At 65.8% G+C, this 55,974-nt stretch carries 53 protein-coding genes and 3 tRNA genes (1 of these 56 only partly in view); 16 read left to right on the top strand and 40 right to left on the bottom strand.

Features of this window, described 5'->3' with window-relative positions:
- The 3 genes from rimP to scpB form a co-directional block, all read right to left on the bottom strand.
- On the bottom strand, positions 1–7 hold the 5' portion of the coding sequence (gene rimP, locus ABE485_RS20995) for a ribosome maturation factor RimP (protein WP_346517197.1). It extends 494 nt beyond the left edge of the window; the window shows 7 of its 501 coding nt (coding positions 1–7); its start codon is at positions 5–7; the stop codon falls past the left edge of the window.
- 472 nt (positions 8–479) lie between these two features.
- Complete coding sequence (gene rluB, locus ABE485_RS20990; RefSeq protein WP_346517196.1) at positions 480–2,285, bottom strand: 23S rRNA pseudouridine(2605) synthase RluB; 1,806 nt, start codon at positions 2,283–2,285, stop codon at positions 480–482.
- A 35-nt stretch (positions 2,286–2,320) separates the two neighbouring features.
- Positions 2,321–3,550, bottom strand: coding sequence for an SMC-Scp complex subunit ScpB (scpB, locus tag ABE485_RS20985; protein ID WP_430795452.1), 1,230 nt, complete (start codon positions 3,548–3,550; stop codon positions 2,321–2,323).
- A 63-nt stretch (positions 3,551–3,613) separates the two neighbouring features.
- Between scpB and ABE485_RS20980 the strand changes: the two genes are divergently transcribed.
- Positions 3,614–3,690, top strand: a tRNA-Met gene (locus tag ABE485_RS20980).
- Positions 3,691–4,442: 752 nt separating this feature from the next.
- On the opposite strand, the gene ABE485_RS20975 is transcribed toward ABE485_RS20980, so the two are convergent.
- The 3 genes from ABE485_RS20975 to ABE485_RS20965 form a co-directional block, all read right to left on the bottom strand.
- On the bottom strand, positions 4,443–5,348 hold the full coding sequence (locus ABE485_RS20975; protein WP_346517195.1) for a LysR family transcriptional regulator: 906 nt from the start codon (positions 5,346–5,348) through the stop codon (positions 4,443–4,445).
- A 107-nt stretch (positions 5,349–5,455) separates the two neighbouring features.
- Positions 5,456–6,499 (bottom strand): CobW family GTP-binding protein, encoded by a 1,044-nt coding sequence (locus tag ABE485_RS20970; RefSeq protein ID WP_346517200.1) that lies wholly within the window; start codon positions 6,497–6,499, stop codon positions 5,456–5,458.
- Positions 6,500–6,614: 115 nt separating this feature from the next.
- Positions 6,615–6,690 (bottom strand) — tRNA-Asn (locus tag ABE485_RS20965).
- Between the two features lie 213 nt (positions 6,691–6,903).
- On the opposite strand from ABE485_RS20965, the gene ABE485_RS20960 reads away from it, so the two are divergent.
- The 4 genes from ABE485_RS20960 (at position 6,904) to ABE485_RS20945 (ending at position 10,651) form a co-directional block, all read left to right on the top strand.
- A tRNA-Thr gene (locus tag ABE485_RS20960) sits at positions 6,904–6,979 on the top strand.
- A gap of 180 nt (positions 6,980–7,159) precedes the next feature.
- Positions 7,160–7,819 carry a response regulator gene (locus ABE485_RS20955; RefSeq protein WP_346517194.1) on the top strand — a complete coding sequence of 220 codons (660 nt, stop codon included), beginning with the start codon at positions 7,160–7,162 and terminating at the stop codon, positions 7,817–7,819.
- On the top strand, positions 7,816–9,144 hold the full coding sequence (locus tag ABE485_RS20950; protein WP_346517193.1) for a sensor histidine kinase: 1,329 nt from the start codon (positions 7,816–7,818) through the stop codon (positions 9,142–9,144). Before ABE485_RS20955 ends, ABE485_RS20950 begins: the two co-directional genes overlap by 4 nt.
- 64 nt (positions 9,145–9,208) lie before the next feature.
- Complete coding sequence (locus tag ABE485_RS20945; RefSeq protein ID WP_346517192.1) at positions 9,209–10,651, top strand: DegQ family serine endoprotease; 1,443 nt, start codon at positions 9,209–9,211, stop codon at positions 10,649–10,651.
- 13 nt (positions 10,652–10,664) lie between these two features.
- Here ABE485_RS20945 and maiA read toward each other — a convergent pair whose 3' ends face one another.
- The 3 genes from maiA to ABE485_RS20930 are packed head-to-tail and all read right to left on the bottom strand — an operon-like array spanning position 10,665 to position 12,813.
- Positions 10,665–11,309, bottom strand: coding sequence for a maleylacetoacetate isomerase (maiA, locus tag ABE485_RS20940; protein ID WP_346517191.1), 645 nt, complete (start codon positions 11,307–11,309; stop codon positions 10,665–10,667).
- A 50-nt stretch (positions 11,310–11,359) separates the two neighbouring features.
- Positions 11,360–12,337: a 4-hydroxy-3-methylbut-2-enyl diphosphate reductase gene (gene ispH / locus ABE485_RS20935; protein WP_346517190.1), complete on the bottom strand. Its 978-nt coding sequence runs from the start codon at positions 12,335–12,337 to the stop codon at positions 11,360–11,362.
- Positions 12,337–12,813: an FKBP-type peptidyl-prolyl cis-trans isomerase gene (locus ABE485_RS20930; protein ID WP_346517189.1), complete on the bottom strand. Its 477-nt coding sequence runs from the start codon at positions 12,811–12,813 to the stop codon at positions 12,337–12,339. Before ABE485_RS20930 ends, ispH begins: the two co-directional genes overlap by 1 nt.
- A gap of 49 nt (positions 12,814–12,862) precedes the next feature.
- On the opposite strand from ABE485_RS20930, the gene radC reads away from it, so the two are divergent.
- The 6 genes from radC to ABE485_RS20900 all read left to right on the top strand — a co-directional run bounded on the left by radC (position 12,863) and on the right by ABE485_RS20900 (position 19,056).
- Positions 12,863–13,540, top strand: coding sequence for a RadC family protein (radC, locus tag ABE485_RS20925; RefSeq protein ID WP_346517188.1), 678 nt, complete (start codon positions 12,863–12,865; stop codon positions 13,538–13,540).
- Positions 13,541–13,654: 114 nt separating this feature from the next.
- Positions 13,655–14,281 carry an arylformamidase gene (kynB, locus tag ABE485_RS20920; protein WP_346517187.1) on the top strand — a complete coding sequence of 209 codons (627 nt, stop codon included), beginning with the start codon at positions 13,655–13,657 and terminating at the stop codon, positions 14,279–14,281.
- Between the two features lie 146 nt (positions 14,282–14,427).
- Complete coding sequence (kynA, locus tag ABE485_RS20915; RefSeq protein WP_346517186.1) at positions 14,428–15,276, top strand: tryptophan 2,3-dioxygenase; 849 nt, start codon at positions 14,428–14,430, stop codon at positions 15,274–15,276.
- Between the two features lie 260 nt (positions 15,277–15,536).
- The gene (locus tag ABE485_RS20910) at positions 15,537–15,803 is read left to right on the top strand and encodes a type B 50S ribosomal protein L31 (RefSeq protein WP_346517185.1); all 267 of its coding nucleotides are present in this window, start codon (positions 15,537–15,539) and stop codon (positions 15,801–15,803) included.
- A gap of 125 nt (positions 15,804–15,928) precedes the next feature.
- The gene (locus ABE485_RS20905) at positions 15,929–17,659 is read left to right on the top strand and encodes an ArnT family glycosyltransferase (protein ID WP_346517184.1); all 1,731 of its coding nucleotides are present in this window, start codon (positions 15,929–15,931) and stop codon (positions 17,657–17,659) included.
- The gene (locus tag ABE485_RS20900) at positions 17,656–19,056 is read left to right on the top strand and encodes an MATE family efflux transporter (protein WP_346517183.1); all 1,401 of its coding nucleotides are present in this window, start codon (positions 17,656–17,658) and stop codon (positions 19,054–19,056) included. Before ABE485_RS20905 ends, ABE485_RS20900 begins: the two co-directional genes overlap by 4 nt.
- A 171-nt stretch (positions 19,057–19,227) precedes the next feature.
- On the opposite strand, the gene paaK is transcribed toward ABE485_RS20900, so the two are convergent.
- From paaK to paaA, 9 genes are all read right to left on the bottom strand, one after another.
- A complete protein-coding gene (gene paaK / locus ABE485_RS20895; RefSeq protein ID WP_346517182.1) occupies positions 19,228–20,541 on the bottom strand; it encodes a phenylacetate--CoA ligase PaaK in 1,314 nt (437 codons plus the stop codon).
- Positions 20,542–20,643: 102 nt separating this feature from the next.
- The gene (paaI, locus tag ABE485_RS20890) at positions 20,644–21,114 is read right to left on the bottom strand and encodes a hydroxyphenylacetyl-CoA thioesterase PaaI (RefSeq protein ID WP_346517181.1); all 471 of its coding nucleotides are present in this window, start codon (positions 21,112–21,114) and stop codon (positions 20,644–20,646) included.
- Positions 21,114–21,902: a 2-(1,2-epoxy-1,2-dihydrophenyl)acetyl-CoA isomerase PaaG gene (gene paaG, locus ABE485_RS20885; RefSeq protein ID WP_346517180.1), complete on the bottom strand. Its 789-nt coding sequence runs from the start codon at positions 21,900–21,902 to the stop codon at positions 21,114–21,116. The genes paaI and paaG overlap by 1 nt, the downstream gene beginning before the upstream one ends.
- 15 nt (positions 21,903–21,917) lie before the next feature.
- On the bottom strand, positions 21,918–23,582 hold the full coding sequence (gene paaN, locus ABE485_RS20880) for a phenylacetic acid degradation protein PaaN (protein ID WP_346517179.1): 1,665 nt from the start codon (positions 23,580–23,582) through the stop codon (positions 21,918–21,920).
- A gap of 47 nt (positions 23,583–23,629) precedes the next feature.
- The gene (paaE, locus tag ABE485_RS20875) at positions 23,630–24,718 is read right to left on the bottom strand and encodes a 1,2-phenylacetyl-CoA epoxidase subunit PaaE (RefSeq protein WP_346517178.1); all 1,089 of its coding nucleotides are present in this window, start codon (positions 24,716–24,718) and stop codon (positions 23,630–23,632) included.
- 12 nt (positions 24,719–24,730) lie between these two features.
- A complete protein-coding gene (gene paaD / locus ABE485_RS20870; RefSeq protein ID WP_346517177.1) occupies positions 24,731–25,237 on the bottom strand; it encodes a 1,2-phenylacetyl-CoA epoxidase subunit PaaD in 507 nt (168 codons plus the stop codon).
- Positions 25,234–25,998 (bottom strand): 1,2-phenylacetyl-CoA epoxidase subunit PaaC, encoded by a 765-nt coding sequence (paaC, locus tag ABE485_RS20865; protein WP_346517176.1) that lies wholly within the window; start codon positions 25,996–25,998, stop codon positions 25,234–25,236. The genes paaD and paaC overlap by 4 nt, the downstream gene beginning before the upstream one ends.
- Before the next feature lie 15 nt (positions 25,999–26,013).
- Positions 26,014–26,298: a 1,2-phenylacetyl-CoA epoxidase subunit PaaB gene (gene paaB, locus ABE485_RS20860; RefSeq protein ID WP_006388300.1), complete on the bottom strand. Its 285-nt coding sequence runs from the start codon at positions 26,296–26,298 to the stop codon at positions 26,014–26,016.
- 239 nt (positions 26,299–26,537) lie between these two features.
- Complete coding sequence (paaA, locus tag ABE485_RS20855) at positions 26,538–27,527, bottom strand: 1,2-phenylacetyl-CoA epoxidase subunit PaaA (RefSeq protein WP_346517175.1); 990 nt, start codon at positions 27,525–27,527, stop codon at positions 26,538–26,540.
- Between the two features lie 173 nt (positions 27,528–27,700).
- Here paaA and paaX point away from each other — a divergent pair, with 173 nt between their 5' ends.
- Positions 27,701–28,630 carry a phenylacetic acid degradation operon negative regulatory protein PaaX gene (gene paaX / locus ABE485_RS20850; RefSeq protein ID WP_346517174.1) on the top strand — a complete coding sequence of 310 codons (930 nt, stop codon included), beginning with the start codon at positions 27,701–27,703 and terminating at the stop codon, positions 28,628–28,630.
- 35 nt (positions 28,631–28,665) lie between these two features.
- Here paaX and ABE485_RS20845 read toward each other — a convergent pair whose 3' ends face one another.
- Complete coding sequence (locus ABE485_RS20845) at positions 28,666–29,301, bottom strand: NAD(P)H-hydrate epimerase (RefSeq protein WP_346517173.1); 636 nt, start codon at positions 29,299–29,301, stop codon at positions 28,666–28,668.
- A 67-nt stretch (positions 29,302–29,368) separates the two neighbouring features.
- Positions 29,369–29,914, bottom strand: coding sequence for an oligoribonuclease (gene orn / locus ABE485_RS20840; protein ID WP_346517172.1), 546 nt, complete (start codon positions 29,912–29,914; stop codon positions 29,369–29,371).
- Positions 29,915–29,975: 61 nt separating this feature from the next.
- Between orn and ABE485_RS20835 the strand changes: the two genes are divergently transcribed.
- Together ABE485_RS20835 and rsgA are read left to right on the top strand one after the other, a co-directional pair.
- Positions 29,976–31,226, top strand: a complete 1,251-nt coding sequence (locus tag ABE485_RS20835; RefSeq protein WP_346517199.1) for a M48 family metallopeptidase — start codon at positions 29,976–29,978, stop codon at positions 31,224–31,226.
- Positions 31,223–32,125 carry a ribosome small subunit-dependent GTPase A gene (gene rsgA / locus ABE485_RS20830; protein WP_346517171.1) on the top strand — a complete coding sequence of 301 codons (903 nt, stop codon included), beginning with the start codon at positions 31,223–31,225 and terminating at the stop codon, positions 32,123–32,125. The genes ABE485_RS20835 and rsgA overlap by 4 nt, the downstream gene beginning before the upstream one ends.
- Before the next feature lie 102 nt (positions 32,126–32,227).
- On the opposite strand, the gene ABE485_RS20825 is transcribed toward rsgA, so the two are convergent.
- Together ABE485_RS20825 and rplS are read right to left on the bottom strand one after the other, a co-directional pair.
- Positions 32,228–32,959: a CoA pyrophosphatase gene (locus ABE485_RS20825; protein ID WP_346517170.1), complete on the bottom strand. Its 732-nt coding sequence runs from the start codon at positions 32,957–32,959 to the stop codon at positions 32,228–32,230.
- A gap of 123 nt (positions 32,960–33,082) precedes the next feature.
- Positions 33,083–33,463 carry a 50S ribosomal protein L19 gene (gene rplS, locus ABE485_RS20820; protein WP_008164086.1) on the bottom strand — a complete coding sequence of 127 codons (381 nt, stop codon included), beginning with the start codon at positions 33,461–33,463 and terminating at the stop codon, positions 33,083–33,085.
- A 311-nt stretch (positions 33,464–33,774) separates the two neighbouring features.
- On the opposite strand from rplS, the gene ABE485_RS20815 reads away from it, so the two are divergent.
- Positions 33,775–34,647 carry a DMT family transporter gene (locus tag ABE485_RS20815; RefSeq protein ID WP_346517169.1) on the top strand — a complete coding sequence of 291 codons (873 nt, stop codon included), beginning with the start codon at positions 33,775–33,777 and terminating at the stop codon, positions 34,645–34,647.
- Between the two features lie 88 nt (positions 34,648–34,735).
- On the opposite strand, the gene ABE485_RS20810 is transcribed toward ABE485_RS20815, so the two are convergent.
- From ABE485_RS20810 to ABE485_RS20735, 16 genes are all read right to left on the bottom strand, one after another.
- Positions 34,736–35,197 (bottom strand): hypothetical protein, encoded by a 462-nt coding sequence (locus ABE485_RS20810; RefSeq protein ID WP_346517168.1) that lies wholly within the window; start codon positions 35,195–35,197, stop codon positions 34,736–34,738.
- Between the two features lie 72 nt (positions 35,198–35,269).
- On the bottom strand, positions 35,270–36,685 hold the full coding sequence (locus ABE485_RS20805; RefSeq protein ID WP_346517167.1) for a PA0069 family radical SAM protein: 1,416 nt from the start codon (positions 36,683–36,685) through the stop codon (positions 35,270–35,272).
- 211 nt (positions 36,686–36,896) lie between these two features.
- Entirely contained in the window at positions 36,897–38,195 is a 1,299-nt protein-coding gene (locus tag ABE485_RS20800; RefSeq protein ID WP_346517166.1) for a sulfate adenylyltransferase subunit 1, read from the bottom strand.
- 41 nt (positions 38,196–38,236) lie between these two features.
- Positions 38,237–39,145 (bottom strand): sulfate adenylyltransferase subunit CysD, encoded by a 909-nt coding sequence (gene cysD / locus ABE485_RS20795; RefSeq protein WP_346517165.1) that lies wholly within the window; start codon positions 39,143–39,145, stop codon positions 38,237–38,239.
- A 40-nt stretch (positions 39,146–39,185) separates the two neighbouring features.
- A complete protein-coding gene (locus ABE485_RS20790) occupies positions 39,186–39,929 on the bottom strand; it encodes a phosphoadenylyl-sulfate reductase (protein WP_346517164.1) in 744 nt (247 codons plus the stop codon).
- Entirely contained in the window at positions 39,926–40,990 is a 1,065-nt protein-coding gene (locus ABE485_RS20785) for a sulfate/molybdate ABC transporter ATP-binding protein (RefSeq protein WP_346517163.1), read from the bottom strand. The genes ABE485_RS20790 and ABE485_RS20785 overlap by 4 nt, the downstream gene beginning before the upstream one ends.
- A gap of 27 nt (positions 40,991–41,017) precedes the next feature.
- Positions 41,018–41,917 carry a sulfate ABC transporter permease subunit CysW gene (cysW, locus tag ABE485_RS20780; protein WP_346517162.1) on the bottom strand — a complete coding sequence of 300 codons (900 nt, stop codon included), beginning with the start codon at positions 41,915–41,917 and terminating at the stop codon, positions 41,018–41,020.
- The gene (gene cysT, locus ABE485_RS20775) at positions 41,914–42,804 is read right to left on the bottom strand and encodes a sulfate ABC transporter permease subunit CysT (RefSeq protein WP_346517161.1); all 891 of its coding nucleotides are present in this window, start codon (positions 42,802–42,804) and stop codon (positions 41,914–41,916) included. The genes cysW and cysT overlap by 4 nt, the downstream gene beginning before the upstream one ends.
- Before the next feature lie 24 nt (positions 42,805–42,828).
- Complete coding sequence (locus tag ABE485_RS20770) at positions 42,829–43,857, bottom strand: sulfate ABC transporter substrate-binding protein (RefSeq protein WP_346517160.1); 1,029 nt, start codon at positions 43,855–43,857, stop codon at positions 42,829–42,831.
- A gap of 213 nt (positions 43,858–44,070) precedes the next feature.
- Positions 44,071–44,712 (bottom strand): peroxiredoxin, encoded by a 642-nt coding sequence (locus ABE485_RS20765; protein WP_008164064.1) that lies wholly within the window; start codon positions 44,710–44,712, stop codon positions 44,071–44,073.
- A gap of 206 nt (positions 44,713–44,918) precedes the next feature.
- On the bottom strand, positions 44,919–46,619 hold the full coding sequence (gene aspT / locus ABE485_RS20760) for an aspartate-alanine antiporter (RefSeq protein WP_346517159.1): 1,701 nt from the start codon (positions 46,617–46,619) through the stop codon (positions 44,919–44,921).
- Between the two features lie 24 nt (positions 46,620–46,643).
- A complete protein-coding gene (locus ABE485_RS20755) occupies positions 46,644–48,458 on the bottom strand; it encodes a bifunctional aspartate transaminase/aspartate 4-decarboxylase (protein ID WP_346517158.1) in 1,815 nt (604 codons plus the stop codon).
- Positions 48,459–48,566: 108 nt separating this feature from the next.
- The gene (aspT, locus tag ABE485_RS20750; protein ID WP_346517157.1) at positions 48,567–50,258 is read right to left on the bottom strand and encodes an aspartate-alanine antiporter; all 1,692 of its coding nucleotides are present in this window, start codon (positions 50,256–50,258) and stop codon (positions 48,567–48,569) included.
- A gap of 187 nt (positions 50,259–50,445) precedes the next feature.
- Positions 50,446–51,375 (bottom strand): electron transfer flavoprotein subunit alpha/FixB family protein, encoded by a 930-nt coding sequence (locus ABE485_RS20745; protein WP_346517156.1) that lies wholly within the window; start codon positions 51,373–51,375, stop codon positions 50,446–50,448.
- Position 51,376: 1 nt separating this feature from the next.
- Complete coding sequence (locus ABE485_RS20740) at positions 51,377–52,126, bottom strand: electron transfer flavoprotein subunit beta/FixA family protein (protein WP_057284940.1); 750 nt, start codon at positions 52,124–52,126, stop codon at positions 51,377–51,379.
- Positions 52,127–52,196: 70 nt separating this feature from the next.
- Positions 52,197–53,120, bottom strand: a complete 924-nt coding sequence (locus ABE485_RS20735) for a histone deacetylase family protein (RefSeq protein WP_346517155.1) — start codon at positions 53,118–53,120, stop codon at positions 52,197–52,199.
- Between the two features lie 10 nt (positions 53,121–53,130).
- Here ABE485_RS20735 and mltB point away from each other — a divergent pair, with 10 nt between their 5' ends.
- A complete protein-coding gene (mltB, locus tag ABE485_RS20730; RefSeq protein WP_346517154.1) occupies positions 53,131–54,288 on the top strand; it encodes a lytic murein transglycosylase B in 1,158 nt (385 codons plus the stop codon).
- Between the two features lie 163 nt (positions 54,289–54,451).
- Here mltB and cysM read toward each other — a convergent pair whose 3' ends face one another.
- A complete protein-coding gene (cysM, locus tag ABE485_RS20725) occupies positions 54,452–55,360 on the bottom strand; it encodes a cysteine synthase CysM (RefSeq protein ID WP_346517153.1) in 909 nt (302 codons plus the stop codon).
- 82 nt (positions 55,361–55,442) lie between these two features.
- On the bottom strand, positions 55,443–55,974 hold a 532-nt coding region (locus ABE485_RS20720; protein WP_346517152.1), incomplete at its 5' end, for a ComEA family DNA-binding protein.

Genomic DNA, 55,974 nt, shown 5'->3' with positions numbered 1-55,974 from the left:
CAGCCATATACTCAAAAAAAATGGGCTGCACGCCCAGCCCACCGATATTGCACAGAGCCCAGCCGCTTCCCTACTGCTAGTAAGGAGCAATGCTGGGCTGCGCCCTATATTGCGACCTAAATTTTGGCTTGCGCCGCCTTGTCCATCCTGCCCGCTTGCCCGAATAAAACCGGGCATATCGGCGCTTGTGCACCGACCGCAGATAGCGGCTAGCGCCACAAGAAGACTGCTGCAAACTGCGCTTGGCAACACGCCGGCACGATAGCCGTGCGCCCGATCAGCGAAACGCCGCCGACGTACTTTTTACTGCAAGCCGCACTGGTATAACGCAGTGCGTGCGGCAAAAAGCAATGACGCGAAGCCATGAAAACCATTGATTTTACCAGATAAACCGGAAAAACGCCTGATTCGTCACGGGCTTACGTTTATATGGGACACATCCGAGGCGGCAACGCAGTTCACGCGCCGCCTGCAGGCGATCAACGCCCCTGGCGACCCCGTCCACCACCCACGACGCCCAGACGGGATTCGTGGGCAGACGCGCCGCGCGGCTGCCAATCGTCACCGCGGGTCGACCCTTCGCCACGCGACGAACCGCCGCGAGGCGTGCGCGGCTTGCCGCCAGCGCCCGGCCCCTTGTTGCCCGCCGCGCGCGGACCTTCCGCCTTGCCGGCGCCGCGTCCGCCCGAGGCCGATTTGCCGCCACGACCAGGATTCGCGCCGCGCGGGCCCGAAGGCTTGCCGCCCGCCGGCTTGCCGCCGGAAGGCTTGCCGCCAGCAGGACGACGACCCGCGCCTGCCGGCGCTTCCGCCACAGCACCTGGCGCCACATTGCCCGAAACCGCATTTCCGGCTTGGCCGTTGGCGGCGGCGCGCTGGCCACGCGGCTTGGCGCCGGGCCTGCCACCAGGCTTGCCGGGCGGCTTGCCCCGCGAACCCGCCGGCTTGCCACCCTTGCGATTGCCCAGACCGCCGCCCTCGCCGCTCAACGGATGGCCGTTGGCATAGCCGCCGGCAATCATCAGACCGGTGCCGAAGGGGTCGGACGGACACGCGGCAGCCTGCCCCGCGCTGCCCAGGCCACCGCCCTGAAGCTTGCCGCGGCGACCGATGCGAGCGCCGTTCATGCCATTGCGATCCATCGTGCCGAACCCCGGCGGCAACGCACTGTCGTGCGATTGCGGTTGCTTCGAGCGGCGGCGGTTGCCGGCGGAATCGTCGTCTTCGCGCAACAGGCCCAACTGGACCATCAGCGCGGTAACCAAAGATGCGTCCAGCTCGTCCCAACGGCCGCGACGCAACGTGCGCGGCAGAACCACATCGCCGAAGCGCGTGCGGATCAGCCGGCTGACGGTGACGCCAACCGCTTCGAACATGCGACGGACTTCCCGGTTGCGCCCTTCCTGCAGCGTGACGCGATACCAGCGGTTGCTGCCGTCCCCACCCAGATAGTCCAGCGCGCCGAATGCGGCCAGGCCGTCTTCGAGCTCGATGCCGTCGACCAGCGATTGGCGCTGGGCCTCGTCCATTTCTCCCAGGACCCGGACGGCGTATTCGCGTTCCGTGCCGTAGCGCGGATGCATGATCCGGTTGGCCATGTCGCCCGAGGTCGTGAAGATCAGCAGGCCCTCGGTGTTCAGGTCCAGGCGGCCAACCGACAGCCACTTGCCGGTGCGCAGCTTGGGCAGGCGCGCGAAGACGCTGGCGCGGCCGCCCGGATCGTCGTGGCTGACGATTTCGCCGGCCGGCTTGTGATACAGGATCACGCGCGGGGGCTTCTTGGTGTTTGCCCGCATGATGGGCTTGCCATTGACGCGCACCTGGTCATTGGGACCCACACGCTGTCCGATGTGGGCAGGCTCGCCATTGACCGACACCCGGCCCGCGACGATCAGTTCTTCCATCTCGCGGCGCGAGCCGATCCCGGCATCGGCCAGCACCTTGTGCAGCTTGGGCATGACGGCTTCGCTGTTCAGGTACTTGCCCAGCCGCTGCTCCATGCGGTCCGCCGTGTCCAGGTACGCCAGCGCCTGCTCGGCTTCCTGCTCGCCGCCGCGGGACTCCGCGGACTCGGCGGGGGCAGCCGCCTCGGCAGGCTGACCCTCGGCCGCCGGCGCCTGCTCAGCCGCGGCATCGCCGCGGCGACGGCGAAACGGCGTCCTCAACTTGCGGCCGCCCCGGCCGCGGGCGCCGGCTTCGCCTTCGGCAGCCGGTTCACGGGAGGCGGCGGATTCCGGCTGGCCACCATTGGCGGCGTCATCCGAACGGGGGGTGTCGTCCTGCATTGCTGTATTCGTTGTCACTGGGACAGCTCCGAATTTCAAACTTGGGTAGGCCTGCCGGGGGCAGGCACGTCATCATCTGGGGAAGCCGAATCCCGTCCAGACCCGGACCGCTCGGGGTCCGCCTCTTCCGATTCCACGCGTGCGGAATCGGGGTCGGGCTGTACGGCCTGACCAAGACCGTGAACGGGCTCATGCCCGGCAGCGCCTGGCGCCACGGTATCGGTCTTGTCAATCGGGTCGGTCGGTTCCGCGTGTTTTGCGTTCTCGACGCTTTCCTTTGCAGCACCGGCCTCGGAGGCATCGGCGGCCATATCGGAAGTGTCGCTGCCAGCCCTGTCATCGGGAAAACCGGACGAGGGCGGCGTATCGGACAAGCCTTCGGCTTGCTCCCGGACGGTGAATTCGTCTGCGGGATCCGCGCCTTCTTCTGAGCGCGAAAGCTGGGATTCTACGCTATCAGCCGCAGCTATGGGGGTATCGTCTTCCGAAACAGACAATTCCGCAACCGGAATATTCCGTTCTTCGCCGGCGCCGGCTTCCGTGTCCAACGCATTTTCGGCCTCGGACGTGGGCTGCTGATCCGTTTCGGCGTCGCCCGGCGCGGCGGCCTGATCGGCGGACGCCGGCTCTTCGCCCCCTTCCTGGCCATCGGCGACGGCCTCGCCTTCCGCCGATTCAGGGCTCTCGCCCAATACCTGCTGCACCTCACCGAGATCCAGACCCGCGAGCGCGGCTGCCGCGTGGGCAGTTTCCAGCGGCGGCAATTCGTCCAGCGCCCGCAATCCAAGATCATCCAGGAACTGGCGCGTCGTGCCGAACAGCGCGGGACGTCCCGGCGCATCGCGATGGCCGATCACCTCGATCCAGCCGCGATCCTCGAGCGCCTTCACGATCTGCGACGAAACCGTCACACCGCGGATGTCCTCGATGTCGCCCCGCGTCACCGGCTGGCGCCAGGCCACGATCGCCAGCGTTTCCATGACGGCGCGGGAATATTTGGGAGGCTTTTCCGGGCTCAGGCGCTCCAGATAGCGCTGCATGCTCGGGCGGCTCTGGAAACGCCACCCGGACGCCAGCTGCACAAGCTCCAGCCCGCCATCGGCCCAGTTGCCCTGCAGGGTCTCCAGCAGCGACCGCACGGTGCTGGTGTCGAATTGTTCATCATCTCCGAAGAGCTTGCGCATATCGGAAATCTGCATCGGCTGCACCGCGCACAGCAGCGCGGTTTCCAGCACGAGTATTGCCTCGCTATCGTTCATCGACATTCAAATTCAAAAAGGGGCTAACTTGCGCTAGGTTGAAAATAGGGTTAATATTCTTTTCTCAGACGCGGGGTGGAGCAGTCTGGCAGCTCGTCGGGCTCATAACCCGAAGGTCGTAGGTTCAAATCCTGCCCCCGCAACCAAATTTGATGAAGGCCTGGCGAATGCGCCGGGCCTTTTTCATTTGTGCCGGCAAAGTTGCGCTGACAACGCTGGACTGATAACGCGGCAGATCGGCACGCAGGGCGACACGCGCGCCCACAGGCATACCCACAGGCATACCCACAGGCATACCCACACGCGCACCCAAACCCGCCCGGACCGCCTTAAAAGCAGTCCCGCAACAGAGAATGTTGGCTTGCGTAGTTATCACTCGTTTCCTGTTTTACCGCCGTGCCCGCACCCGGGCATGGCCATGCATCCAAGGCGGATTGCCTGACGCCACATGCGCCGCAGCGCACGCCGTGAGCAAACCCTGGAAAAGCCGGCGCCAATCGTGCTGGCGCGAATCGCCAATAATGGCTACGGAATGCGCGGGAACCTCCAGCGCCAATCCTTCCGCGGAAATTGATAGCAAAGACTAGAATCGACAGGCATCGGCCACTGCGGAACGGCGGACAAAGCGCCACTCCAAGACCGATATGCCTCCCCTTGCACGCGCGGATATCAGTTCCGCCCGCTACCCGGCCGCTTGGCCGAGCCTTACGATTGTTAGGTATTTTCTAAGGTCTGATGCTAACGGACTTTGGCGCGCCGAAAAAACCCTGCCAGGGAAGCACCCCCCGGCGTGACGCGCCAAATATGCCGAAACAGCTGCCAAACGAAACAGCTGCCAAATTATACCGCCATAAATATCGCCCTCAAGCCGCAAAACGACAGGGCGCAGCACGACCGATCAGGCCTGCCCCTGGTCCCACGGCGTCGACCCAAGCCGCTCCACCAGAAAATCCAGCATCGACCGCAAGATCAGCGGCATCTGGCGGCGCGAGGCGTACACGCCATAAATGCCCAGTTCCTGCGGTTTGCATTGCGACAGGATGACCTGCAGCCGGCCCGAGGCAACAAGATCCGCCGCGTAATACGTGGGCAGCATGGCGATGCCTGCGCCCTGCACTGCCGCGCTCGCCAGCACCGAGACCTCATTGGCGCTGATGCTGCCGCTGACCGGCACATCGACCGGCTCCCCATTGCGCTCGAAACGCCAGAGGCTCTTGCCGAAATACGAATGGGTCAGGCAGTTGCGCAGGGACAAATCTTCTATGCGAGCCGGCACGCCCTCGCGCGCAAGGTAATCGGGCGAGGCGCAAACCACAGAGCGGCACACCGCCAGCTTGCGTGCGATCAGATTGGGGTCGAGGTCATTGGTGATGCGCACCGCGAGATCGACCCGCTCCTCGACCAGATTGACCGCGCGCTCGAGCAGCATCAGGTCCACGGACGTGCCGGGATGCAGCTTCACGTAATCCGTGACGGCGCCCGCCAGATGCCTGGCGCCGAACGACATGCTGGTCGTGATGCGCAACAGGCCGCGCGGCGCATCTTCCGGCGTGGACACCGCATTGTGCAGGTCGCCCACCATGTCCAGCATCTGCCTGCAGCGAGGCAAGGTCTCGGCGCCGGCCGGCGTGAGGCTCAGGCGTCGGGTGGTGCGATGCAGCAACCGCACGCCGACCCACTGCTCCATCTCGGCAAGGTAGCGCGACACCATGGCGCGCGACATGTCCAGATGAACCGCGGCAGCCGACAGGCTGCCGCGATCGGCAACCTCGACAAACACCTGCATGGCTTTAAGACGGTCCATGATTGTCTCGATTCGTGCATCAGACCGTACCGGTTATACCGTATTTCCGTGCGGCATCAGCAACGGAATATCGACCAATGAAACCGGGTCCTTCCGCGCACGGGAGATCAGCCGGGAGATTGACCCAGCGCTTCGAGCACCGCACCGCGCACCAGCTCGGCATCCACGCCGCGCAAGATGTACACCAGGCGCGACACGCGGCCATCGTCGGGCCACTGGACCAGGGGCCGCAGCGGGTAGAGTTCACCATGCACGCCATGCACCTCGCAGGGCAGCGCCTCGCCCTCGAAGCACACCAGCCCCTTCATCCTCAGCACGGCCTGCCCGAAGCGTTCGTGGATGCGCGCAACGCCGGCCAGAAACGCCGCCCGACCAGGTGGCGGAGACAACACAAGAGAAAAGCTCTTCACGTCCGCATGCAGACCCGACGACCGCATGGAAAATACCTGCAGCCAGTTGGCCGAGGCCACCCCATCGCGCCTGGCCTGCGCATCAGGCCATTCCTTCAGCACGTCGGCCAGCGGCTGGTCCATTCGCTGCACGCAGCGCAGCGCGCCAGGATTGATGGCGGCAACAGCCTGCTGCGCAAGCCGCAACTGCGATGCCTCGGCCAGATCGGACTTGCTGAACACCACCGTATCGGCCAGCGCAAGCTGGCGGGCGGCCTCGGGTTGCGTGTCCACCTGCTCCGCGCCATGCAGGGCCGACACCACAACGATCGCCCCGCGGTAGGCATACCGCTCCGCCAGGAAACGGTCATGCTTCAATGTAAACAGGATGGGAGCCGGGTCCGCGAGGCCGCTGGTTTCGATCAGCACATGCCGAAAGGGCTTGATCTTGCGGCCGACGGCCAGCATGAACAGCTCGCGCAGCGCATTGACCACCGATCCGCTGACGACGCAGCAGAGGCAACCGCCCTCGACCAGCACGACGCTGTCAGGCGCCAGCCGCACCAGGTGGTGATCGACCCCCGCCTCGCCATACTCATTCACGATGACGACGGAGTCGGCATAGACGGGCTCGCGCAGCAGCCGGTTGAGGAGCGACGTTTTGCCGCTGCCCAGGAAACCGGAGATCACCGTGACGCCGATGCGCTTATCTTCCAGCTTGTCGCCTTCCAGTTTGCCACCCGTGAGCTTGGCGTCTTCCATGTCGATCAATCCCATGATCGCGCCCGCCAACACAGGCGCTGCCGGCGGCACACCCCGCCAAACCAGGCGAAAACCAAAAGGGCCACTCACTTGCGTGAGTGGCCCTGAAATTCTTTGGCTCCCCGAGCTGGGCTCGAACCAGCGACCTGCGGATTAACAGTCCGTCGCTCTACCGACTGAGCTATCGGGGAACTGCCAAGACCAAAATTATGAACTAAAAATTCGGCAGATGCAAATCGCGTTTTTTTCCAGAAATTTTGCACGCCCTGTTCCCCTTTGCCGAAAAACTCTGATATGATCTCGGTCTTTCCAGATCGGGCCCTAAAAAGCAGCGGACTGGAAAAAACAAAGATGTTTTGCTTGCAGCTTTCCGGCCTGGTCCTGAAACAAAAGCAAATGGTCTTGCCGGCATAGCTCAGTTGGTAGAGCAGCGCATTCGTAATGCGAAGGTCGTAGGTTCGACTCCTATTGCCGGCACCAATTCCAAAAAGCAGCCCTTCGGGCTGCTTTTTTCATTTCGGCCGCATTCTCAGGCCGAACTTCTCAGGCCGAACCGGCCTTCCCACATTAAGCAAACTGCGGCAAGCAAACCGCAGCAAGGGAACTCGGGCCGACCGCCGCGCATCCAATCTGCTGGACCACCCAAGCGGAAACCACACAATGCGCATTCTCCTCGTAGAAGACGACGCCATGATCGGCGAAAGCGTGTTGGACTGCCTGCGCGCGGAGCACTACGCCGTCGATTGGGTCAAGGACGGCAGCGCGGCGGAACTTGCGCTGCGCACCGACCCCTACGACCTCGTCCTGCTGGACCTCGGCCTGCCCAAGCGCGACGGCCTCACGCTGCTGCGCGACCTGCGCACGCGCAAGGACCGCACGCCGGTGCTGATCGCCACCGCGCGAGACGCCGTCAGCGACCGCATTGCCGGCCTGGACGCGGGCGCGGACGACTACATCGTCAAACCCTATGACATGGACGAACTGCTGGCGCGCATGCGCGCCCTGATCCGCCGCAGCGCGGGACGCGCCGAACCGGTGTTCGAACACGAAGGCATCACCATCGACCCCCAGTCCCATGCCGCCATGGTGGACGGCGCCCCCGTGGCCCTGACCGCCCGCGAATGGGCCGTGCTGGAACCGTTGATCGCGCGGCCGGGCATGATTTTTTCGCGCGCCCAGCTCGAAGAAAAACTCTACAGCTGGAAGGACAGCATCAGCAGCAACGCGGTTGAGGTATATATTCATGGCCTGCGCAAGAAACTGGGTCAGAACCTGATCCAGAACGTCAGAGGCGTCGGCTATGTCATCCCCAAAACATGAGCATTCCGCTTAGCTATTCGCTGAGAGCCAGACTGCTTTTCTTCCTGCTGGCCGCCATCGCGGTCGGCGCGCTGGTGCAAGGCGCGATCGCCTACCGCAGCACCCTGGCGCAGGCTGACGACATCTTCGACTCCCTGCTGCAGCGCACCGCCCTGTCGCTGGGCACCGGCGACGGCCTGCTCAGCACGGGCCCGACTCACGCCCGCGGCGCAGGCTCGCCGGTCGCCGACGACCTGATCATCCAGATCTGGACGCCCGACGGACTGCGCGTCTTCAATTCCCGTTCGCGCCTTCCCCTGCCCAGCCAGATCGTGCTGGGGTTTTCCGACGCCAGGCTGGAAGGCGTGACGTACCGCGTCTATTCGCTGGCCACCCCTTTCCAGGTGATCCAGGTGGCGCAGGACATGGGAGTGCGCAAGAACATGGCGCGCGCGCTGGCGCTGCGCACCGTGGCGCCCATCGCGGCGGCGGCGCCGCTGCTGATGCTGATCATCTGGTGCGTCGTCAGCTGGTCGCTGCGGCCCGTCAAGCGTGCGCGCGCCCAGGTGGCCGCGCGCCAGCCCGAGGACCTGTCTCCCGTCAGCGTGCGTGGGCTGCCCGACGAAATACGCCCCCTGGTCCAGGAACTGAACCTGCTGCTCGAGCGCATGCGCGGCGCATTCGCCCAACAGAAACAGTTCGTCGGCGACGCGGCCCACGAACTGCGCTCCCCGCTGGCGGCCCTGCGCCTGCAGATGCAGGCGCTGCAGCGCGCGCCAGACGCCGAAACGCGCCAGGTGGCGGAACAGCGGCTGGCCGCGGGCATCGACCGCGCCACGCGCCTGGTCGAGCAACTGCTGTCCATGGCCCGCCATGAAGGCGCCGACGAGCAGGCGCCGCCCGTGCCGGTCGACCTGGCCGACGTGTTGCGCCAGGCGGTGTCGGAGACCCTGACGCAGGCCAACGCCAAATCGCTCGCCATCGAACTGGACGGCGAGTCCGAAGCCCTTGTGCCGGGCAATCGGGACTCGCTGGTCCTGATGGTGCGCAACCTGCTCGAAAACGCCATCAAGCACGCGCCCGCTGACAGCCGCATCGGCCTGCGCCTTGAACGCGACGGCCAGCGGACCTCGCTGCTCATCGACGATGAAGGTCCCGGCATCGCCCCGGAAGAACGCGAACGCGTGTTCGACCGGTTCTATCGCGTGCCGGGCAACACCCAGCACGGCAGCGGGCTGGGGCTGGCGATCGCCCGCGCCATCGCCGACCGCCACGGCGCGGCCATCACGCTGCAGGACACGCCGGCGGGCCACGGCCTGCGGGCCCGCGTGGATTTCCCTGCTTAAGATTCCCCTAAGTGTCAGGCCCGAAGATAGCGCCATGTCCCTAAACATGTACGCAGGAGCCGACATGAAGACCACGCAAATGAAACCCTCGCGCCTTGTCCTGGCGCTGCTGGCCGCCGGCGCCATTGGCGGCGCGGGCGCAACCGCCCTGACCGGCACCGTGTCGATGGCGGCCGACGCCCCGACCGCCGCGTCCACCCCGGCGATCAGCACTTCCACCCCGCCCAACTTCGCGCAGATCACGCGCGACTTCGGCCCGGCCGTCGTCAACATCAGTGTGAGCGGCACGCGCAAGGTATCGGCCGACGACGGCGACGACCCCTTCGCGCAATTCTTCGGCCAGATTCCCGGCGGACGCGGCCGTGCGCCGGCGCGTGAAGTGCCGATGCGCGGCGAAGGCTCCGGCTTCATCGTCAGCCAGGACGGCATCATTCTGACCAATGCGCACGTGGTCCAGGACGCCAAGGAAGTCACCGTGAAGATGACCGACCGCCGCGAATACAAGGCCAAGGTGCTGGGCGCCGACCCGCAGACCGACGTCGCCGTCATCAAGATCGAGGCGAAGAACCTGCCGGTGGTGAAGGTGGGCGACGTGAACCGGCTGCAGGTGGGCGAATGGGTCCTGGCCATTGGTTCGCCCTACGGCCTTGAGAACACCGCCACCGCCGGCATCGTCAGCGCAAAGGGCCGTTCGCTGCCCGACGACACGTCGGTTCCGTTCATCCAGACCGACGTGGCGGTCAACCCCGGCAATTCCGGCGGACCGCTGTTCAACGACCGCGGCGAGGTCGTGGGCATCAATTCCCAGATCTACAGCCGCACGGGCGGATTCCAGGGCCTGTCGTTCTCGATCCCCATCGACCTGGCCTACAAGATCAAGGACCAGATCGTCGAGCACGGCAAGGTGCAGCACGCAAGGCTGGGCGTGACAGTGCAGGAAGTGAACCAGGACCTGGCCAACTCCTTCAAGCTGGATTCGCCGTCGGGCGCGCTGGTGTCCAGCGTCGAAAAGGGCAGCGCGGCTGAAAAGGCCGGCCTGCAGCCCGGCGACGTGGTCCGCAAGATCGACGGCAAGACCATCGTGTCTTCCGGAGACCTGGCATCGACCATCACGATGGCCGCCCCCGGCGAGAAGATCAAGCTGGACGTCTGGCGCAGCGGCGCGCAGAAGGAACTGGTGGCCACCCTGGGCGGCGCGCCCAAGGACAAGACGCAGGCTTCGGCGGACGGCCAGGAAGTGCAGCGCGGCCAGCTTGGCCTGGCGCTGCGCCCGCTGAGCCCGCAGGAGCAGCAGGCGTCGGGTTCCGAAGGCCTGCTGATCGAACGGTCGATCGGCCCCTCCGCCAAGGCCGGCATTCAGCCGGGAGACGTGCTGCTGTCGCTCAATGGCGTGCCGGTGCACAACATCGGGCAGGTCAAGGAAGAACTGTCCAAGGCCGGCAAGACGGTCGCCCTGCTGGTGCAGCGCGGAGAGGACAAGATCTTCGTGCCGGTGCAGGTCGGCTAAGCCGACCCTGGCATCACTCCGCGTCGGGCTGGTTGCCCGGCGCGGCCGCTTCAAACGCCGGCAAAGCGCGGCAAGCCGCGTCGATGCGCACCACGTTGGGCATGGCCGAGAGGTCGCATTCGAAACGCTGGGCGTTGGCCACCTGAGGCACCAGGCACAGGTCGGCGATCGTAGGCGTGTCGCCGTGGCAGAAACGGCCCGTGGCGCTGGAACGCGTCAACTGCGTTTCCAGCGCTTCCAGCCCCTGATGCACCCAATGCTTGTACCAGGCGGTCTTGGCGGCCTCGTCCACGCCCAGCGTGTGCTTCAGATACTTCAGCACGCGCAGGTTGTTCAGCGGATGGGTATCGCAGGCGATGCCCAGCGCCAGGTCGCGCACGCGGGCCCGACCGATGGCATCGGACGGCAGCAGCGGCACATCGGGATGGGTTTCTTCCAGATACTCGATGATGGCCAGCGATTGGCCGATGACGGCATCGCCGTCGACCAGCGTCGGCACCAGCGCGGTCGGATTCATCTTGCGATAGTCGGCGGACAGCTGCTGCCCCCCGTCCTTCAGCAAATGCACAGGCAGATACTCGTACGGCAGGCCCTTCAGGTTCAGGGCGATGCGCACGCGATACGCGGCCGAGCTGCGGAAGTAGCTGTACAGCTGCATGAAGTCTCCTTGGTGTTTTTATGGCGCCGCCCTTTCGGGGCGGCGCTTGTTCATTCCAGCGATTCCGTCTTGGCCGCCTTGCGGGACAGGCCCTTGGGCAGCGGGAACGCGACATTTTCTTCCAGGCCAGGCATCTTGCGCACCGAGACGGCGCCCAGCTCCTTGACGCGCTCGATGACCTGCTGCACCAGGATCTCGGGCGCCGAGGCGCCCGCCGTCACGCCGATGCGCTTGCGGTCGACCAGCCACGCGGGATCGATGGACTGCGCGCCGTCGATCAGGTAGGAAGCCACGCCCTTGCGTTCGGCGACTTCGCGCAGACGGTTGGAGTTGGAGCTGTTGGGGCTGCCCACGACCAGCACCAGGTCGCATTCCGGCGCCATCACCTTGACCGCGTCCTGGCGGTTCTGGGTGGCATAGCAGATGTCGCTCTTCTTGGGCTCGGCAATGCTGGGAAAACGCGCCTTGAGCGCCTGCGACACGGCAGCCGCGTCATCCACGGACAGCGTCGTCTGCGTGACGTAGGCGAGGCTCTCGGGATCGGAGACCTCCAGGCCGGCCACATCTTCAACCGTTTCGACGAGGTACATGCCGCCCTGCGCCTGGCCGAGGGTGCCTTCGACCTCGGGATGGCCCTTGTGGCCGATCATGATGATCTCGCGGCCCGCGGCACGCATGCGCGCGACCTCGATATGGACCTTGGTGACCAGGGGGCAAGTGGCGTCGAATACCTGCAGGCCGCGCGCTTGGGCTTCGGCGCGCACCGCCTTGGACACGCCGTGCGCCGAGAAGACCACGATGGACCCGGCGGGCGCGTCGTCCAGTTCATCGATGAAGATCGCGCCCTTTGCGCGCAGGTCTTCCACGACGTAGCGGTTGTGGACGATCTCGTGGCGCACGTAAATGGGCGCGCCATGCAGCTCGATCGCGCGCTCGACGATATCGATGGCGCGATCCACACCCGCACAGAAACCGCGCGGCTGCGCCAGCAGGACTTCGGCGTCGGAGGCGGTTACAGCCTGGCTCATCAAAGCACTCCCAGCAGCGCCACGTCGACCTGAAGGCTGATGCCCGCCAGGGGGTGGTTGAAATCGAACAGGGCGGACTCGTCGTTGATTTCCTTGAGGACGCCCGAATACCGCCCGCCGTTGGGCGCGGTGAATTCAACCAGATCGCCCGGCTCGAACGTGGCGTCCGCGCCGGCGTGCTCGGCGAGCATCGCGCGCGTCACGCGCTGGATGAGTTCGGGATTGCGATCGCCGTAGGCGTCGGCCGGCGCCACGATGACGCTGAACTTGTCGCCCTCGGCGCGGCCGATCAAGGCCGCCTCCAGGCCGGGCGCCCACTGGCCGCTGCCCATTTGCAGCGTGCCGGGCCGGCCGTCGAAGGTGTTGGTGAACACCGAACCCTCGCCCGGCCCGGAAGCCAGCGTGATCCGGTAGTGCAGCGTCAGGTAGGAATCCGGACGGACCAAAACGTTCACTTCATTAGAGGCGATGCTCAAGATCTGCCACCGTATGGAAATTAGGAAAACCCTTATTTTAGAGCCTCTTATGAAATTGTCCGCCCGGCTGTCCAAACAAGAGCGTCCCCGAGAACGCCTGATGCGCCACGGAGCCGGCTCGATCCAGGACGCGGAGTTGCTCGCCATCGCCCTGCGCACGGGTATTCCGGGCCTGAACGTGGTGGACCTGTGCCGCAAGCTCCTGGACCGCTTTGGCGGCTTGCGCGGCCTTTTGGGAGCCTCCCCCGAGGAACTGATGACGGTCGCCGGGCTGGGAGCCGCCAAGGCCTGCACCCTGGCCGCCCTGCTGGAGCTGTCCCGCCGGGCCCTCGAGGAAGACCTGGTCCGCAACAGCCCGATGAACCATCCGGCCCAGGTAAAACAATATTGCAAGGCGGCCCTGGCGCATCGGCAGGTGGAACACTGCATCGCGCTCTATCTGGACAACCAGCTGCGCCTGATCGCCACCGGGGAACTGGCCCGCGGCACCCTGTCGCAGGCGGCCGTCTATCCCCGGGAGGTCGTGCGCGAGGCCCTGCGCCACCACGCCGCCGCCCTGATCGTGGCCCACAACCACCCTTCCGGGCTGGCGGCGCCCAGCGCCGCCGACCACGGCTTCACCCGGCACCTGAAGGAAGCCCTGGCGCTGGTGGACGTCAAGCTGGTGGATCATCTGATCGTGGCCGGCGGAACCGTGGTGTCCCTGGCAGAATTGGGCTGCCTGTGACCCCGATCCACCCCGGAATTCGTTAGACTACCGCCCGATATTGCTTTAGGCTTCACCTAATCCCGGCCTTCGCGCCCCGCGCCCCTTTTGCGCCCGCCCTCTTTTGCGCCCGACATGAAACGCCTGTGGGATATTTCCCCGCCCGTCTCCACGGCCTCGCCAGTTTTTCCTGGCGATACGCCCTACCGCCAGCAATGGAAGTGGTCGCTCGCGCCCGGCTGTCCGGTCAATGTCAGCGAAATCACGCTTTCCCCGCACATCGGCGCGCACGCGGACGCCCCCTTGCACTACCAGAACGGGGCAGCCGCCATCGGGGCGGTCTCCCTGGAACCGTTCCTCGGCCCCTGCCGCGTCATCCATGCCATCGATTGCGGCCCGCTGATCACCCCTGACCATCTGGCCCATGCGTCCCTGAACCTGCCGCCGCGCGTGCTGGTGCGCACCGCCAAGCATGCGGCGCAGGACTGGTGGACCGACGACTTCTCCGCCTACGCCCCCCAGACGATCGAATGGCTGGCCGAACGCGGCGTCATGCTGATCGGACTGGATACCGCCAGCATCGACCCCGCGTCCAGCAAGACCCTGGACAGCCACCACACGATCTTGCGGCGCGACATGCGGGTACTGGAGAACCTGGTGCTCGACGATGTGCCGGAAGGCGATTACGAGTTGATCGCACTGCCGTTGGCGCTGGTCCAGGCTGATGCCAGCCCGGTTCGCGCTGTGTTGCGCGAGCTGTAGGCTGATTCGCCGGCTCCGGAGCGGTCGACAGGACCCGACCGCTCCGCTTTGAGAACCAAGACCATGCAAACCCTATTCGCGCCCCACTGGCGCGCCCTCCCCGCATCCGCCCGCCGAGCCGCCCCTCCTTGCCAGGGAGACCGCGCATGAGCCAGAACGAACGCTCCGAAGACATCGTCCGCCAGGAAAAAGCGCAACTGGACTTCACGCGCGACATGACCTACGGCGACTACCTGCACCTGGACGAAGTGCTGGGCGCCCAGCATCCGCTGTCGCCCGAGCATAACGAAATGCTCTTCATCATCCAGCACCAGACCAGCGAACTCTGGATGAAGCTGATGCTCCACGAACTGCGGGCAGCGATCGCCAGCGTGGCGGCCGACCGCCTGCAGCCCGCCTTCAAGATGCTGGCCCGCGTCAGCAAGATCATGGAACAGCTGGTCCACGCCTGGGACGTGCTGGCGACCATGACGCCGCCCGAATACTCCGCGCTGCGGCCCTATCTGGCCCGTTCGAGCGGATTCCAGAGCTACCAGTACCGCCAGATCGAATTCCTGCTGGGCAACAAGAACGCCGCCATGCTCAAGCCGCATGCGCATCGGGCGGACCTGCTGGCCCAGGTGCAAAGCGCCTACGAGGCGCCCTCGCTCTATGACGAGGCATTGCGGCTGCTGGCCCGCCACGGCCTGGACGTGCCCGCCGACCACCTGGAACGCGACTGGACGCAACCCTACCAGTCGTCGGCCGCCGTCGAGGCCGCCTGGCTTACGGTCTATCGGGATACGGACAAGTACTGGGCCCTGTACCAACTGGGCGAAAAGCTGACGGACCTGGAAGATGCGTTCCGCTTGTGGCGGTTTCGCCACGTCACGACGGTCGAACGGGTCATCGGCTTCAAGCGCGGCACGGGCGGCACGTCGGGCGTGGATTACCTGCGGCGCATGCTGGAGGTCGTGCTGTTCCCGGAAATCTGGAAGCTGCGCACGGACCTGTGAGCGCGCGGCCGATGCCGTCCCCTTTAAACACCCCAAGTTCCGGCAGGATTGCGGTCCTGTTTCCTGCTGGCCTGCCAAAAATTCCCATGCTAGAATTTGGGGTTACTTTTTGGATACGTGGCTGGAGCCGCCCCGTGGGTGTTCGCCGGATTTTCTGGGTGAGCAGCCGGGCGCGAGAAGCTTTTAGCTTCCGATTGCACCAACGCCAGCTGGCGACCCTAACAACCTGAGAAAGACTCGGAAGAGTCTAGGAAAGCACCATGAAAGAAGGCATTCACCCCGAATACCGCGAAGTCGTCTTCGCCGACCTGCAAACGGGCAACAAGTTCATCACCCGTTCGACCGTGCAAACGCGCGAAAACATCGAGCTCGATGGCAAGACGTACCCGCTCTTCAAGTGCGACGTGACCTCCGAATCGCACCCGTTCTACACTGGCGCGCAGACCCGCATCGTCGAAACCGGCCGCGTGGAAAAGTTCCGCGCCCGCTTCGCCCGCACGGCTGGCACGGTCAAGTCCGCTTCCTGATCCTGTCGCTCCTGCGGGAGTCACAGCAAAAAGGCAGCCTTCGGGCTGCTTTTTTTTCCCTCCTTGGCAGTTGAATCCGCTGCACAGGACTGGCGCAATCAGATCAGTCGGTTACATTAACGCCCGTGTCCCCACTTTCAATTTCCACTCCGGCCCGACTGACGTCGGTGGCCACCGCAAAACTGCCCCGCCTCATCCTGCTGGGCTTGGCCCTGGCCTATATCGTGGCCGGGCTGTTCATGCGCGACCCGTGGAAAACCGACGACGCCGTCGGCCTGGCGACCATGATCACCGCCATCCGCGAAGGCGGCCTCACGTGGCTGCTGCCGCAGGTGGGACACCTGGCCCATGCCGAGGAAGGCCCCCTGATCACGTGGGTAGGCGCAATCAGCATCTGGCTGTTCGGCCCCTTCATCGGCGACATCACCGCCGGACGTCTGCCCAACCTGTTGTGGTTCGGCATCACGGCAGCGAGCGTCTGGTACGGCACCTACCTGCTGGGCCGCCGTACCGAAGCCCAGCCGCTGGCGCTGCCGTTCGGTGGCGAGCCCGAACCGCGCGACTACGGCCGCATGCTGGCCGACGCGGCACTGCTGCTGCTGCTGGCCACGGTCGGCATTCTGCAGCGCACCCATGAAACCACGGTCGTGCCCGCCATAATGGCGTGCCAGGCGCTGGCCTTCTATTCGCTGGCCCGCACCGTGGACCGCCCCGTCACGGGCTCCACCACCCTGGGCATCGCGCTCGCCGCCAGCTTTCTGACGCGCGGCTGGGTCGGCGCGCTGCCGATCATGATCGGCGCTGTCCTTGCCTTCTACCCCCGCAGCCAGCTCTGGAAGTGCAAGCGCTGGCTGGTCTGGGCCGCGGTGCTGGCGACCGCGCTGATCCTGGCCTGGTGGATTCCCGCCTCGCAAGGCAGCGAGTACTGGATCCGGAACTGGAAGACCTGGAATCTGTCTTCCTTCGCCATGCCCAGCTGGCACGACGCTGGGCGCACCCTGCGCGACCTTCCCTGGTACCTGTGGCCGACCTGGCCGCTGGCGCTGCTGGCCATCTGGCGTTGGCGCGCATGGATCTACGCGCCGCACATCTGGCTGCCCCTGATGCTGCTGGTTTGCTCGGCGCTGATCCTGTTCGTCCTGGACGAAGCCTCCGATTCCGAATTCGTGCTGCTGGCGGTGCCCTGCGCCGTGCTGGGCGCGTTCTCGCTGCCCACCTTGCGCCGCGGCGTCGTGAATACGCTGGACTGGTTCGCCGTCATGTGCTTTTCGCTGACTGCCGCCACGGCCTGGCTCGGGTGGGTGGCCCTGCACTTCCATTGGCCCGCCCAGATTTCCCGCAATATCGGCCGTCAGACCACCGGCTACGAACCCGTCATCTCGTGGGTGGCGTTTGCCCTGGCGGTGATCTTCACCCTGGCGTGGATCGGATTGGTGGTGTGGCGACTGCGGGTGCGCCCGCAAGCGCTGTGGCGCGGCACCGTGCTGTCGGCCAGCGGGCTGACCGTCACCTGGATCCTGCTGGTCCTGCTGTGGCAACCCGCGGTGGACTATGCCCGCAGCTATCGCGTCGTGTCGGGCCAATTGGCCCAGGCGCTCGAGCAGCACGCGCGCCCGGGCGAATGCGTGCGGGGCCTGGGCCTGGGCAGCGGCCAGCGCGCGTCGTTCCTGATCTTCAATAATCTGTCGTTCACGTTCGACTCCCGCTGCACGCTGGTGCTGCAGCAGACCAACAACCAGAGCCTGCGCGACGGCACCGCCGCCTACAGCGAGGGCGCCGACGTCCTCTGGCAGGGCGGCCGACGCGCCGACCGTTCCGAAGTCTTCCGGCTGCTACGGACCGGCGCCAGGCGATGACTCCCCTGTCCGCGGCGCCGATGACCTTCGGCGCCACCCTGCGCGGCATCGCCAAGCAGGCTTGGCCCGTCTTGATCAGCCAATGGGCCGGCATCTCGTTCGGGGTGCTGGACACCGCCATGACGGGCCACTCCAGCCCCGACGACCTGGCGGCGATGGCCCTGTCCGCATCGATATACATCACCATCTTCGTAGGCCTGATGGGGGTCGTGCATGCGCTGATCCCCATCCTGGCGCAGCAGTTCGGCGCGGGCAACAATCGTGAAGTCGGCAAAAGCTGGGGCCAGGGCGTGTGGCTGGCGCTGGGCCTGTCGGTCGTCGGCGCCGTGCTTATGCTGTTTCCGGACATGTGGCTGTCGATGTCGGGCGAAGTCGCCCCCGGCGTGCGCGACCGGATCGCAACCTATCTGCAGGCGCTGGTGCTCGCCCTGCCCGCCGCGCTGGTGTTCCGCACCATCTACGCGCTCGGCACCGCCGTGTCGCGGCCCAAGCTGGTCATGGCCATCAACCTGTCGATCATCGGCTTCAAGGCGCTGTTCAACTGGATCTTCATCTACGGCAAGCTGGGGCTGCCCGCGATGGGTGCGGCCGGCGCCGGGCTGGCGACCGCCGTGGTGTCCTGGATGAGCCTGGGACTGGGCCTGTGGGTGATCACGCACGACCGCTATTACCGCCGCTTTCACCTGCGGGTCGGCAAGCCGGACTGGAAGGCGCTGAAGGAACTGCTGCGCCTGGGCGTCCCCATGGGCGGATCGTATCTGGTGGAAGTGTCGGCGTTCACGTTCATGGCGCTGCTGGTGGCGCGCGAGGGCACCTTCGTGACCGGCGGCCACCAGATCATGTCCAACCTTGCCGCCCTTTGCTACATGATGCCGATGGCGCTGGGCGTCGCCACCGCCGCGCTGACGGCGCAAGCCATCGGCGCCGGAAACCTTGCGCATGCGCACCGCACCGGCATGGCGGGACTTGCCCTGGGCCTGATGGGCGCGCTGCTGACGGCCGCGGTGCTGCTCGCCGGCCGGCCCCTCATCCTGGCGGCGTACACCGATGACGCCGCGGTGGCCGCCGTCGCGACAACGCTGCTTGCGGTGCTGCCGCTGTTCCACCTGTTCGACTCGATGCAATGCATCAACTCTTACCTGCTGCGCGCCTACAAGGTGGCGGTGGTGCCCCTGCTGCTGCAGATGGTGGCGCTTGCCGGCGTGGGTCTGGTCGGCGGCTGGTGGTTCGGCTTCGGCCCGGGCCGTGGCGGCCTGGACGGCCTGCGCAACCTGCTGGTGCCCGGTTCGCCCGAGGGCGCCGGCAGCATGTGGCTGATGGCCATGTTCGGCCTGGCCCTGTCCGCCGCCCTGCTGCACTTCTGGTATCGGCGCATCGTGCGCGCCGTGGCCCGCTAGGGGCCAGCTGCCGGAAGGCGTCTGCAGCCTTCCGCGGGCGGAGGCAAGCACGCGTACCGCCCCCCCCTGGTCAAGAATAAAGAATGGCTGTCCCGAGGTGTCCGCCCCAAGGCGGGGCAGCCCCTCGGGGCAGCAAGCACGCGTAGCGTGGGCCGCGTGGGGACCTTCCTCTTATCTGGGACGCTTGTCGATCACGCGGCGCGCCTTGCCAGTCAGCGTGCGTTCGACGTGTCCGGCGTCCGACACCTGGATGCGGGCGCTCACGCCGATGTGCGTCTTGACCGCGTGCTGCAGCTGCTTGCCCAGGTTTGCGCGTTCCGCGTCCGACAGGCCCGAGAACTCGGCGCGGACTTCGGTCAGGATCTCGAGCTCGTCCATGTTGCCCGTGCGGGACAGCACCAGCTGGTAATGCGGCGCCAGCTGCGCGATCTTCAGGACCAGTTCTTCCACCTGCGTGGGGAACATGTTCACGCCGCGCACGATCAGCATGTCGTCGCTGCGGCCGGTGATCTTGCCGATGCGCCGCATGCTGCGCGAGGTCGGCGGCAAGAGGCGGGTCAGGTCGCGCGTGCGGTAGCGAATGATGGGCATCGCTTCCTTGGTGAGCGACGTGAACACCAGTTCGCCCGCTTCGCCCTCCGCGACGGGCTCGCCCGTGTCCGGGTTGATGATCTCGGCGTAGAAGTGGTCTTCCCACACCACGGGACCGTCCTTGGTCTCCACGCATTCGCTCGCCACGCCCGGCCCCATGACTTCGGAAAGGCCATAGATGTCCACTGCATCGATGCCGGCTTCGGTTTCGATGTCGGCCCGCATCTGGCCCGTCCACGGCTCGGCGCCGAAGATGCCGATGCGCAGCGAACTTTGACGCGGATCAATACCCTGGCGGCGCTGCTCCTCCAGAATATTGCAGAAGTAGGAAGGCGTGACCATGATGATGTCCGGACGGAAATCATTGATGAGCTGCACCTGCTTTTCCGTCTGTCCGCCCGACATCGGAATGACCGTGCAACCCAGGCGTTCCGCACCGTAATGCGCGCCCAGGCCGCCCGTGAACAGGCCATAGCCGTAGGCCACGTGCACCGTATCGCCGGGCTTGCCGCCCGCCGCGCGGATCGATCGCGCCACCAGGTTGGCCCAGTTGTCCAGGTCGCCCTTGGTGTAGCCCACCACCGTCGGCTTGCCGGTGGTGCCGCTGGACGCGTGGATGCGCGACACCTGGTCGCGCGGCACGGCGAACATGCCGAAAGGATAGTTTTCGCGCAGTTCCTTCTTGGTGGTGAACGGGAACTTCGAAATATCGGACAACTGCTTCAGGTCGTCCGGATGCACGCCCATTTCGTCGAACGCCTTCTTGTAGTGCGGGACGTTTTCGTAGGCGTGCTTGAGCGACCACTTCAGGCGCTCAAGCTGCAGGGCCCGCAGCTCGTCCTGGCTGGCATGCTCGATGGGATCCAGTCCCGGCTTGCTCATGGTGTTGGGCATGATGATGTCTCTCCTGAAATTCTCTACGCCCCGGCTCGGACCGCGCCGCGATGTTCAGCGCGCGGCCCGGCCGGCGGCCTTCTCTTTGGTTGGGCTATGCGGTCAAGCGTCCGCCGGCGCTCCGACAATCTGGCCCTTGATGCGGTAGGAACGGCCTCTGAACAAGGCCACGTTGCGGCCGTCCTGGTTGGTGACGGTGACGTCGTACACGCCCGTGCGACCGGCCAACGACCGTTCCTGGGCCACGGCGGTCAGCATGTCGCCTTCAAAGCCGGGAGCCAGGTAGTCGATGGTGCATCCGGACGCCACGGTGCTGACGTTGCGCGAATTGCAGGAAAACGCGAAGGCGCTGTCGGCCAGGGCGAAAATGAAACCGCCGTGGCAGGTCTTGTGGCCGTTCAGCATGTCGGGGCGCACCCGCATGGTCAGGCGCGCATAGCCAGGCGCCATTTCCTCGACCTTCATGTCCAGGCCCTGCGTGGCCGCATCGCCGGCATACATGACCGAGCCCACGGCCTGCGCCAGTTCCTGCGGATCGGTCGGCGCTTCAACGGGGGGAACGTGCACGCTCATCATTGCCCCTTGAATTGCGGTTCACGCTTGCCCAGGAAGGCCGCGACACCTTCGGCGTAGTCCGCGCTGCGACCCAGCTCGCGCATCATGTCGCGTTCCAGGTCGAGCTGCGTGGACAGGTCGTTGCCCAGGCTGGCCTGCAGCGCGCGCTTCGTGAAGGCCAGGCCCTTGGTGGGCGCCGCCGCGAAATGCCGGGCCAGGCGCTCGAGCGTGGCGTCGAATTCCTCGTCGGCCACGCATTGCCAGATCAGCCCCCACTCCTGCGCCTGCTCGGCGCTGAGCTTGTCGCCCAGCAGGGCCAGGCCCATGGCGCGGGCGCGGCCCACCAGGCGCGGCAGCGCGAAGGTGCCGCCGGTGTCGGGAATCAGGCCCAGGCGGCAGAACGACTGGATGAAACTGGCCGACGCCTTGGCGATGACGATATCGCCGGCGAACGCCAGATTGGCGCCCGCGCCCGCGGCCACGCCGTTCACGCCCACCACGACCGGCATGGGCAAGGCGTTCAGGCGACGCACCAGCGGTGCATAGAACTTGTCGACGGTCTCGCCCAGATCGGGCGGCGTGCCGTCCGCGGCGGGCTTGCGTTCGCTCAGATCCTGGCCGGCGCAAAACCCGCGTCCCGCGCCGGTCAGCACCAGCACGCGCGCGCCTTCGGTTTCGATGCGCGTGAGCGCATCGGCAACTTCAGCATGCATGTTGGCCGTGAAGCTGTTCAGCTTGTCCGGGCGATTCAGCGTCAGGCGCGCAATGCCGCCGGACAGGTCGAATTGAATATCCAGATAGCTCATGTATGGTCGCCCAGCTTAGATGTGACGGCGGGTTTGCACCACGCGGAAGCGGTTCGAGACAAACGCCGTGTCGGACAGCGCCGCGTTGGCGGCCGGGTTGGCGCCGGTGCCATGGAAATCGCTGAACGCGGCAGTCTGGTTGACGAATACCGCGCCGGTCAGGTTGAACGAGAGCGACACGCCCGAGACTTCGGCGGCATCCTGCACCTGCTCGGCCACGCGGTCGTCGGTCGTGTAGGCCGACAGGGACAGGGCGCCATGCTTGATGACGCTGTCGCGCGCGAGCTGGATGCTGTGGGTGGTGGAATCGGTGGCCACGACGAACGCGATGGGACCGAACCATTCCTGGCCAAGGGCGGCATTGCCGGCTTCGGTGCGCAGCAGCAGCGGCGTGCGCACGCGCGCGTTCTCGAACTGCGGATGGGTCAGCGCCTTGCTGTCCGCCACCACCGGCAAGCCCAGGGCGCGCGCTTTTTCAATGCGTTCGACGATGCCTTCGTTCTGGATGGCGCCGGTCAGCTCGACGGCCTTGGCGGCATCCGCGCCGACCTTTTCCAGCGCCACGCCCAGCGCGGCGGCGACGTCGTCGAAGCTGACCCGGCCCTCGGGGGTGTTGATGCCGTCGCGCGGCACGTAGATGTTCTGCGGGGCGGTGCACATCTGGCCCGAATACAGGGCCAGCGAGAACGCCAGGTTGCGGGCCACGCCCTTCAGGTCGGAGGTGGAATCGATGATGACCTGGTTCACGCCGGCCTTCTCGGTGTAGACCTGGGCCTGGCGGGCGTTGTTTTCAAGCCAGTCGCCGTTGGCGGTGCTGCCGGTGAAGTCGACGATCTTGACGGCCGGATCCAGCGCCAGCTTCTGCGCGGTGTCGTCGCCGGCCTCGTGCGCGGCCAGCTGCACCACGTCGGGGTCGAACCCCGCTTCCTGCAGGACTTCGCGCGCCACCTTCACGGTGATGGCCAGCGGCAGGATCGCGCCCGGATGCGGCTTGACGATGACCGTGTTGCCGGTCGCCAGGCTGGCGAAGAGGCCCGGATAGCCATTCCAGGTCGGGAAGGTGGAGCAGCCGATCACCAGCGCCACGCCGCGCGGCACGACGGTGAACTGCTTTTCCATGCGGATCGGGTCGTTCTTGCCCTGCGGCTTTTCCCAGACCGCCACGCCGGGGATGCGCGACATTTCCTGCCAGGCGTAGGTCACGGCCTCGAAGCCGCGGTCCTGCGCGTGCGGGCCGCCCGCCTGGAAGGCCATCATGAAGCCCTGGCCGGTGGTGTGCTGGACCGCATAGGCGATCTCGAAGCTGAGCTTGTTCAGGCGAGCCAGGATTTCCAGCGACACGCCCACCCAGGCGCGGGGGCCGGCGCGGCGCCAGTCTTCCAGCGCGCGCTTGGCGGCGGAAATCAGCTTGTCGGTCGGAACGCGCGGATAGGTGATGCCCAGGTCGAAACCGTAGGGCGACTTCTCGCCGCCCACGACGCCGTCGGCGTCGTGCAGGTTCAACGGGAAGGGCTTGCCCTTGAGCGCCTCGAAAGCGGCGCGGCCATCGTCGTTGGCGGTTTCGCCATAGTTGCGCGGGCTGGGCGACTCGGCAAACGGGCTCCAGTAGCCGCGCAGCGCGGCGGCTGCCAGGGATTGTTCCAGCAGGGGCTGGTGACGTTCGAAGAATTTCTGGGACACGCTCGTCTCTCCAATAAGATTTGAATTCTTGCCTGGCGCGGGTTGGCTCAGGTTTCCTGGTCGAAGTCGATGACCAGCCGGTCGCTGACCGGAAAGCTCTGGCAGCTCAGGATGAAACCGCGCGCCACTTCATAGTCTTCCAGGGCGAAGTTGGCATCCATGTCCACCTCGCCTTCGATGACCTTGCAGCGGCAGGTGGAGCACACCCCGCCCTTGCACGAATACGGCAGTTCGATCCCTTGCGCCAGCGCCGAGTCCAGCACGCTGTCTTTGTTCTTGTCGATGACGAACATACGGCTATGCCCGTCCTGCACCACGGTGACTTCGCATTGGCCCTTGCCCGGAGCCTGGCGGGCGTCGTGGCCGGTGCGCAATGCGCGCGGCCCCTTCGGCGCGCCGAAGAGTTCGAACTTGATGTTCGCCTTCGGGATGCCGCGGGCCTGCAGTCGTTCGACCACGCTTTCCGTCATGGTCTGCGGACCACAGACAAAAGCGTAATCGATATCCTCGGGACTCATCCAGGCCGACATGAGCTGGTCGACCTTGTCGCCGTCCAGGCGGCCGTTGAAGAGTTCGATGTCCTGGGTTTCCCGGCTCATGACGTAGACCAGCGAAAAGCGGTCCATGTAGAGGTTCTTCAGGTCTTCGATTTCTTCGCGGAAAAGCACCGCCGACGAGGCGCGGTTGCCGAAGAACAGCGTGAACTTGCTGCGCGGCTCGGTCGACAGCGCGGTCTTGACCAGGGAAAACACCGGGGTGATCCCGCTGCCCACGGCAAACGCGACATAGTGGCGCTGGTTTTCCGGGGAAAAATCCACGGTGAAGTTGCCCGCGGGCGCCATCACTTCCAGGGTCTGGCCGGGCTGCAGTTCGTGGTTGGCCCAGCTGGAAAACGCACCCTCGTCCACCTTTTTGATGGCCACGCGCAGCAACTTGTCGCGAGGCGCGGAACAGATGGAATAGGAACGGCGCAACTCTTCGCCATTGAGCTGGGTGCGCAGGGTCAGGTACTGCCCGGGCAGGAAGGCGAATTCTTCCGTCAGCGCCTCGGGCAGGTCGAAGGTCACGACCACGGCATCGCGCGTATTGCGCGCCACGGCGGCCACCTTCAGGGAATGGAATTGGTTCTGGCTCATCTCAAACCACGCTCAGTGAGTCTTGAAATAATCGAAGGGTTCGCGGCAAGACACGCAGCGGTACAGCGCCTTGCACGAGGTGGACCCGAAGCCGCTGACCAGTCGCGTGTCGCGCGAACCGCAGCGCGGGCACGCGATGGCTGGTGCAGCCGCGCGGCGGCTGATCCCGGATATGTCGATGGCGCGTTCGGCGGGCGCGGCAATGCCGTAACCCTTGAGCGCTTCGCGCCCCTTTTCGGTCATCCAGTCGGTCGTCCAGGCGGGCGCCAGGCGGGTTTCGACCCGGACGTCGCCCACGCCGTGGCGCTGCAGCGTCTGCCGGATGTCCTGCGTGATCTCGCGCATGGCCGGGCAGCCGGAATAGGTGGGCGTGATGACGACGACGCAGGCGTCGCCGTCCCACGACACGTCCCGCACCACGCCCAGATCCACCACGGACAGCACGGGGATCTCCGGATCGGGAACCTCTTGCAGCCAGGCGTAGACCTGGTCGGCGGAAACGGGCGCGAGCGCGTTCACCACGTCGCTCCCGGATAGGCACGCGGCAGATGCTGCATTTCGGCCAGCACGTAGCCCAGCGCCTCAGTGTGCCTGCCCTGCCGACCGCCCCGGTGCGCCAGGTGGTTTGCGGCAGCTTCGTCGGGCACGGTCAGCGTGGCTTCTTCCAGCACTTCGCAGACATGCGCCAGCCAGGGCTGGCGCAGCGCCGACAGTTCACATCCGATGCCGCGCGAGGCCAGGTCCTGGTCGATGGCGTCGTCGGCGAACAGCTCGCCCGTGAAGCGCCAGGCGTCGTCGATGGCGGCCTGCATCTTGGCGTGGCTTTCAGCCGTGCCGTCGCCCAGGCGCACCACCATGTCCGACGAGCGGCGCACGTGGTAGGTCACTTCCTTGATCGATTTGGCCGCGATGGCCGCGACGCGCTCGTCGGCCGACTTTTCCAGGCGCTGCAGCAGGAAATAGTGCCAGACGTCGAACAGAAACTGGCGGCCCATGGTGTCGGCGTAGTTGCCGTTGTCGCGTTCCACCAGCAGCACGTTGCGGAACTGGTGCGTGTCGCGCAGGTAGGCCAGCGCGTCTTCGTCGCGGCCGGCGCCCTCGACCTCGCCGGCCAGGGTCAGCCACATGCGGGCCTGGCCCAGCAGGTCCAGCGCGGTGTTGGTCAGCGCCAGGTCCTCTTCCAGGATGGGACCGTGGCCGGTCCATTCGCCCAGACGCTGCGAGAGGATGAGCGACGAGTCGCCCAGGCGCAGCAGGTACTCAAAAAAAGTCTTGTCCATGTCTCCCCCCGCGCCTTACATGTGCTTGATTTCTTCGGGCATCGGGAAAAAGGTGGGATGCCGGTACACCTTGCTGTTGGCCGGCTCGAACAGGGGATCCTTGTCGCCCGGGCTGCTGGCCGAAATATCGGACGCGCGCACCACCCAGATGCTCAGGCCCTCGTTGCGGCGCGTATAGACGTCGCGGGCGTGATTGATCGCCATTTCGGCGTCAGGGGCGTGCAGGCTGCCCACGTGCTTATGCGCCAGGCCATGCTGGCTGCGGATGAATACTTCCCACAGAGGCCAGTCTTTGCTCATGATGGATTTCCTCTAATGCCGGTCGCGCCAACGCGCCCCCGGTCTGCAATGAATAAAGAAAAAGAGTTGCCTGAAAAGTTACCTGCCCCATGGCGCAGACGCCGCTAACGCAGCCGCGCGGAGCCGGCTCCGCCGGTCCGCTGCGGCGCCCCCTTGAGGGGGGGCCCGCCCAGGGGGGCCCGCCCAGGGGGAAGCGCGCAGCGCTTCGGGGGTGGGCTCCATCCCTGGGGTGGGCCCTGTCAAGCAGCCTTGCGCTCCGCCTGCTTGTCGGCGTAGGCGACCAGCGCATCGCGCACCCAGGCGCCGTCTTCGTGCGCCTTGACGCGCGCCGCCAGGCGTTCGCGGTTGCAGGGGCCGTTGCCCTTGAGCACGGCGTAGAACTCGGTCCAGTCGATTTCGCCAAAGTCGTAGTGGCCGCGTTCGGCGTTCCACTTCAGGTCGGGATCGGGGACGGTCAGGCCCAGGAATTCGGCCTGGGGAACGGTCTGGTCCACCATCTTCTGGCGCAGTTCGTCGTTGGAGAAGAGCTTGATCTTCCAGGCCATGGACTGGGCGCTGTTGGGAGAATCGGCATCCGACGGGCCGAACATCATCAGGGCCGGCCACCACCAGCGGTTGAGCGAGTCCTGGACCATGGCCTTTTGTTCGGGCGTGCCGTGCAGGCACATCTGCATGAGCAGGTCGTAGCCCTGGCGCTGGTGGAAGGACTCTTCCTTACAGACGCGCACCATGGCCCGCGCATAGGGACCGTAGGAGCAGCGGCACAGCGGGATCTGATTGATGATGGCCGAGCCGTCGACCAGCCAGCCAATCATGCCGATGTCGGCCCAGCTGAGCGTGGGGTAGTTGAAGATGCTGGAGTACTTGGCGCGGCCCGTGTGCAGGTCGTTGATCAGGTCGTCGCGCGACACGCCCAGCGTTTCCGCGGCGCTGTACAGGTAGAGCCCGTGGCCCGCTTCATCCTGGACCTTGGCCAGCAGGATGGCCTTGCGCTTGAGCGACGGCGCACGGGTGATCCAGTTGCCCTCGGGCAGCATGCCGACGATTTCGGAATGCGCGTGCTGCGAGATCTGGCGCACCAGCGTCTTGCGGTAGGCATCGGGCATCCAGTCCTTGGCCTCGATGCGGACGCCATCGTCGATGCGCCGCTGGAACGTCTGTTCCAGGCCTTCGAGCTGGTCCGCGGTCTTGACCTGCTTGACGCCGGTTTCGACGAGTTGAGCGTACATGTTTTGTCTCCTTGAGACGGTTTGCGAAAACGCAAGGCAAACGCTGCGCAGTGCCGTCATGTCATGGGACGATTATTTAATACAAAAAATTCATTGTCAAACTCAAATCTGTATCACATTGGATTTATGTATCATATCCAGGATCCCGATATCGGCCGCTTGCGGCCCCCCTTATGGCAAACCCTCAGTCGCCCCTGGAACGCTTTCTGTCCCGCTTATTGAAAAGCGATCCGCCGCGCGCGAAATCGCTGTGCGTCAGCCTGCTGGGCGACGCCCTGGCCCCGCACGGCGGCGCCATCTGGCTGGGCAGCCTGATCGAGCTCCTGGCTCCCCTGGGCATCAACGAACGCCTGCTGCGCACCAGCGTCTTTCGCCTGGTGGCGCAGAACTGGCTGCAATCGGAACGCCACGGGCGGCGCAGCCTCTACCTGATCTCCGAACAGGGCGCGCGCCATACCTCCCATGCATCGCAGCGCATCTACGAAGGGGCGGCGCAGGACTGGAACGGGGAATGGACGCTGGTGGCGCTGCCGCGCACGGGCAACGGCCTGGCCGAACGCGGCGAGCTGCGCCGCGAGCTGGTGTGGGAAGGCTTCGGCATGATCGCGCCGGGCCTCTTCGCCCACCCGCACACCGAGGCGCGGGCCGCGCACGACATCCTGGACAAGCTGGGCATTCCGGACCGCGCCTTAGTGCTGTCGGCCCGCGACCTGGCCGGCGCGGGCGGGCTGCCCATCGCCAGCCTGGCATCGCAGTGCTGGAACCTGGACGACGTGGCCGAGCAGTACCGGCAGTTCTCAAGAAATTTCGGACCGCTGGAAAAGCTGCTGGAAGACGCGCTGGCGCCGGGCGAGGCCTTCATGGTCCGCGTCATGCTGCTGCACAACTGGCGCCGGATCGTCCTGCACGACCCGCAACTGCCGGGGCCGATGCTGCCGGACAACTGGCCCGGGCACGCCGCGCGCGAATTGTGCGGGCGCATCTACTGGAAGGTGTTCGACGCCTCCGAGGCCCATTTGGACGCGTTGGCCGGACAGGACAATGAACGCTATACGTCCCTGTCGGAAGAGGTGAATTCGCGCTTTGGCGGGCGGCCGGCCTGAAGCGCCGCGGGGGCGCCCTGCCCTAATGACGTCAGCTAGCCGGCCGCGCCATCGACATCCGGCATGACGACGCCCAGCGTGTCCACATGGCATTGCCCGGCGGCATCGCGCCCGGGTCCGGGACAAGACAGTCCGCGGCTGGCCGCGATGAAACTCAACGTCCATCGCGCACGGATCGGGCGGCCCAGCGCCGCGCCGGTGTCGGCATCGATGCCGCTGGGCACGTCCAGCGCCAGCACGGGCGCCTGCCAGGCGTTGACGGCATCGGCCAGGGACTGCCAAGCCGCGTCCAGCGGGCGATTCAGGCCGATTCCGAACAGGCCGTCGATGACCAGGTCGGGCTGATGGCCCTGCGGCAGCGCGGTGTGGCTGCGCCCTCCCGCAGCTTGCCAACCGGACCAGGCGTTTGCGGCGTCGGGGGGCAATCTTTCGGGGCCGGAAGGCAGCACCACCTGCACATCGAACCCCCGCGCCAGCAGACGCGCGGCGGCTTCCAGCGCGTCCCCGCCGTTATTGCCGGGACCGGCCAGCGCCAGGATGGAAGTCTTGGCGGGAAAGCGGGCCGCGACGAAATCGGCCGCGGCGGCGCCGGCCAGCGGCATCAATGCCCGCCCTTCAGCCAGGGCGTGCTGTTCGGCCAACCGGATCTGGGCGACTGAATAAGACGGCATGGCAGGCCCGCTTGTGAAAGGTCAGGCCTGAAGGCGAAGCGACCGCGAGCGTGCGCCGCCCGCGCGCTCAGACCTTCAGGAAGTGCTCGCGGTAGTACTTGAGCTCGTCGATCGATTCGTAGATGTCGGCCAGCGCTTCGTGGCGGCTCTTTTTCTCGAAGCCCTTGTACACGGCCGGCGCCCAGCGGCGCGCCAGTTCCTTCAGCGTGCTGACGTCCAGGTTGCGGTAATGGAAGAACTGCTCCAGGCGCGGCATGTACGCGAACATGAAGCGGCGGTCCTGGCTGATGGTATTGCCGCACATCGGGGACTTGCCGGCGGGCACGTGCTGCGCCAGGAACGCCAACAGCGTATCCTCTGCCTGCGCCTCGGAAATCGTGGATGCCTTCACCTTGTCGATCAGGCCGCTCTTGCCATGGGTGGATTTATTCCAGTTGTCCATGGCGTCGAGCAAGGCGTCGGACTGGTGCACGACGATGACCGGACCCTCGGCAACCACCGTCAGGTCGGGCTCCGTCACCACGACGGCGACCTCGATGATGCGTTCTTTTTCGGGGTCCAGCCCGGTCATTTCCATGTCCAGCCAGATCAGGCGGTTTTCGTTCGCAGCCATATAATTTGCCTATAAAACACGCGATTTTCGCACATCCCTTCCTGAGCAAACCGTCTTGCCCATGTTCACCCTGCTGTTCGTTGCCTTCCTGCTGACCGATATTGCCGTGCGCATGTGGCTGGCCTCGCGCCAGATCCGCCATGTCGCCCGCAATCGCGATCAGGTGCCCGCGGAATTCTCGCCGCGTATCGGGCTGGCAAGCCACCAGCGCGCGGCGGACTACACCGTGGCGCGGGTCAGGCTGGGCATGCTCGAGCGCACGTATGACGCCATCCTGCTGGTCTGCCTGACGCTGATGGGAGGCCTGCAATTCATCGACCTGCTGGTAAGCCAGCTTACCAGCAACGATTTCCTGCGCCAGATGCTGTTGCTGGTGGTGGCCACGCTGTTGCTGGGTCTGCTCGGATTGCCCTTCACGCTATGGCGGCAGTTCCGGCTGGAGGCGCGCTTCGGATTCAACCGCATGACGCCCGGGCTTTTCGTGATGGATGCCGCCAAGGGCCTGCTGATCGCGGCGGTCCTGGGCCTGCCGCTGGCGGCCGCGGTGCTGTGGCTGATGGGCAGCGCCGGCGACTACTGGTGGATCTGGGCCTGGGCGCTCTGGACGGTGTTCAACCTCGCGCTGCTGATCATCTACCCGATGTTCATCGCCCCCCTGTTCAACAAGTTCACGCCGCTCTCCGACCCCGAACTGGCCGGACGCATCCAGCGCCTGGCGCAGCGCTGCGGCTTTGCGCTGAACGGCCTGTTCGTGATGGACGGATCGCGCCGGTCGGCCCATGGCAACGCCTATTTCACCGGCTTCGGCCGCTCGCGCCGGATCGTGTTTTTCGACACCCTGCTGGCGCGCCTGAACGCCGACGAGATCGAGGCCGTGCTGGCGCACGAACTCGGCCATTTCGCCAAGCGCCACATCATCAAGCGCATCGTCTTCAGTCTTGCCGCCGCGCTGGTGTTTTTCGCCATCCTGGGATGGATCGCCCAGCAGCCCTGGTTCTACGTGGGCCTTGGCGTCCTGCCACAATTGGGAGGACGCAACGACGCCATGGCGCTGCTGCTTTTCTTCCTGGTCATTCCCGTGTTCACCTTCATGTTCACCCCATTGGCAAGCTGGTATTCGCGCCGCGACGAGTTCGAGGCCGACCGCTACGCCGCCCAACAGAGTTCACCGGAACGGCTGGTATCCGCGCTGGTCAAACTCTATGACGACAACGCCGCAACGCTGACCCCCGACCCTGTGCATTCCGCCTTTTACGACAGTCACCCACCCGCCTCCGTGCGCATCCGCCACCTGATGGCGGCCGCCGCATGAGCGCACCCATGGAAGGCCGCATCATCGCCGCGCATGGGCGCCACTACACCGTCGAACTTGCGGACGGCGCCCTGCGCAAGTGCTTCCCCCGCGGCAAGAAAGCGGGCGCCGCCGTGGGCGACCGCGTCAGGATCACCCCACAGGGCAAGGACGAAGGCGCCATCGACGCCATCCTGCCGCGCACCAATCTGCTGTTCCGCTCGGACGAGATGCGATCCAAGCAGTTCGCGTCCAACGTGGACCAGCTACTGATCGTGGTCGCCGTGCGGCCGACGTTCTCGGACGACCTGACCGGCCGCGCGCTGGCGGGCGCCTGGAGCGCGGGCATCTCGCCGCTGATCATCCTGAACAAGACCGACCTGACGGACGAATTGCCGGCCGCGCGGGCGCGGCTTGCACCCATCGCCGCGCTGGGCGTGGACGTGATCGAACTGAGCGCGCTCGAACCCGAGAAGGTCCATACCCTGCTCGCGCCCCGCCTCGCCGGCCGCACCAGCCTGCTGCTGGGCCAGAGCGGCATGGGCAAGTCGACGCTGCTCAATGCGCTGGTGCCCGACGCCGCGGCCGCCACCCGCGAACACTCCACCGCGCTCGACATGGGCAAGCACACCACCACCAGCACTCGGCTCTACCACCTGCCGGCGCCCGGCGGCGACCTGATCGATTCCCCCGGGTTCCAGGCCTTTGGCCTGCAGCACCTTACCCGCGAAGACATCATCCGCGGCTTTCCGGAGTTCACGCAGCCCATCGAGGAATGCCGCTTCTACAACTGCTCCCATCGCCACGAGCCGGGCTGCGGCGTGGTCGCGGCGTTGCAGGCAGGCCGGATCGATCCGGCGCGCTATGCCTTGTACGAACGCATCCTGGAAGAAAACCTGGCGGGCCAGCAGCGCTATTGATCCCGCCGCCGGCGCCGTATGACGGCTTGCCGGCACGATGAGAAACGGCCCCTTGCGGGGCCGTCTTCTTTTGCGGGGCGGCGCACGCCCCCGCCGCGGGGATCAGCGCGGCGTGAATCCGTGGCGCAGCAGGTGATACAGATTGCGCAACATGCCTGCCGTGGCCCCCCAGATGAAATGCTTGCCGTAGGGCATGCCGTAATACTGGCGCACCCGACCGTCGTCGAGCCTGGCTTCATAGAGGCGATGATTGGCCGGGTCCATCAGGAACGACAGCGGCACCTCGAACACCTCGGCGACCTCGAACGCATCGGGCGCGAGCTGAAAGCCCGGACGCACCAGGGACACGACCGGAATGATAGAGAACCCCGTCGCGGTCAGGTAGGGCGGCATGCTGCCCAGCACTTCCACGTGGTTGGACGGCAAGCCCGTTTCTTCCTGCGCTTCGCGCAGTGCCGCCGCCACGGGCGTGGAATCGCTGGTCTCGATGCGCCCGCCGGGGAAACTGATCTGGCCCGCGTGGTCATGCAGATGCGCGGCGCGCTGCGTCAGCATGATGTGAACGCCGTTGTCCCGCGTCACCAGCGGAATCAGCACGGCGGCGGGAACCGGCGCGCCTTCGCGGCCCGGATAGCGCAGATCGTTGTCGCGCGACAGCTCCAGCGTCCAGGTGGATGGCTGGCTGAGCGTGCCCCGCAGGGAATCTGGAGTCAGCAGGCGGGTGGGAACGGCCGGCAGGGAATCGTTGGCCACCACCCACGGTTGCGTCGCGGGATCGAACCCTGGGCGCGCCAGCGGCCGTCGGGGCCGCGCGGAAGACGAGGAATCAGACATACGGCTCAGAAAATAGAAAAAGGCACCCTCGCAGGTGCCTTTTTAACCCGGAAACCCGTGCCGGACGGAAACGCGGATTGGCGTGAACGTCCGACACTGGCAGGGCCGTGTACCGATAAGCGATCAAGCCGCGGAGGCTTGCTTGCTGACCAGCTTTTCCTTGATGCGAGCCGACTTGCCCGAGCGCGAGCGCAGGTAGTACAGCTTGGCGCGGCGCACGTCGCCGCGGCGCTTGACTTCGATGCCGGCGATTTGCGGCGAGTACAGCTGGAACGTACGTTCCACGGCTTCACCCGACGAAATCTTGCGCACGGTGAACGCGGAGTTCAGGCCGCGGTTGCGCTTGGCGATCACGACGCCTTCGAAAGCCTGCACGCGCTTGCGGGTGCCTTCGACGACGTTCACGCTCACGATGACGGTGTCACCAGGAGCAAATTCAGGCTTGGCTTGACCGCCGGTCAGACGGGCAATTTCTTCCTGTTCCAGGATAGCGATGAGGTTCATTAGAACTCCTAGATCATCATGTCTTTGCGGGCTAAGACTTTTGCCGTTCGATGTTGTTCACGCATAGCGTTCAGGTGGCCGATGCTTCCGGCCACATCCGGCCATTGCGTGCGCATTGCAATGAGTTCACCGGAAATTCCGGCGGGACCTAAATTGCGATGCTCGTGCCGCAAGCAGAGGATGAGATTTGGCAAACCAATGATTCTACACCAAAAATTGCTCGGAGCCTCAGGTAACATGTGCGCCTTGCCCGTGCTTTGCGGTACCCTTCCCACTCCTGTAACAAACACGTCATCTGACGCTGTTCCTCCATGTCGTACACGTCCCTGTTATTGGTTGTCCTGGCGGCGATGGCCCACGCAACGTGGAATCTTCTCGCCAAGCGCGCGGCCATGGTGGGCGCCCCATTTGTCTTCGCGTACGGTTTGTGCGCGTCGGTGCTTTATGCGCCGTGGGTGATCTGGGTGCTGATGCATGACGGCATGACCTGGACCTGGCCGGTGGTGGCCGCCATCCTCACGTCCAGTTTGTTGCATCTGGGCTACAGCCTGTGCCTGCAGCGGGGCTATCAGGTCGCCGATCTGTCCGTGGTGTACCCGATTGCCCGCGGCACGGGCCCCCTGCTTTCAACCACGGGCGCCTTCCTGCTGCTGGGCGAACCCGCCACCAGCACCGGCATCATCGGCATGCTGTGCGTGGTGATAGGCGTGCTGATGATCGCCACCCAGGGACGGCTGGCCATTTTCAAGCAGGCGCAGGCCTGGGTGGGCGTGCGCTGGGGCGTGGTGATCGGCCTGTTCATCGCCGCCTACACCGTGGTGGACGCCTACGGCGTGAAGGTGCTGCTGATCAGTCCGGTGCTGTTCGACTGGTTTACCTGCGTCACCCGCACCGCCATGATGACGCCGCACATGCTGCGCCGTCCTGCGCAGGCCCTGGAATCCATGCGCGGGCACTGGCACCTGGCGCTGGCGGTGGGTTTCCTGTCGCCCTTGGGCTACATCCTGGTGCTGTACGCGCTGCGCAACGGCGCACCGCTGAGCCTGGTGGCGCCCGCCCGGGAAATGTCCATGATGCTGGGCACCCTGGCCGGCATGTTCCTGCTGCGCGAGAAAGTCGGGCCTGGCCGTCTGGCCGGCTGCGTGTCCATTCTGGCGGGAGTGATCCTGCTGGGAGCCAGTTGAGCACAGCAAGACTGCCGGCATGGTCAACCTGGCTTAGGCGAGCCTGGCCTGCGTAAGGCCGGCGTGGCTGCGGATCGCCGCCCGCCGGTCAGAAACCACCGGCCACGCCCAGCCACATGAGCCCCGGGATCATGGCGCCCCAGGCCAGCACCAGCACCACGTCGATCACCATGGCCTTCACGGTGAGCTGATTCGCTGCCGCCTGGACCTTCGCGTCGCCCAGGCATTGGTCGCGGACTGCCGGCGCGGCGGGCGTGGCAACGGGTGCAGCAACCGGTGCAGCAATGGGAGCGGCCACGGGGACGCCCGCTGCCGGGATGCGCGCCAACTCGTCCACCGGGGCAGGAGCCGGCGGGAACGGCCAGCGGGCCGGCATCTTGCCGGACCGCACGCGCGAGCCGGATGCCCCGCCCGCGGAGGATGCGTTCCAGGGCATGGCCAGGCCGGTCAGCCGGGCGCAGAGGTCGCGAGCGCGGTTCGCGCCGCGGCGCAGCGGATTCAGGGAGACGACAAGCTCATCCGGCAAGACAGAAAAATCAGCGGTGTTCATGGGAACTCCTTGGATAAACGTTCCAGAGCCGAGGCAAAGCGCCCTGGCGTGCGCGGCAACCACAGCCGGCGGTCAATCGAACAAAGACAACTGGCCGGCCGCCATGGCGCGCAACTGCCGCGCACCGCGCCCGTAGGCGCCGCTGACCGCGGGCAAGCCGCCGGGAAAAGGGACCCCTGCAGACGCTTGCGCGCCAACCGGGGATAGGAAATCGGTAGAGGGGGAAGCCGGATCCGCCGCGCACGCCTGCCGGGTGCCCGCCGCGACGGCGTCAAACAGCGGCGACGAGACGCCGGGCCCCGCGGGCGGCTGGAAACGGTCGCAGTCCAGCGCCAGCCGGGTGCGGTTCAGGCCCAGCTTGCGCGTGGCCACCGAAAACCGCTGGCGCAGCAGATCCGCCCAGATGCCGGTGCCGCGCATGCGGGAACCGAAATTGGGGTCATTGCGACGGCCGTTGCGCAGGTCTTCGATGCGATGCAGGACGCGTTGGGCGCGGTCGGGGTAATGGGCGTTGAGCCAGTCCTCGAAGAGCGTCTTGACCTCCCAGGGCAGCCGCAAGACGGTGTAGCTGGCGTAATGCGCGCCGGCCGCCTTGGCTTCCTGGAGGATGTGCTCCATGGAGTCGTCGTTGATGAACGGAATGACGGGCGCCACCAGCACGCCCACCGGCACGCCGGCGTCGGTCAGGCTGCGCACGGCCTCCAGGCGGCGCCAAGGAGCAGCCGCCCGCGGTTCCAGCGTGCGCGCCACACCCGCATCCAGTGTGGTGATGCTGATGTACACGACCGCCAGGTTCTGCTCGGCCAGGGCCGCCAGCAGGTCCAGGTCGCGGGCGACCAGCGCGTTCTTCGTGACGATGGTGACCGGATGCCGCGTTTCCAGCATGAGTTCCAGCATGCCCCGGGTAAGACGCCAATCGCGCTCGATGGGCTGGTAGGCATCCGTGGCGGAACCGATGTTGATGGGCGACGGCTTGTAGCCGGGCCGGGAAAGCTCGGCCCGCAGGGCTTCTACCGCGTTGGCCTTGGCGACCAGGCGGGTTTCGAAGTCCAGTCCGGGGGAATAGCCCAGATAGGAATGCGTGGGCCTGGCGTAGCAGTACACGCAGCCGTGTTCGCACCCGCGGTACGGATTGACGGCCACGTCGAAGGGGATATCCGGGGAATCGTTGCGCGACAGCATCTTGCGCGCTTCTTCAGCCGTGACCGTGGTTTTGGGCGCGGGCGGGGCCGAACGCGTGTCGGGCAGGATGGGGATGACCGGCGAGCCAGAGGAGCCAGCGGGGCCGGACAGCGGAGAATTATCGGGGACGGAATCGATGAAATCGGCGGGCAAACCGGACGAGGACCAGCCGTCGTCGATCTGCACGCGGTCATCGCTCTGGAAGCGATGCCGAACATTAGTAACCGCACCCCGACCGCGCAAGGCGGCGGGGGCGGCAGCCGGGGACCCAGAACCGGCGGGAAAAGAATGATCGGTGCGTGCCATGAAAACTACTGTACAAAAACACAGTGGTTTTGACAAGCACCAAAAGCCTTTTCGTAAGACAGTCCAACTTTACCGCAAGACGCCGACCCCGGCGGAACAAATCTTTTTCACCAGGCGATATACGCCGCAAACCCGCGCCAGCATTGGGTTTGGTCGAAAAACAACACCGCCGGGGAGGCTCCGTCGGTGTTGTTTTCATGCGGCTGTAAACCTAGCGCAACATACCCGCCGCCGCGGTCTGGTGTGTGGCCTCGTCGATCAGGATGAAAGCGCCCGTCGCGGCGACATCGTCGTAGCGATCGACCGCCAGCGCCTCGCGCGTCGTGAGCGTGACGCGCCCGATGTCGTTCATGCGCAAGGTGCCTTCCGTGTTCTCCACTTCCTGCAGTTCATGGATGTCCCGATGCGACAGCACTGCGCGCACCTTCGCCGACGTCAGGCGCGTTCCCGACTTCAGCAGGTACTTGCGCGCGGGGTTCAGCGCCTGCGCATCCAGCCAGCAGAGCTCGGCCTCGAACTCGCGCGACACCTGCGCCGGCGCGGCCGCATGCACGACCACGTCGCCGCGCGACACGTCTACGTCGCGGTCCAGCACCAGCGTGATCGAATCGCCCGCCACGGCCTCGTCCAGCGCGCGGTCGAAGGCACGCACTTCGCGCACCACCGCGGTCACGCCGGACGGCTGCACCATCACTTCGTCTCCCGGACGCAGCACGCCGCTCGCCACGCGGCCGGCATAGCCGCGGAAATCTTCCTTGCGGTCGCCATCGTGGCGCGCGACCCACTGGACCGGAAAGCGCAGCGGCAAGGTACGCCCGTCGCCCGACAGATCCAGCGATTCCAGCAGCGCCAGCAAGGGTTGGCCTTCGTACCACGGTGTCTTGGGCGACAGCGTGACCACGTTGTCGCCGCTGAGCGCCGACAGCGGCAGCGCGTCGAAATGGGCGATGCCCAGCTTGGCGGCAAGGTCAGCATAGGCATCGCGGATGCGCTCGAACACCGCGCGGTCCCAGTCCACCAGGTCCATCTTGTTCACCGCGACCACGATATGGCGTATGCCCAGAAGGCGCGCGATGGTGCTGTGCCGCTTGGTCTGCGGCAGCAGCTTGCCGTCGGCCGCGCGCGTCGCGTCGATCAAGATGACGGCGACATCGGCCGTGGAGGCGCCGGTCACCATGTTGCGCGTGTACTGCTCGTGGCCGGGCGCATCGGCGATGATGAACTTGCGCGTGGGCGTGGAAAAGTAGCGGTAGGCGACGTCGATGGTGATGCCCTGCTCCCGTTCGGCCTCGAGGCCATCGGTCAGCAGCGAGAAATCGATGCCGTCGCCCGCCACCCGCTTGTGCTTGGCGCGCGAGATGGCGTCGAGCTGGTCGGCGAAGACGCCCTTGCTGTCATACAGCAGGCGGCCGATCAGCGTGGACTTTCCGTCGTCGACCGAGCCCGCCGTGATCAGGCGCAGCACGCCGGTGTCGGCGCCGGCCAGGAAGGAATCGTTCAGTGCGTTCATGTGGTTCCCCATGCGCCGGCATGCGCCGGCGCGTCGTGCATTCAGAAATAGCCTTCTTTCTTGCGGCGCTCCATCGAGGCCTCGGAAGTCTGGTCGTCCATGCGCGTGGCGCCGCGCTCGGTGATGTCGGTCACCGCGGTCTCGGCGATGATGGCCATGGTGTCGGCGGCGTCGGAGGCCACCGGGCAGGTGCAGGAAATATCGCCCACCGTGCGGAAACGCACCGACAGGCGTTCGACCGTTTCGCCGTCCGCCGGCGGCGTGAGCCGCGTGACTGGCACCAGCAGGCCCTTGCGGCGCACCACCTCGCGCTCATGCGAGTAGTAGATCGGCGGCAGCGCAAGCTGCTCGCGCTGGATGTACTGCCAGACGTCCAGTTCGGTCCAGTTCGAGATCGGGAACACGCGCATGTTCTCGCCGCGGTGCACACGGGTGTTGAACAGGTTCCACAGTTCAGGCCGTTGCGCCTTGGGATCCCACTGGCCGAACTCGTCGCGGAAGGAAAAGATGCGTTCCTTGGCGCGCGCCTTTTCCTCGTCGCGGCGGGCGCCGCCGATGCAGGCGTCGAAGCCGAATTCCTCGATCGCCTCGAGCAGGGTCACGGCCTGGGCCGCGTTGCGCGAGTCGGTTTCGCGCCGCAACACGACGCTGCCGCGCTTGATCGAGTCTTCCACGCTGCGCACGATCAGGGTCTCGCCCAGTTCGGCGGCGCGCGCGTCGCGGAAGGCGATCACTTCGTCGAAGTTGTGGCCGGTGTCGATATGCATCAGCGGGAACGGAAAGCGTCCCGGCCGGAAGGCCTTCTCGGCCAGGCGCAGCAGCACCACGGAGTCCTTGCCGCCCGAGAACAGCAGCACGGGCTTTTCGCTTTCGGCGGCGACCTCGCGCAAGATGAATATCGCTTCGGATTCCAGCCAATCCAGGTGGCTGCGTTGGATCACAGCAGACATAGGTATTCCCCTAAAACAGATTTCGAATTGATTGGCCGCGTCAATCGCCGCGCGCCGTGATGCTGATTACCCGGTTGCCCGCATGCAGGCCGCATTCCTTGGAGTCCGACGACTCCCACCACCAGCGCCCTGCCCTCAGGTCTTCGCCGGGACGGATCGCCCGCGTACAGGGTTCGCAGCCGATGGACGGATAGCCCTGGTCGTGCAGCGGGTTGTAGGGAATGCCGAGCGCGCGGATGGCGGACCAGACGTCGTCCTCGCTCCACTCGGCCAGCGGGTTGAACTTGTAGAGCCCGAAGGCCTTGTCGTCCTCTTCCAGCGCCAGTTCGCCGCGCGTCGTGGACTGTGCGCGCCGTTGCCCGGTGATCCAGGCGCCGCGGCCCGCCAACGCGCGCTTGAGGGGCTCGACCTTGCGGATCTGGCAACAGGCCTTGCGCAGCTCGACGCTTTCGTAGAAGGCGTAGGCGCCATGCGCGGCCACGTGCTCGTCGACCGCCGCCGTGACAGGCCGGTACACGGTGATCTGGCGTCCGTAGCGCTCGCGCACCGCGTCCAGCACGCCCAGCGTCTCGGCGTGCAGCCTGCCCGTGTCCAGCGTGAACACTTCCAGGTCCAGGTTCGAGTGGTAGATGGCGTGGGTCAGCACCATGTCCTCGGCCGCCAGCGAGGACGCCAGCGCGGCGTCCGGATAGCGCCGCTGGATTTCCGCCAGCCGCGCCGTCAGGTCGCGCCAGCGCGCCGCCAGGGCGGCGTCCAGTTCAAGGGAGGTATCGGTAGTCGTCATGGCTGCACCGCGAAAATGCGCGCCCGGCGGGGACGCGCGAGGAGGATTTCGCCGTCCCGAAGGCCAAGTTCCTGGTAGAGCGACTCGGGAACCTCGGCCTCGATGATGGCGTCGGAATCCTGGCGCGCCAGCTCCAGATAGGCGCTGGGTCCGGCCAGGTAGGCATGCGACAGCCGCACCGGGATGCCCTCGGCGTCGGCGCGATAGCGTTCGATCTCGAATTCATGCGGCCGCACATAGGCGGTGGCGCGCTGGGCATCGGCCTGCGCCAGCTCGGGCGCCGGCAGCGACAGGCCGGCGCCTTCCCACACGCCGCGCGTGGCCGTGCCCTGGAGCTGGTTCACGTCGCCCAGGAAGCCATAGACGAACGGCGTGGCCGGACCTTCCCACACCTCGCGCGGCGTGCCCACCTGTTCGATGCGGCCGGCGTTCATCAGCACCACGCGGTCGGACACTTCCAGGGCCTCTTCCTGGTCGTGCGTGACGAACACGCTGGCAACGTGCAGTTCGTCGTGCAGCCGGCGCAGCCAGCGGCGCAGTTCCTTGCGCACCTTGGCGTCCAGCGCGCCGAAGGGTTCGTCCAGCAGCAGCACCCGCGGCTCGACCGCCAGCGCGCGCGCCAGGGCGATGCGCTGGCGCTGCCCGCCCGACAGCTGCGCCGGATAGCGGTCGGCCAGCCAGTCCAGCTGCACCAGGCCCAGCAGGTCATGCACCTTGCGCTTGATCTGGTCCTCGGAGGGACGCTGCGAGCGATGCTTGACGCGCAGCCCGAAGGCCACGTTCTCGAACACGGTCATGTGCTTGAACAGCGCGTAGTGCTGGAACACGAAACCGACCTGGCGCTGGCGGACGTCCACCGCCGTGGCGTCCTCGCCCGCGAACAGCACGCTGCCCGAGTCGGCGGATTCCAGCCCCGCGATGATGCGCAGCAGCGTGGTCTTGCCACAGCCGGACGGCCCCAGCAGCGCCACCAGCTCGCCGGTCTCGATGTGCAATGACACATCGTTCAGCGCGCGGAACGTGCCGAAGCGCTTGGATAGATTGCGTACTTCGATACTCATGCTTTGTCTCCTGAGCCGGCCGCCGTGTCAGGCGACGGCCGGTTTGATGGCCGCCGCGGGGCCGGGATACTCCACCGGCTGGTCGGCGCCCTGCAGAAGGCGCGCGTTGCGCCACTCGACCACGTTCTTCGCCACCAGGGTCACCAGCGCCAGCAGGGCCAGCAGCGAGGCAACGGCGAACGCCGCGGAATACTGGTACTCGTTGTAGAGAATCTCCACGTGCAAGGTCATGGTGTTGGTCAGCCCGCGGATCTGACCGGACACCACCGACACCGCCCCGAACTCGCCCATCGCCCGCGCGTTGCACAGGATGGCGCCGTACAGCAGGCCCCACTTGATGTTGGGCAGCGTCACGCGCCAGAAGATCTGCCAGCCGCTGGCGCCCAGGGTCAGCGCGGCCTGCTCTTCCTCGCTGCCTTGCGCCTGCATCAGCGGAATGAGTTCGCGCGCCACGAAGGGGAACGTCACGAACAGCGTCGCCAGGATGATGCCGGGCACCGCGTAGACGATCTTGATGTCGTGGGCCTGCAGCCATTCGCCGAACCAGCCCTGCGAGCCGAACAGCAGCACGAACACCAGCCCCGCCACCACAGGCGACACCGAGAACGGCAGGTCGATCAGCGTGATCAGGAACTGTTTGCCGCGGAACTGGAACTTGGTGATGGCCCAGGCCGCGGCCACGCCGAACACCAGGTTCACGGGCAAGGCGATCGCCGCGACCAGCAGCGTCAGGCGGATGGCCGCCCACGCATCGGGTTCGACGATGGCTTCCAGGTACAGCTGCCAGCCCTTGCGGAAGGCCTCGGCGAACACCGCCGCCAGCGGCACCAGCAGAAAGAGCGCCAGGAACCCCAGCGCGACGAACAGCAGAACGCCGCGCACCCAGCGCGGCTCGGTCAGGTGAGCGGGACGATCCGGTGCGCTCATGACAGCCTCCCCAGGCCGCGGCGCGCCTGCCAGCCCTGCAACAGGTTGATGATGAGGAGCAGGACGAACGACAGCGCCAGCATCACGGTCGCGATGGCGGCCGCCCCGGCGTAGTCGAACTGCTCCAGCTTGGAAATGATCAGCAGCGGCGTGATCTCGGACACCATCGGCATGTTGCCGGCGATGAACACCACCGACCCGTACTCGCCGACGGCGCGGGCGAACGCCAGCGCAAAGCCCGTCATCAGGGCCGGCGTGATGGTGGGCAGCAGCACGCGGCGAAACGTCTGCCAGCGGTCGGCGCCCAGGCTGGCGGCCGCCTCTTCGATCTCGCGCTCGACGTCTTCAAGCACCGGCTGCACCGTGCGCACGACGAAGGGCACGCCGATGAAGATCAGCGCGATCACGATGCCCAGCGGCGTGAAGGCCACCTTCAGGCCGAACCATTCGGACAGCGGGCCGCCCAGCCAGCCCTTCTGCGAGTAGAGCGCGGTCAGGGCGATGCCCGCCACGGCGGTCGGCAGCGCGAAAGGCAGGTCCACCAGCGCGTCCAGGATCTTCTTGCCGGGAAACCGGTAACGCACCAGGACCCAGGCGACGACGGTGCCGAACACCAGGTTGACCAGCGCCGCGATGAACGACGCGCCAAAGGTCAGCTTGTAGGACGCCAGCACCCGCGGCGCGGTCACCGCATCCCAGAAGCCCTGCCATCCCAGCCCGGCGCTCTTGATGGGCAAGGCGGCCAGGGGAATCAGCACGAGCACGCTGAGGTACAGCACCGCGTACCCCATTGAAATGCCGAAACCGGGCAGCACGCCCGGGCTGTTGCGCCGAACGGCAAAAGGCGCTTGCGCGCCGTTTGCCGTCGGGTTCGAGGCAGTAGTCATGGCCGTCGTCCGAGGGTGTTCCAGTTATTTCTTCTGCGGCTGGTAGATCTGGTCGAAGGTCCCGCCGTCGCTGAAGTGATCCTTCTGCGCCTTGCGCCAGCCGCCGAAGATCTTGTCGTCGATGGTGACGAGCTTGACCTTGGGGAACTTGGCCTCGTACTTGGCGGCGACCGTCTTGTCCAGGGGCCGGTAGTAGTTCTTGGCGATGATTTCCTGCGCGGCCGGGGTGTACAGGAACTCAAGGTAGGCCTGCGCCGCGGCGCGGGTGCCCTTCTTGTCCACGACCTTGTCCACGATGGCCACCGGCGGTTCGGCCAGGATGGACAGCGAGGGCACCACGATGTCGAACTTGTCCGGACCCAGTTCTTCCAGGGCCAGGAAGGCCTCGTTTTCCCAGGCCAGCAGCACGTCGCCCACGCCGCGCTCCACGAAGGTCGTGGTGGCGCCGCGCGCGCCGGTGTCCAGCACCGGCACGTGCTTGAGCAGGTCGCCAACAAAGGCGCGAGCCTTGTCCTCGCTGCCGCCGTTCTTTTCCAGCGCATAGGCCCAGGCGGCCAGGTAGTTCCAGCGGGCGCCGCCCGAGGTCTTCGGATTGGGCGTGATGACCTGCACGCCGTCCTTGATCAGGTCGTCCCAGTCCTTGATTTGCTTGGGGTTGCCCTTGCGCACCAGGAACACGATGGTGGACGTGTAGGGCGAGCTGTTCTGCGGCAGGCGCGCCTGCCAGTTCTCGGGCAGCAGGCCGCGGTCCGCGATGGCGTCGATGTCGTAGGCCAGCGCCAGGGTCACGACGTCGGCTTCCAGCCCGTCGATGACCGAGCGCGCCTGGCGGCCGGAACCGCCGTGCGATTGGCGGATCGTCAGGTCGACGTTCGCCTTTTCCTTGTATTGCTTGACGAACGCGTCATCGATGGCGCGGTACAGCTCGCGCGTCGGATCGTAGGACACGTTGAGCAGCGTCTGCTTTTGCTGAGCTTGCGCCGGCGCAATCGCGGCAAGTGAAACTGTCACCGCGGCCAAGGCGGCCAACCAACCGGCTTTCCTGAAAGACATCCCTTGCTCCCTGTGTTTGGCAATGTGGAGGCAAGTGTGCGGGCTGGCCGATCTGAACGGAACGAATCATTTTTTGGTTGCTCATCGCTCTCAGGCATATAGGACGAACATCCCAACAACGAAAAACCGCCGCAATCCCCTATGGAGACTGCGGCGGTTCGGGCGGCGGAAAGCCGCTATGGCGGATGGGGGGCAACCCCCCATTTTCCGAATTTACTTATTCGGTTGAGGCGTGATGCGCAGATAGGGACGCACCGCCTTGTAGCCTTTGGGGAACTTCTCCTTGATCACGGCTTCGTCCTGCAGGGACGGAACGATGATCACGTCGTCGCCATCTTCCCAGTTCACCGGCGTGGCCACGCTGTGGCTGTCGGTCAGTTGCAGGGAGTCGATGACGCGCAGGATTTCGTTGAAGTTGCGCCCGGTGCTGGCCGGATACGTGATGGTCAGGCGCACCTTCTTGTTCGGGTCGATGATGAACACGGAGCGCACGGTCGCCGTGGCGCTGGCGTTCGGGTGGATCATGTCGTAGAGCTCGGAAACCTTGCGGTCCTTGTCGGCAATGATCGGGAAGTTGACCGTCGTCGATTGCGTGTCGTTGATGTCCTCGATCCACTTGGCGTGGGAATCAGCGCCGTCGACCGACAGGGCCAGGACCTTCACATTGCGCTTGGCGAACTCGTCGGCCAGCTTGGCGGTGTAGCCCAGCTCGGTCGTGCAGACGGGCGTGAAGTCGGCCGGATGCGAGAACAGCACCCCCCAGCTGTTGCCCAGATACTCGTGGAAGCGGATCGGGCCAGCCGAGGATTCCTGCTCGAAATCAGGGGCGATATCGCCCAGGCGTAGTTGACTCATGGTGTCTCCTGTGTGCGGATTCAGTTGAAGGGGCTGGCTGCCAGGCCGTCCTGGCAAGGCGGCGCAGGGAAACGTTTTCGTTGCGGAGCTTACCGCGTGTAAAACGATTCTTCCATCAAACCTTTAGCCGAGGAAATACGCAAGTCATATAACCTTATGCAATATTCACAACGGCGTCGCAGGAGCCTGCCGCCCGTTTTTTTTGGCTAGCTCAGATGGTAGGCCAGGGACACGATGATCGGCCCCAGCACCGGCAGCAGCACGTTGGCGATGGCGTAGGTCACCGTATAGCCGAGCAGGGGCACGGAACTGCCGCTGGCCGTCAGGATGGCGCTGATTGCCGGCGTGCTGACATGCTGGCCGGCAATCGCACCCACCAGCAGCGGGCCCTCGATCTTCAGCAGCTTGTGGCCCACCCACAGCGACAGGCACGCCGGTCCCAGCGAGACCAGCAGGCCGATCAGCGGCAGCACCGCGCCATGCTCGCGGATCAGGGAAACGGCATCAGGGCCGGCCGACAGCCCCACGCACGCCACGAAGACCGCCAACCCCAGATCCTTGAGCAATTGCACCGCGTGGGCCGGCATATGGCCGATCGCCGGCCGCTTGGCATTGATCCAGCCGCAGACCAGGCCGCTGACCAACGCCCCGCCCCCGCTGCCCAGCGACACGGGGATGCCCCACAGCCGGGCGCCCAGGCTGCCCAGCATCAGGCCGGCAAGGATGCCGAACGCCAGGAACACCAGGTCCGTTACGCCGCTGCGGCGCAGTTCGTTGCCTAGCGCCGCTCCGCCCTCCGACAGTTCGGGTTCGGCGCCCACGAGCGTCACCAGGTCGCCGTACTGGACCACCGTCGCCGGGGTCAGCGGCAGCGCATGCCCGGACCGGACAATGGATTGCAGGAACACCCCGCGCGCGCGCCGGGCGCCGGGCCGCTTGGCCAGTTCCCCCACCGTGCGGCCATTGACGGACTTCTTGCTGACGATGACCTGCAGCTCGCTCAACTGGAGATCGTCGGCATGCGCCTCCGGCAGCTGGATCTCCGGACCGATCACCGACCCCGCGCGCAACGCGAAACGGCGCAGGCCCAGCACCACGACCACGTCGCCGGTGGCCAGCTGGTCATCGGGCGTGGCGTCGACGGCCTCGCCATTGCGCAGGATGCGGCTGATCACGGTGCGGCCGCCCAGCTGCGCTTCGACCTCGGCCACGCGCTTGCCGTCCGCATCCTTGACGACGTGGGCGCGCCCGACCAGGCGGGGCAGCGTGGGAACGTTCTGCTCGTCGCCCTCGCCCGGCGTCGCCCCCAGCTTTTCCTCCAGCGCCTTGGACGCCTCGCGCAGGTTGATGCGCAGGAGCGCCGGGGCCACCTGGCTGGTGAAGAACACGATGCTGATGAGGCCCACCAGGTAGGTCAGCGTGTACGCCGTCGCGATGTTGGCTTCCATGCGCTGCACTTCGGCGTCCGGCAATCCCAGGTGCTTGAGCGCCTCGGCCGCCGTGCCGACCACGGCGGACTCGGTCGCCGCGCCCGCGGCCAGGCCCGCGGCCGTGCCGGCGTCCAGGCCGAACAGCGGCACCGCGGTCAGCACGATCGCCAGCACCAGCGCGGCCTCGATGAGCGGCAGCACGATATAGCGCAGGCTGGAGCGGTTCAGGTTGGCGAAGAACTGCGGGCCGCCCGAGTAGCCCATGGCAAAGATGAACAGGGCGAACGCAACCTCTTTCAGGTCGCCGCGCATCTGGCAGCCCGTCTGGCCGATCAGCAGGGCGACGATCAGCGTGCCGCACACGCCGCCCAGCTCGATCGGCCCGACCTTCAGCTTGCCAATCAGGTATCCCAACCCCACCGTGACGAACAGCACCGCGATGGGAACCGTATTGAAAAACCCGACTGAGCAAGTCATGAGGTCATGTCGCCTGAAGGCTGCCTATTTCGCGGACTTCTTGGCGGATCTGGCTGCGGTGTCCGCCTTCTTGACCGCCTTCTTCACGGCCTTCTTGGCCGTCGTCTTGGCGCCGGCGGCGCGCTTCGCCTTGGCAGCCTTGACCGTCTGGCCCTTGCCCGCGGTCGGGCCGGAACGCACCAGTTCGGACGCCTTCCATGCCTCGACGTACTCGGTCGCGGATTCGACCATGTGCTTGCCGATCTTGGCATAGTCCCCGTCGTCGAGGTTGGCCAGCGAAATGCGGATCGACCATGGCGGACCGCCGAAGCCGCCGCCGTCCATCAGCACCACGCCCGTCTTTTCCGCCAGCCGGAACAGGAAATCCACCGGCTCGTAGTTCGCGGTCATGTACTTGCAGAAGGCGTCTCCATACATGATCTTGGCCCAGACCATGAAATCCAGTTCGACGTAATACCAGCCGCGCATCGGGTCTTCCGGCGGCATGGGAATGCCCAGGCCCTGCCACAGCGCATCGCGGCGGCTGCGCACGATCTCCATGGTCAGGTGCTTGTAGGCGTCCTTCAGGTCCAGCAGGTGGGACAGGGCAAAAAAGCCCATCTGCACCTGCTGCGGCAGCGACAATCCCGCTGTGTGGTTCAACGCCACATTGCGGCTGTCCGCGACCATGCGGTCGATGAACTTGAGCTTTGCCGGCTCCATGGTCATCGCGCCGTAGCGCTTGTCCAGGCGTTTTTTCCACGATGCCGGCAATTCGGCAATGCGCCGGTCCATCGTATTCGTCTCGTGGGTGGCAATGACGCCCAGGCGCCAGCCCGTGCAGCCGAAGTTCTTCGAGAACGAATAGACGCAGATGGTGTTGTGCGGCACTTCCGCCATCAGGGAACGGAAGTTCGGCACGAACGTGCCATACACGTCGTCCGTCACCAGCACCAGGTCGGGGTTCTTGCGGATCAGGCGCACGATCTGCTTCATCTCGACCGGGCTGAACGCCACCGACGGCGGATTGCTGGGGTTCACGGTCACGGCCAGCTTGATCTTGGGATCTTCCAGCTTGGCGATTTCAGACGCCGGATAATGCCAGTCGTGCGTGCCGTCGGCCCGCATGCTGTTCGCGTTGATGGCGACGATCTTGAACTGGAAGCGCTCCAGATGGGCGATTTCGATGTACGGCGTGAAGGTCGGCAGGAACAGCGCGATGGTGTCGCCCTGCTTGAGCAAGCCGTTCTGCAGCAGCGAATCGAAGATGTAGCACATGGCCGCCGTGCCCCCTTCGACCGGGAAGAGGTCGAATTTTCCCTTGGGCGGGCGTCCGTCGCACATTTCCTTGATCAGATAGTCATGGATGATCTGTTCAATGTGCACCAGTGCGCGCGGGGGCACCGGGTAGTGGTCGCCGATGATGCTGTCGGTGAGTTCGTGGATCCACTCGTCGGGATCGAAACCCTTGACCTTCACACCGTACTCCAGCACACCGACCAGGAAATCGTAGCCATCCTCGCCCTTATGCTTGGCCAGAAACTTACGCAGCCGGTCCGCGCATCCCTTCTTGGCGGGCATGCCGGCCAGAATGCCGTCGTCACGAACCCGCCGCGCCTCTTTCATGGCGAACCTGCCCAGCAGGAAGAACGCGTCCCGCGGCTCGGTGGCGATCCAGTTCGGATTGCCGCGTCCCGCGTTCAGCATGGTGGCGGTCGAGGTCTGCTGGCTGTCCTTGGCCAGCGTGATGAGGTAGTCCTTCAGTTCGAAGGGAGAAAGCTGTTCCAGGTCGCGCTGGTGCGAACGGGTGGTCTTCAAGGCCGAAGCCAGGCTGACGGTGACAGGCGTGGTGGAAGCCATTTTCAGTACTCCTGGTGTGCGTTATGACAGGCGCCGTGAAGGCGGGCGCCGTTACCGAGTGCCGCGCTTGCTGGGTGGTCCGCCGGCCGGAGCCGGCGGGCTTTCTTGCTAGGCCATGAGCATGACGATGACAATCCCCCAGATGATGAGCAGGGTATTGCCGATGGCATAAGGCACCGTGTAGCCAAGCGCGGGGACCTGACTCTTCGCCGTTTCGGTGATCTGCCCGATGGCGGCGGTGGTGGTCCGGGCGCCTGCGCAGACGCCCAGCGCGATGGCGGGATGGAACTTGAAGACATACCGCGCAATGAACACGCCCACGATCATCGGTATGCTGGTGGCGATGATGCCGGCGATGAAGAGCTTCGCACCCAACTGCTGGAAACCCTGGACGAAGCCCGGTCCCGACACGATGCCCACCACCGCCACGAAGGCGGTCAGCCCCACCGATGTCAGGAACCAGTGCACCGGCTCCGGCACGCGTCCGAAGGTCGGATGCACCGATCGCAGGTAGCCGAAGACCAGCCCGGAGATCAGCGCCCCGCCCGACGTTGACAGCGTGATGGGGATGCCCCCGACGGTCAGCACCAGGGTGCCGAACAGGCCGCCCAGCAGGATGCCGAAGCCCACGAACACCATGTCGGTCTGGTTGGTGGCCCGGTCCACATACCCCAGCTTGCCCACCACCCGTTCGACGTCGCGCTTGGCGCCCAGGATGAAAAGGCGGTCGCCCCGGTCCAGCTTCAGGCCCCAATTGACCGGCATCTCGTGCCCGCCGCGCACGACCTTGCGCAGGAACACGCCGCGGCCCAATTCACGCACGGTTTCGTTTTCGGCCAGTTCCTTGAGCGTCTTGCCGGCCACGTTCTTGTTGGTCAGCACCACCTCGACGATCTCGGCGGGCAGGTTGATCACGTCGCGGTCCTCGACCTCGCTGCCGATGAGGCCCGCCGCCTGCAGGACCAGCGCGTCATGGCGCCCGGTCACGCCCAGCACGTCGCCGGCCTGCAGCGTCGTCTTGGAGTCGCCATCGATGATCTGGTCGCCGCGGCGGATACGCTCGACAAAGACGCGGGCATCGACGAACTTCGCTTCCAGTTCGCCCACCGTCTTGCCCACATACTCCGCATTGTCCAGCCGGTACGCCCGGGCCGTGAACTTGCGGTAGCCCGACAGTTCCATGGAATCCGCGCCGCCCGACATCTTGGCTTCGTATTCCTGGCATTCCTTGACGATGTCCACGCGCATCAGCTTCGGGCCCAGGGAAGCCAGCAGCCAGGCGCTGCCCACCGTGCCGAAGATGTAGCAGACCGCGTAGGCGACGGGAATGCTGTCGATCCACTGCTTCTTGGTCGCGGCATCGATGGAGAGACCATTGATGGTGTCCGTCGCCACCCCCATGACCGCCGAGATGGTCTGGGCGCCGGACAGCAGCCCCGCGCCGGTGCCGGCGTCAAAGCCGAACGCGACGGCGGTCCCCCAGGTGACCAGAAGGCAGATGACGCAAATGATGACCGCGAAAATGACCTGCGGAAGGCCATCGCTTTTCATGCCGCGGAAGAATTGCGGTCCGACGCCGTAGCCGAGACCGAAAAGAAAAAGCAGGAAGAACACCTGCTTGAGTATGGGAGCGATCGTGATGTTGAGCTGGCCGACCAGCACCCCCACCAGCAACGTCCCAGTCACCGCGCCCAGATTGAAGCCGAATATTTTCTTGGCCCCGATCCAGTAGCCCAGGCCCAGGGTCAAGAAAATCGCCAGCTCTGGGTACTTTCGTAGCGTGTCAAAGAACCATTCCATCACGAATCTCCTTCGTTCTGTAAAGGTCAAGCACAAGCACAAACAAGTTCAGCAGCGCGCGAAATACATTAGCAGAGTCTTTCTGAAAATCAAAAGAATTCGAAATTTTTGGGCACGCCGGTTGCGTACATACAAAAAAAACCGCGGGCCAATGCCCGCGGTCTTTGATTGACGCCTGCGCTGCGGCTTACAGCGCGCTGGTCAGTTCAGGCACGACCTGGAACAGGTCGCCGACCAGGCCATAATCAGCCACGCCGAAAATCGGCGCTTCGGGATCCTTGTTGATGGCGACGATGACCTTCGAATCCTTCATGCCGGCCAAGTGCTGGATGGCGCCCGAGATGCCGACCGCCACGTAGAGCTGCGGCGCGACGATCTTGCCCGTCTGGCCAACCTGCCAGTCGTTCGGCGCGTAGCCGGCGTCGACCGCGGCGCGCGAAGCGCCCAGCGCGGCGCCCAGCTTGTCGGCCAGCGGATCCAGGATCTTGAAGTTCTCGGCGCTGCCCAGACCGCGGCCGCCCGACACCACGACGCGTGCGCCGGCCAGTTCGGGACGATCGCTCTTGGCGACTTCGCGGCCCACGAACGAGGACAGGCCCGAGTCGGCAACGGCGGCGACGTCTTCGACCGAGGCGGAACCGCCTTGGGCGGCGACGGCGTCAAAGCCGGTCGTGCGCACGGTGATGACCTTGACGGCATCGGCCGACTGCACGGTGGCGATGGCGTTGCCGGCGTAGATCGGGCGCTGGAACGTATCGGCAGATTCCACGCCGATGATGTCGGAGATCTGCGCCACGTCCAGCTTGGCCGCGACGCGCGGCGCCACGTTCTTGCCCGACGCGGTGGCCGGGAACAGGATGTGGCTGTAGCTCGAAGCCACCGCCAGCACCTGGGCCGCGACGTTTTCGGCCAGACCGTCGGCCAGCTGCGGCGCGTCGGCCAGCAGCACCTTCGACACGCCGGCCGCCTGGGCGGCCTGGTCGGCCACGGCGCGCGCATTGGCGCCGGCGACCAGCACGTGCACGTCGCCTCCGATCTTGGCGGCGGCGGCGACGGCGTTCAGGGTTGCGCCCTTGAGCTGGGCGTTATCGTGTTCGGCAATAACCAGCGTCGTCATGTCAGACCACCTTCGCTTCGTTCTTGAGTTTGTCCACCAGGGCCGCGACATCGGCCACCTTGATGCCGGCCTTGCGGGCGGGCGGCTCGCTGACCTTCAGCGTCTTCAGGCGCGGAGCGGGATCAACGCCCAGGTCTTGCGGCGTGACGGTGTCCAACTGCTTCTTCTTGGCCTTCATGATGTTCGGCAGCGTGACGTAGCGCGGTTCGTTCAGGCGCAGGTCGGTGGTCACGATGGCGGGCAGCTTGAGTGTCAGCGTTTCCAGGCCGCCGTCGACTTCGCGCGTCACGGTGACCTTGCCGTCGGCCACTTCGACCTTGCTGGCGAACGTGGCTTGCGGCCAGTCGAGCAGCGCGGCCAACATCTGGCCGGTCTGGTTGGCGTCGTCATCGATGGCCTGCTTGCCCAGAATCACGAGCTGGGGCTGTTCCTTGTCGACCAAGGCCTTGAGCAGCTTGGCCACGGCCAGGGGCTGCAGCTCGGCGTCGGTCTGGACCAGCACGCCGCGATCGGCGCCGATGGCCATGGCGGTGCGCAGGGTCTCCTGGCATTGCGCAACGCCGCAAGAAACCGCCACGACTTCGGCGACCGTGCCCTTTTCCTTCAGGCGGGTCGCTTCCTCGACGGCGATTTCGTCAAAGGGGTTCATGGACATCTTCACATTGGCGATATCCACGCCGGTCTGATCAGACTTGACGCGCACCTTGACGTTGTAGTCAACGACGCGCTTGACAGGTACCAACACCTTCATCCCGCTGCCTCCAAATGGAAATTAAGACCCGGCATGCGCCGGGATCGCATTGCACAATTTTTTCCTGATTCTACAGCTTCGCCAGCGCCCGTATGTGGGCGACCACGCTGCGGCCCAAAGCGGACAAGTTGTAACCGCCCTCGAGCGTGCTGACGATCCGGCCCTGGCAGTGGCGTTCGGCCACGTCCACAAGCTGCTCCGTGATCCACGCATAATCCGCTTCGACCAGGCCCATCTGGCCCATGTCGTCCTCGCGATGCGCGTCGAATCCGGCCGACACCAGAATGAGTTCGGGCCGATGGGCGTCCAGCCGCGGCAGCCAGGTATCGGTGACGATCGTCCTGACCGCGGCGCCCGCGGTATAGGCGGGCACGGGCACGTTCAGCATGTTGGCGGCCGGATGATCCGCGCCGCTGTTGGGAAAGAACGGATGCTGGAAGAAGCTGCACATCAGCACGCGTTCGTCGCCCGCGAAGACGTCTTCGGTGCCGTTGCCGTGGTGCACGTCGAAATCGACGATCGCCACCCGCTTCAGGCCATGGACATCCATCGCGTGCTGCGCCGCAATGGCGACGTTGTTCAAAAAGCAGAAACCCATGGACTGCGACCTGCACGCATGATGCCCCGGCGGACGCACGGCGCAGAAGGCCGTGCGCGCCGCGCCGCCCATCACCGCATCCACCGCCGCCACCCCCGCGCCGGCCGCGTACAGGGCGGCTTCGTAGGTGTGCGGGTTCATCAGGGTGTCCGGATCGATAGGGTAATACCCTGATTCCGGCGTATGTTTCTGCAAACTGTCCAGATACTGGACAGTATGTACGCGCAACAGGTCGTCGCGGGACGCCTGAGGCGCCTGCCGGTCATCCAGATAAGGCATCAACCCGCTCGCGAGCAACTGGTCGGAGATGGCGTCCAGCCTCTGCGGGCTTTCCGGATGCCAACTGCCCATTTCATGCAAGCGGCATGCCGGGTGGGTAAGATACATGGTCTCCATAAGGAAGATTATGTTCATCTGTCGGCGAATACTGCAACTCGGAACGCTTTCCGCCCTGCTGGCGGGGTGCTCCACCACCGCCCCAACCGCACCCTCCCCCCCGCCCGCCTCCCAGGCTGCTTCGGTTTCCGGCCCTGCCCCCATCCGTATCGGACCCAGTACGCCGACGCTCGGCTCCGAACTCCCGGATGATGCCCCCGCCGCCCTGACCGCCAGCGGCGCGCTGCGCCCGGAAGTCCGGTCGTTCGTGGAAGACCTGGCCGCCGAGCGCCAACTGCCGCTCGCGCCGATGGTCTCGGCGCTGGAAGGCTCGCGCTACAACGCCACGGTGGCGCGGCTGATCGCGCCGTCCCCGCCCGGGAAAAAGATCTGGCGCAGCTGGCTGACGTACCGGTCCCGCTTCGTCGAGCCCAAGCGCATCGGCTGGGGCGTCGATTTCTACAACGAAAACCGCGACCTTCTCAATCAGGCGGCCCAGCGCTTCGGCGTGCCGGCGCCCATCATCGCGTCCATCATCGGCGTCGAAACGCTGTATGGCCGCAACATGGGCAACTTCCGCGTGCTGGACGCGCTGGCCACCCTGGCCTTCGACTACCCCGATCCCAGCAAGCCCGAGCGCGCCACGATGTTCCGGGGCCAGTTGGCCGACTTCCTGACGCTGGTCATGAAGGACAAGCTCGAGCTCGAAACCCGGGGATCGTATGCCGGGGCCATCGGCATGCCGCAGTTCATGCCCACCAGCGTCATGCACTACGCGGTGGACGGGGACTCCAACGGCCATATCGACCTGACCAACAACACCCAGGACGCGATCATGTCGGTGGGCAGCTTCCTGGCGCAACATGGCTGGCAGCGCGGCCTGCCGGTGTTCGCACCGGTCGCGCTGCCCGCCGACCCGACCGCGCTGGTCGACGGCGGCCTGGAGCCCAAGCAAAGCTGGAGTTCGCTCTCCGCGGCCGGCGCGCGCCTGCAGCCCGGCGCATCCAGCGATGGCTGGAGCAGCCAGCCGATGGGCGTGGTGGACCTGGTCGAAGAGGCGCGAGGCACCGCGCAGTACCGCGTGGGGACGCCCAACTTCTTCGCCCTGACCAAGTACAACCGCAGCTACTTCTATGCGACCTCGGTCGCCGATCTGGCCGCAGAGATCGAAGCCCGCGTCACGCGCTGACCCGATGGGCGAAAACGCCCCGTTGACGGGGCGTTTTCGCCTTGCGATACGCGCGGACAAAAAAGAAGGCGCCCTGAAATCACAGGGCGCCTTCTTTACATGCTGGCCTGGCCGGGCGGTCCGGCCATGGTCATCGGCGGCCCCAGGTCCGCCGCGGGAGCATTCAGTTGAAGACCCCGGTGGACAGGTAGCGGTCGCCGCGGTCGCACACGATGAAGACGATGGTCGCGTCGTTCACGCGTTCGGCCACGCGCAGCGCCGCGACCAGGGCCCCGGCCGAGGAAATCCCGCCAAAGATGCCCTCTTCGGCGGCAAGCCGCCGCGCCATGGTTTCGGCTTCGGATTGCTGGATGGATTCGTAGGCGTCCACGCGGCTGCGATCGAAGATCTTGGGCATGTAGGCCTCGGGCCACTTGCGGATGCCCGGGATCTGCGAGCCTTCGGCCGGCTGCGCGCCCACGACCTGCACCGCGGGATTGCGCGATTTCAGGTAGGTCGACACGCCCATGATGGTGCCGGTGGTGCCCATGGCGCTCACGAAGTGCGTGATGCGTCCGTCAGTCTGATTCCAGAGTTCGGGGCCCGTGGTTTCGATGTGGGCCCGGGGATTGTCGGGATTGGCAAACTGGTCCAGCACCAGCCCCCGCCCATCCGCCTGCATTTCGGTGGCCAGGTCGCGGGCGTATTCCATGCCGCCCTTGTCGGCCGGCGTCAGGATCAGTTCGGCGCCGTAGGCCGCCATGGCGGCGCGGCGCTCCACGGACAGGTTGTCCGGCATGATCAGGATCATGCGGTAGCCCTTCATGGCGGCCGCCATGGCCAGCGCGATGCCCGTGTTGCCGCTGGTGGCTTCGATGAGGGTATCGCCCGGCTTGATGTCGCCGCGCTCTTCCGCGTGCTTGATCATGGACAGCGCCGGGCGGTCCTTCACGGAACCGGCCGGGTTGTTGCCTTCCAGCTTGGCCAGGATGACATTGCCGCGCGCGTCTCCCGCCGCCCCGGGAATGCGCTGCAGGCGCACCAGAGGCGTGTTGCCGACGGTCTGCTCGATGGTGGGGTAGGTAGTAGTCATGCGGACGATCATAACTCCGCCTGGCGGCGGACGGCGCCAAAAGCCGCGCCCGCGCCAGGGGTTAGGCGGAACGCCCGGGTGCTCAGGGCTTGGCGGGAGCCGGCGCCGCCGGCTTGGCAGGCGCGGGCTTGCCCTGCACCGGTCTGCCTTGGGAGGGCTTGGCCTGCGCGGGCTTGGTCGCCGTGGGCGAAGCGCTCGCGGAATCGACCGCGGCGCCGGTCTTGCCACCCACCGTCAGCCCCGCGGCCTGCAGCGCCTGGGCTTTTTTCTGGCCGATGCCGCGCACCCGTTCGCTCAGGTCATCCAGCGATTCGAACTCGCCGCCCCGCTCGCGCTCGCGCACGATGATTTCGGCCGTGCGCGGTCCGATGCCGCGCACGCCTTCGAGGTCGGCGGCGCTGGCCTGGTTGACATCCACCGCCTGCGCAGGCGGCGCCGCCACCCCCAGGCCGGCGGACAGCAACAAGACGCTGAGCGCCCGCCGCAGGGCGCGCCGTCCCGCACGGGGGCAAGCCGTTGCGGGCGCCAGGCGCGGCCGACGCCATGGCGACAAGGGCGAACCGCGAGCGACGGTAGGTTGGACGAACGGATTCATGGGGTTCTCCAGAGTGGAT

Origin of the sequence: Achromobacter spanius (assembly GCF_039673305.1) — a bacterium.
GTDB lineage: Bacteria > Pseudomonadota > Gammaproteobacteria > Burkholderiales > Burkholderiaceae_B > Achromobacter > Achromobacter spanius_F.
This window is presented reverse-complemented; position numbering and strand designations above follow the sequence as displayed.

Bases quoted from the DNA above. Each gene is read 5' to 3' on its own strand.
- rluB (WP_346517196.1), bottom strand. From the start codon at position 2,285: ATGCAGGACGACACCCCCCGTTCGGATGACGCCGCCAATGGTGGCCAG.
- scpB (WP_430795452.1), bottom strand. From the start codon at position 3,550: ATGTCGATGAACGATAGCGAGGCAATACTCGTGCTGGAAACCGCGCTG.
- ABE485_RS20975 (WP_346517195.1), bottom strand. From the start codon at position 5,348: ATGGACCGTCTTAAAGCCATGCAGGTGTTTGTCGAGGTTGCCGATCGC.
- ABE485_RS20970 (WP_346517200.1), bottom strand. From the start codon at position 6,499: ATGGAAGACGCCAAGCTCACGGGTGGCAAACTGGAAGGCGACAAGCTG.
- ABE485_RS20955 (WP_346517194.1), top strand. From the start codon at position 7,160: ATGCGCATTCTCCTCGTAGAAGACGACGCCATGATCGGCGAAAGCGTG.
- ABE485_RS20950 (WP_346517193.1), top strand. From the start codon at position 7,816: ATGAGCATTCCGCTTAGCTATTCGCTGAGAGCCAGACTGCTTTTCTTC.
- ABE485_RS20945 (WP_346517192.1), top strand. From the start codon at position 9,209: ATGAAGACCACGCAAATGAAACCCTCGCGCCTTGTCCTGGCGCTGCTG.
- maiA (WP_346517191.1), bottom strand. From the start codon at position 11,309: ATGCAGCTGTACAGCTACTTCCGCAGCTCGGCCGCGTATCGCGTGCGC.
- ispH (WP_346517190.1), bottom strand. From the start codon at position 12,337: ATGAGCCAGGCTGTAACCGCCTCCGACGCCGAAGTCCTGCTGGCGCAG.
- radC (WP_346517188.1), top strand. From the start codon at position 12,863: ATGAAATTGTCCGCCCGGCTGTCCAAACAAGAGCGTCCCCGAGAACGC.
- kynB (WP_346517187.1), top strand. From the start codon at position 13,655: ATGAAACGCCTGTGGGATATTTCCCCGCCCGTCTCCACGGCCTCGCCA.
- kynA (WP_346517186.1), top strand. From the start codon at position 14,428: ATGAGCCAGAACGAACGCTCCGAAGACATCGTCCGCCAGGAAAAAGCG.
- ABE485_RS20910 (WP_346517185.1), top strand. From the start codon at position 15,537: ATGAAAGAAGGCATTCACCCCGAATACCGCGAAGTCGTCTTCGCCGAC.
- ABE485_RS20900 (WP_346517183.1), top strand. From the start codon at position 17,656: ATGACTCCCCTGTCCGCGGCGCCGATGACCTTCGGCGCCACCCTGCGC.
- paaK (WP_346517182.1), bottom strand. From the start codon at position 20,541: ATGCCCAACACCATGAGCAAGCCGGGACTGGATCCCATCGAGCATGCC.
- paaI (WP_346517181.1), bottom strand. From the start codon at position 21,114: ATGAGCGTGCACGTTCCCCCCGTTGAAGCGCCGACCGATCCGCAGGAA.
- paaG (WP_346517180.1), bottom strand. From the start codon at position 21,902: ATGAGCTATCTGGATATTCAATTCGACCTGTCCGGCGGCATTGCGCGC.
- paaE (WP_346517178.1), bottom strand. From the start codon at position 24,718: ATGAGCCAGAACCAATTCCATTCCCTGAAGGTGGCCGCCGTGGCGCGC.
- paaC (WP_346517176.1), bottom strand. From the start codon at position 25,998: ATGGACAAGACTTTTTTTGAGTACCTGCTGCGCCTGGGCGACTCGTCG.
- paaB (WP_006388300.1), bottom strand. From the start codon at position 26,298: ATGAGCAAAGACTGGCCTCTGTGGGAAGTATTCATCCGCAGCCAGCAT.
- paaA (WP_346517175.1), bottom strand. From the start codon at position 27,527: ATGTACGCTCAACTCGTCGAAACCGGCGTCAAGCAGGTCAAGACCGCG.
- paaX (WP_346517174.1), top strand. From the start codon at position 27,701: ATGGCAAACCCTCAGTCGCCCCTGGAACGCTTTCTGTCCCGCTTATTG.
- ABE485_RS20845 (WP_346517173.1), bottom strand. From the start codon at position 29,301: ATGCCGTCTTATTCAGTCGCCCAGATCCGGTTGGCCGAACAGCACGCC.
- orn (WP_346517172.1), bottom strand. From the start codon at position 29,914: ATGGCTGCGAACGAAAACCGCCTGATCTGGCTGGACATGGAAATGACC.
- ABE485_RS20835 (WP_346517199.1), top strand. From the start codon at position 29,976: ATGTTCACCCTGCTGTTCGTTGCCTTCCTGCTGACCGATATTGCCGTG.
- rsgA (WP_346517171.1), top strand. From the start codon at position 31,223: ATGAGCGCACCCATGGAAGGCCGCATCATCGCCGCGCATGGGCGCCAC.
- ABE485_RS20825 (WP_346517170.1), bottom strand. From the start codon at position 32,959: ATGTCTGATTCCTCGTCTTCCGCGCGGCCCCGACGGCCGCTGGCGCGC.
- rplS (WP_008164086.1), bottom strand. From the start codon at position 33,463: ATGAACCTCATCGCTATCCTGGAACAGGAAGAAATTGCCCGTCTGACC.
- ABE485_RS20815 (WP_346517169.1), top strand. From the start codon at position 33,775: ATGTCGTACACGTCCCTGTTATTGGTTGTCCTGGCGGCGATGGCCCAC.
- ABE485_RS20810 (WP_346517168.1), bottom strand. From the start codon at position 35,197: ATGAACACCGCTGATTTTTCTGTCTTGCCGGATGAGCTTGTCGTCTCC.
- ABE485_RS20805 (WP_346517167.1), bottom strand. From the start codon at position 36,685: ATGGCACGCACCGATCATTCTTTTCCCGCCGGTTCTGGGTCCCCGGCT.
- ABE485_RS20800 (WP_346517166.1), bottom strand. From the start codon at position 38,195: ATGAACGCACTGAACGATTCCTTCCTGGCCGGCGCCGACACCGGCGTG.
- cysD (WP_346517165.1), bottom strand. From the start codon at position 39,145: ATGTCTGCTGTGATCCAACGCAGCCACCTGGATTGGCTGGAATCCGAA.
- ABE485_RS20790 (WP_346517164.1), bottom strand. From the start codon at position 39,929: ATGACGACTACCGATACCTCCCTTGAACTGGACGCCGCCCTGGCGGCG.
- ABE485_RS20785 (WP_346517163.1), bottom strand. From the start codon at position 40,990: ATGAGTATCGAAGTACGCAATCTATCCAAGCGCTTCGGCACGTTCCGC.
- cysW (WP_346517162.1), bottom strand. From the start codon at position 41,917: ATGAGCGCACCGGATCGTCCCGCTCACCTGACCGAGCCGCGCTGGGTG.
- cysT (WP_346517161.1), bottom strand. From the start codon at position 42,804: ATGACTACTGCCTCGAACCCGACGGCAAACGGCGCGCAAGCGCCTTTT.
- ABE485_RS20770 (WP_346517160.1), bottom strand. From the start codon at position 43,857: ATGTCTTTCAGGAAAGCCGGTTGGTTGGCCGCCTTGGCCGCGGTGACA.
- ABE485_RS20765 (WP_008164064.1), bottom strand. From the start codon at position 44,712: ATGAGTCAACTACGCCTGGGCGATATCGCCCCTGATTTCGAGCAGGAA.
- aspT (WP_346517159.1), bottom strand. From the start codon at position 46,619: ATGACTTGCTCAGTCGGGTTTTTCAATACGGTTCCCATCGCGGTGCTG.
- ABE485_RS20755 (WP_346517158.1), bottom strand. From the start codon at position 48,458: ATGGCTTCCACCACGCCTGTCACCGTCAGCCTGGCTTCGGCCTTGAAG.
- aspT (WP_346517157.1), bottom strand. From the start codon at position 50,258: ATGGAATGGTTCTTTGACACGCTACGAAAGTACCCAGAGCTGGCGATT.
- ABE485_RS20745 (WP_346517156.1), bottom strand. From the start codon at position 51,375: ATGACGACGCTGGTTATTGCCGAACACGATAACGCCCAGCTCAAGGGC.
- ABE485_RS20740 (WP_057284940.1), bottom strand. From the start codon at position 52,126: ATGAAGGTGTTGGTACCTGTCAAGCGCGTCGTTGACTACAACGTCAAG.
- ABE485_RS20735 (WP_346517155.1), bottom strand. From the start codon at position 53,120: ATGGAGACCATGTATCTTACCCACCCGGCATGCCGCTTGCATGAAATG.
- mltB (WP_346517154.1), top strand. From the start codon at position 53,131: ATGTTCATCTGTCGGCGAATACTGCAACTCGGAACGCTTTCCGCCCTG.
- cysM (WP_346517153.1), bottom strand. From the start codon at position 55,360: ATGACTACTACCTACCCCACCATCGAGCAGACCGTCGGCAACACGCCT.